Source organism: Janthinobacterium sp. LPB2021202312-11-4 (assembly GCF_037049705.1).
GTDB lineage: Bacteria > Pseudomonadota > Gammaproteobacteria > Pseudomonadales > Pseudomonadaceae > Aquipseudomonas.
The window spans coordinates 1-55994 of sequence record NZ_JBAGKV010000011.1; the positions used below are offsets into that span (position 1 = coordinate 1).

Below are 55994 nucleotides of genomic sequence, written 5' to 3' on the forward strand. Positions count from 1 at the left end.
GAAAATACGCTGCAACGGCCTCACAAATTTGCACAGTTATTTTCGATTCAGAACACTAGAATAGGCCCACCTTTTTCGGAGCCAGAGCCTTTTATGCCAGATTCGGTTGACGCCCCAGGGCTGTCAGATTTACCGCTGGACGACTTGGTGGCGTGTCATGAGTGCGACCTGCTGATGCGCAAGCCCGAACTCGCCCATGGCGAGAAAGCCCTCTGTCCGCGCTGCGGTTACGAGCTCTACGCCCATCGGCATAACGTCGTCCAGCGCAGCCTCGCCTTGGTGCTCGCCGCACTGTTGTTGTATGTCCCGGCGAACTTTTTACCCATCATGCAGCTCAATCTACTCGGGCAGTCGTCGCAAGACACTGTCTGGACCGGCGTTGTCGGCCTGTTCAACACCGGCATGCAAGGCGTCGCGGTGATTGTGTTCCTCTGCAGCATGGGGATTCCGCTGCTCAAGCTGCTCTGTCAGTTGGCCGTGCTACTGAGCATTCGTTTCAATGTCGGGCGCAGCTACGGTTTGTTGCTCTATCGCATTTACCACCACCTTCGGGACTGGGGGATGCTCGAGGTTTACCTCATGGGCGTGCTGGTAGCGATCGTCAAACTGGCAGATATGGCAGCCATCACCGTGGGTCTTGGCCTGGCGTGCTTCATCAGTTTGTTGTTGGTCCAGGTGTGGTTGGAGGTTGTGATGTCGCCTCACCAGATCTGGCAGGCTTTGTCAGGAGAAGATGCCCATGCGGGCGATTGATGCAGGCATTCTGATTTGTACTGAATGCCATGAGTTGAACAAGCAGGAAGCCGACACCGACGAGCAGGTCTGCACCCGTTGCGGTGCGCTGGTTCACGCCCGTCGTCCGAACAGTTTGATGCGCACCTGGGCATTGCTGATCACCGCCGCGATTCTCTACATCCCCGCCAACGTGCTGCCGATCATGACCGTCAGCTCCCTGGGCAAGGGCGATCCCAGCACCATCATGTCTGGCGTGATCCAACTGGTGCAGCACGGCATGATTCCCATCGCGGCCGTGGTGTTTATCGCCAGTATTCTGGTGCCGACGTTCAAACTCGTCGGCATCGCCCTGCTGTTGTTTTCGGTGCAGCGCCGCCAGCCACTGTCGGCGCGCCAACGCATTGTGATGTACCGCTTCATCGAGTTCATCGGCCGCTGGTCAATGCTGGACATCTTTGTGATTGCCATCCTGGTGGCGGTCGTGAATTTTGGACGGCTTGCCAGCGTCGAAGCCAATCTTGGCGCCATCGCCTTCGCCAGTGTGGTGATTTTGACGATGCTTGCCGCAGTTACTTTCGATCCCCGACTGATTTGGGATAACACGGAGTCGGACGACGACCATGACTGATTTGCCTACAGCGAAAACCCGACCGGCCTCGAACTGGTCAGCTATCTGGGTCCTGCCACTGATCGCCTTGATCATCGGTGGGTGGCTCGGCTGGCGTGCCTACAACGAAACCGGAATAGAGATTCAGGTTCGTTTCGAAAGCGGTGAGGGCATTCAGGCCAACAAGACCGAAGTGGTCTACAAAGGCATGTCGGTGGGTAAGGTGAAGACCCTCAAGCTTGATGACGAAGGCAGCGCCAAAGGCGTCATCGCCACCATCGAGATGAACAAGGACGTGGAGCAATACCTCAAGACCAGCACCCGTTTCTGGCTGGTTAAACCGAGCGTGAGCCTGGCGGGTATCACCGGTCTGGAAACCCTTGTGTCGGGCAATTACGTCGCCGTCAGCCCCGGTGAAGGTGAGCCGACCCGCAAGTTCAAGGCTCTGGCCGAAGAGCCGCCGCTGTCGGACTCCAAACCCGGTCTGCACCTGACCATCAAGGCTGATCGCCTCGGTTCGTTGAATCGCGGTAGCCCGGTGTTTTACAAACAGATCAAGGTTGGCCAGGTCAAAAGCTATCTGCTGTCCGAAGATCAAAGTACGGTCGAACTCAAAGTTTTTATCGAGCCGACCTACGCCAGCCTGGTGCGCAAACACACGCGCTTCTGGAACTCCAGCGGCATCAGCATCGACGCCAACCTCTCCGGCGTGAAAATCCGCAGTGAATCCCTGGCCAGCATCGTCGCCGGCGGTATCGCGTTTGCCACGCCGGAAAATCGCAAGGACAGCCCGCCCACCGATCCAAGTCTGCCGTTCCGTTTGTATGAAGACTTCGACGCGGCGGCTGCCGGTATTCGGGTCAAGGTCAAACTCAGCGATTTCGAAGGCCTGCAGGCTGGCCGCACGCCGGTCATGTACAAAGGCATTCAGGTCGGTAACTTGAAGGCGCTGAAGATCGATCCGGATTTGTCCGGTGCCACCGCAGAGCTGACCCTCGACCCGCTGGCCGAAGATTATCTGGTGACCGGCACCCAGTTCTGGGTGGTCAAACCGTCGATTTCCCTGGCCGGTATCACCGGTCTGGAGGCCTTGGTCAAAGGTAACTACATCGCGATTCGCCCCGGCGACAAGGGCAGTGCGCCGCAACGCGAATTCGTGGCCCGTGCCAAAGCGCCGCCGCTGGACCTGCGTTCGCCGGGACTGCACATGGTGCTGTTCACCGAGAATCTCGGCTCGCTGGAAGTGGGCAGCCCGATTCTCTACAAGCAGGTCAAGGTCGGTTCGGTTCAGAGCTACCAGTTCTCCAAGACCAAAAAACAACTGATCATCGGCGTTCACATCGAGAAAGAATACGAAGGCCTGGTCAACGCTTCATCGCGGTTCTGGAACGCCAGCGGTATCACCCTCAGCGGTGGTTTGACCGGCGGAATCCAGGTCAAGAGCGAGTCGTTGCAAAGCCTGATGGCCGGGGGCATTGCCTTCGAGACACCGGAAGCCAAGGCGCCGCTGCAAAAGAAAATCCCGCGTTTCCGTCTGTTCCCGAGCCATGACGACGCTAACCAGAAAGGCACGGTGGTGACGATCAAGGTCGATCGCGCCGACGGTTTGCGCACCGGCACGCCGGTTCGTTTCAAAGGGCTGGATGTCGGCAAGATCGAGGACGTTGACCTCACGGACGACTTGCAGTCAGTGATGCTCACCGCACGGATTACCGAAGTGCCGGAACGCATTGCACGGGCCGGCAGCCAGTTCTGGGTAGTCAAGCCTGAGCTGGGCTTGATCAAGACCTCGAACCTCGAAACCCTGGTCACCGGTCAGTACATCGAAGTGCAGCCCGCGCCGAAAAACCTCGGGCCGCAGAAGAACTTCGTCGCGTTGGCCAATCCGCCGGAGTCCGCCAAGCAAGAAGCCGGGTTGAGCCTGGTACTGAGCGCGGCGCGTCGGGGTTCGCTGAAAACCGGCGTGCCGGTGACGTACCGTGAAATCACCGTGGGCAAAGTGACGGGTTATGAGCTGGGGCAGACCGCAGACCGCGTATTGGTGCACATCCTGATCGAGCCGAAGTACGCGCCATTGGTGCGTAGCGGCACGCGGTTTTGGAACACCAGTGGTTTTGGTCTGGACTTCGGTTTGTTCAAAGGCGCCACGGTACGGACGGAATCGTTGGAAACGCTGATCCAGGGCGGTATCGCTTTCGCCACGCCGGACGGTGAGCGCATGGGCAACCCGGCCCGACCTGAGCAGACTTTCCCGCTGTTCGACAAGTTCGAAGATGAATGGCTGACCTGGGCGCCGAAGATTCCTCTCGGCAAATAATCTAACGGCGTCTGTGATGACGCCTTCGCGAGCGAGCCCGCTCCCACAGTGGATTTGTGCACGGCGCATAACCCCTGTGGGAGTGGGCTTGCTCACGAAGAGGCCCTCAAAAACACCTTCAATAAAAAAGGCCGCAATCCAATGGATCGCGGCCTTTTTCGTCTCTAGCGGTTCAACTCAAACCGCATCCAGCTCCGGCTCATCCGCTTCAGCCTTCTCCGTTGCCTTCACCTCATCGTGCCGACGAATGTACTTCCAGTCCGCCTCATCAATGTAGATGCCGTTCGGCCCGCTGCCACCTTCCAGGTCAATCGCCACACTGGCGCAGACCTGCGGCTTCACACTCGCCAGGATCGGCACGAAGCCCAGTTGCAGGCTGGTTTCCAACAAGGCTGCCTGGTTCTTCTCATCGATGTCCGCGGCCTCGTCGAGGTAGTACGGCAGGCGCACACGGCCGGCCTGGTCGCGGTCCATCAAGTGCAGCAACAAGTACATGTTGGTCAGCGCTTTGATGGTCATGGTGGTGCCGTTGGACGCCGCGCCGTCGATGTCGGTGTGGATCACCGGTTGGCCGTTGACCTTGGTAATTTCGAACGCCAACTCGAACAAGTCCTTGAGGCCGAGTTGGTTGTGGTTCGCTGCCACCAGACGCGCCAGGTATTCCTTGGCTTCTTCGTTCTTGTTGTCCTGATCGGCGCTTTGGCTCAGATCGAACACGGAGAGGGTTTCGCCTTCTTCGTACTGGCCGGCGCTGTGGATGATCTGGTCGATGTGCTTGAGCGCTTCCTTGTTCGGCGCGAGCACAATGCGGAAGCTCTGCAGGTTGGAGACCTGACGCTTGTTGATCTCGCGGTTGAACAGCGCCAGTTGATGCTCAAGGCTGTCGTAGTCGCTGCGGATGTTGCGCAGGGTCCGGGCGATGTCGGTGACCGCCGCACGGCGCGCCTTGCCCAGGGTCAGGGCTTCGTCGGTACGGTGCGCGTACGCGTTGATCAGCAATTGCAGACGACGCTCCATATCGTCTTCGCTGTCGAACTTGGCCACGCCTTTGAGGCGGACCTGCGCATACAGCGCCTCGATCTGACCGTCGCTGCGCTGCAAACCCTGCCAACTGTCCTGATAGTCGTTGAGCAGCGGCAACAGGTTGTCCATGGAGTCATCGATCGGGTCCATGAATGGCGTGCCGAACGGCATATCGGCCGGCAACAACTGACGGCGACGCAGGGCATCGTCGAGGGTGCGTTGCTTGGCTTCCATGTCACCGATCTGGCGGCCGACCAGTTGCAGCTTGGCCGACAATTGCTGGACGCGCTCGGTGAAGGCATCGCTGGAGCGCTTCAACTCTTCCTGCGCCGCTTCCATCTGTGCCAGTTGCTCAAGCTTGTCGTCTTCCTCGGCGCTCAGGGTTTGCGCGCGACGGAAATCTTCCAGGGCTTTCTGCGCGTCCAGCACTTGCTGGTACAGCGCTTCGGTCTGGGTCTTGCTCGCCGCGCGGTCAGCGACCACGGCAGCCTGGGTTTTCAGTTGCTTGAGTTCTTTTTCCAGACGCTCTTTCTGATCGCGCAACGCGGCACGGTCAGCCAGGGCTTGCAGGGCCGGCGGCTCGATGTGCGAGATGTCGATCGCCAGGCCAGGCACTTCAAAACGCTCGCCCTTGAAGCCATCGAGGATCAGTTCCAGGGATTTGACCCACTGGCCGTCCTCGTCCAGCGTAATGCCGTGCTCACCCAGCGGCAGGCTGAACAGCGCGCTGTTGAATAGGCGCATCAAACGCTCGACGTCCTGTTGCGAGAACTCTTCGCGTAGGCGCGCATAGCTGTTGTTGTCAGCGTGATCGAGTTGCTGCTTCACCGACTTCAGGCGTTTTTCCAGATCCCGCAGACGCTCGTCGAGGTCTTCGGCGCTGAACTGCCGGGACTGGGCCAGCGCACCGGCCAGTTCATCGTGGGCATCCTTGGCGGCCAGCAGTTGTTGCTCAAGGACTTTGACGTCAGTGACCAATGCGAAGCGATGCTTGAGCACCGACAACTCGCCGAGCCAGCGCTGGATGCCGGTGATTTCCCGTTCCAGGCGCATCAACTCCTGAGTGCCGCCGCGTTGATCGTTTTGCAGCGCATCCTGTTCGTGACGGTAGTGCTCGGCCTGAATGGTCAGCTCTTCCTTGCGTGCACTGGCGTAGTCCGACCAGGTGCCGAGCAACGAGTCGAGCAACGGCGAGATGCGATGCAACTTGCCGCGCAGGATGTTGCGCTGGGCAACTCCGGAGGCCAGTGCTTCAACCAACGGGCCGGCGGTGACCAGCGAGTTGTAGTCCTGCTCCATGCGTCGTACATCGCGGAACGCTTCTTCGCACGCCGCGATGTAATCGACACTGCCGGAACGCAGGCTGTGTTCGAAGGCATCGAGGAACAGTTGCTTGAGTTTGGCTGCGGTGATTTCGCGCATGTGCAGCAGGTTGATGAACAGTGCGCGGAAGGTCTTCAGGCTCTGTTCGCTGGTGGAACGCAGCGGGATCAGCGTCAGGTCCAGCGGAATCGAGGTGTGGCCACCGACCAGCAGACGACGCAGTTCATCCGGCTTGAGTTCGTAGGCTTTCAGGCCTTCGCGCTCAAGGTTGGTGAACAGCTCTTTCTGACGCAGGCAGGTGTCGTTTTTCTGGTAATGGGCCAGGTCCAGTTTGCCGGCGTAGGCAAAGAACTGGTGACCGAAACCACCGCCCGGGCCACGACCGACCACGCCGATCACGTGCGGGCCGTGGGGCAGCGAGACTTCCACCAGGATGTAACTGGTGTCCGAGGCAAAGTAGAAACGCCGGGATTGTTCCAAGGTGTACTTGCCGAAACTCATGTCCGACATGCGTGCCAGGATCGGGAACTGCAAGGCGTTGATCGACGCGGATTTACCGAGGTTGTTCGCGCCGTAGACCGACAGCGGCTCTTCCAGCGGAAACAAACCGAGGCTGTAACCGGCGGTGTTCAAAAGGGCGAAGCGGCGAATGCCGTAGCGTTCCTTGCTCATGCGTCGGTCTCCTGTTCTTCGGCGATGGCGCGGGCCATGGCGTCTTCTTCGCTTTCTTCTTCGAAATCACTGAGGTCCAGCGGGTCATCGGTTGCCAGCAGTTTTTCGTCGCTGTCGTCGTCGATCAACACCGGAACCGGCAATGGCAACACGCTGTGCAGACTGGCCGCCAGATCGCGGTCCTGTTGAACCGAGAGGCAAACATCGAGGAACCGGTGCATCGGCGGCAGGAAACGGTAGATGCCGTTTTCTTCGCCGGCGAAACCGAGCTGAGTCATGCGACGCATGATTTTTTCTTCGAGTTCTTCGACGGTCTGCACTTCGGCCTGGATAAACAGGTCGCGGTACTTCTCCAGCAGCGACGGCAATTCATCACGGCCGAGGCTGCCGCCATCCAGTACGGCGACCGGGTCGCGGCCCTGATCGGCCAGGTGCTCGACGAGGATGAAGGTGAACAGCGCCAGACGCTGTGCGGTCTTGTTCACCGCCGCCGCCGCCAGCTCCGGCACGAAGTAATAGAAACCACGGGTGTCGCAGACCAGTTCAAAACCCAGCGCCCGGAACAGCGTGCGGTACTGGTCCTGGAAGTTCGACAGTTGCGCGTACAGCTCCGGATCGCGGCGGCTGACGTGGTAGCCCTTGAACAGCTCGCGAAAGATCGGCGCCAGTTGGGACAGTTCGGATAGATCAAGATGCATGGGGTGTGCTCGCAGAATTCTCGGCAGCGCTGTCGCCGGCCGAGAGCAGGGCGAAGGAGCGCAGGCTGACCTGGTGCTCGTGAGTGTGATAATCGCGGCGTTCCAGACGCTCGCGTTTGAAGCGTTTCTCCCGCGACAGGCGCGAGAACCAATAAAGCAATTCGTCGGTGGCGCCGTCCGGCTCCTGTTCCAGCAGCCAGGTCATCAGGTCCGGCATCGGCAGGGCGTCTTCGCAGCGTTCGAGCATTTCCCGAACCGTGCGTGGCGCGCGCGGGGCTTCGCCTTTCTGGGTTTTGTGAGCCTTGGGGAAACGCGCCGGTTTCGGCTCGAAACGTGCCAGGGCATACACGTAGGCTTCGACTTGGCTGGCACTGCCGAGGAAGGTGCTTTGCGGACGGGTGAACATCGGCATCGCGGCTTGCGGCACCGCATCAATGCCTTTGCGCCGGATCGCCGACAAGGCCAGTGCCGCGCCACGGGTCACGGCGTTGTGGCGGCGGGCCTCTTCACGCAGCGGCAGCAGCAGTTCACGGGCGTGACGCAGGGTCAGTTGGGCGCTGGTCTGCATTTCGAGGATGCGTGCGTGGGTGCGCAGCAGCATGTCGTCATCGACCAAGTGGCCGAGGCGCTGCTGTTCGGTGAGCATGCGCAGCAGAACGTTCTCGACCTTGCGCACGCCTTGTTCGAAGGCGCCGTCGGCGTTGACCAGTTGAATCATTGGCTCGACGTATTCGTCCCAGGTCGCGAGCACTTCGGCGTAACGCTGACGCAGGGGGATTTGCCGGTCGCTGGTCTTCGCGCGTTCGGCGACGGCCACCAGGGCCTGTTCGTCGTTGGCGAGTTTTTTCAAGACATCGCGCACGCGCATGTCGAGCAGGCGCAACTGGCGCGCCAGATCATGGCCGTCGCGGATGTCGAAGGCGTCCTGGATATAACCGGCCAGGCGTTCGAGGTGGCGCAGATAGGCTTCGATTTCCAGGCACAGGCCCAAGCGGTGCTCACGGCGCAGGTAGGCGAGGAAGTCGTGGATCTGCGCGTTGAGCTCGAAGCGGTTCGGGCTTTTCGCCACGGGCACCAGAATGTCGAGGCGGATCCACACGTCCAGCAGGCTGGTGATGTCCTGCGGGGTACTGTCCAGTTGCTGGGCGGCCAACTGTGAACGCAGTTCGTTGAGGCTCAAAGTGCCTTGGTCGAAGTGCTCGCACAGTGGCTCCAGAAGTGCCCAGTGTTCAGCGAGGGCGCGCAAGACGCGCTTGGGTTCGATCATCGGGATGGCCGGCTGGTTGACGATTAAAAGCGGCGATTGTACTGCATCACGCCGGTTGCGATTCACTCTCGGGACGGACAGTCGGCTTTCTAACGATCAAGCGCGGGCGATCTTCGGCGAAGGGCGGTAGAATCAGCGCACTTTTAGTTATCCACAAGTGGCCGACCTTTGCTTATCGAGTCCCGTCGCCGCGCTTATTTGACCGCCATGCAGGTGGTCAACTGGCTGCCGCGCACCGAATTGCCCTTTGCCGCGCCCTCGCGACCCGAATTGCTGGAGATGCCCGAGCCGTTGGTCATCGCCCCGGCGGTGCCGGTTGTTGTGGCTGAGGCGCCCGTGGAACCGGTGATAAAGCCGACTGAGCGGGTGAAGATCGAGGTGCCACGGCCATCGCTGGCCAGCACGCGCACTAACGCGAAAGTCGAAGAAGAGGCGGCGCCGGCCGCCATCAAGGCCCCGGTCGTGCCGCCGCCGCGTTTTGCCCTGCAATTGCTGCGGGCCGGGCGTTGCCTGCTGCTGGTGGAGTTACCCACAGGCGAAACCTTCCAGACCCGCGACCCCGCTTATATGTTGCTCAAGGACATGCTGCGTGCCGCCGGTCTGCCGGACAGCCCGCAGATCATCGGTGAGCCGGTGCGCTGGCCGCTGCTGGTTCGCGGGACCATGGACCAAGGCCCGGAAGCGGCGCGGGATTTCGTGCAAGGTTTTCTCTCGGCTCGCCTGGAAGACGCCCCGTGCGTCTGCCTGTGGCTGATCGGCCTGCCGGCGGTGCGTTTTGCCGGTGAGGCCAACGCCGAATCCTTCAACCGTGAACTCCAGGTCGAAGGCCTGGGCTCGGTCTGGGCCCTGCCGGGTCTGGAATTATTAATGGAAGAGCCACAGCGTAAGGCTGATGTCTGGCAAGCCATGCGTCGGCTGATGGCGCGCTGGAAAGAATCGAATGAGTGACGCTGTATCGTTCCGCCCGATGACCGAGGCGGACCTGGACGCTGTACTGAAAATCGAATACGCAGCCTATAGCCACCCGTGGACTCGCGGGATTTTTCTCGATGGCCTGGGCAAGTACCAGATCTGGCTGATGTTCGAAGGTTCGCAGCAGGTCGGCCACGGCGTGGTGCAGATCATTCTGGATGAAGCGCATCTGCTGAACATCACCGTCAAACCGGAGAATCAGGGCCGTGGCCTGGGTTTGACGTTGCTGGAACATTTGATGTCCCGGGCGTATGACGCCAAGGCGCGGGAGTGTTTTCTGGAAGTGCGCGACAGCAACCGGGGCGCGTTTCGCCTGTATGAGCGTTATGGGTTTAACGAGATTGGCCGGCGCCGGGATTACTACCCGGCGGTGGGCGGGCGCGAAGATGCGGTGGTCATGGCCTGCACCCTGGTCGACTGACCACAACCCCGTAGGAGCTGCCGAAGGCTGCGATCTTTTGATCTTTTGTTGTCGCGATACGAAAAGATCAAAAGATCGCAGCCTTCGGCAGCTCCTACGGGGAAATCCGATCAGTCAGGCTGATCAACGATTACCGTCCATCGGATCGCGTTTCGCCAATTCCGCTTCATCCAGCCCATTACCGCCCCCGATGTCGTCCTCATCGACGATGCTCAAATCCCAATCGGCCTGATTACCTTCGCCCGCCTCGTGGGCATCCCGGGCACCGTCTTCAAGGATCAGGGTTTCCGGGCTCATGTCATCGTCGGTAGACTCGTGATCCTCGGTCGAGGCCCCGGTCATGCCGGCTTCACGTACACGCTCGCGGGGCATCAGCCGTTCGCGCTCGTTTTCCGGCAGCTCGTCACCGATTTTGGCGCTGGGTTCTTCTTCGTCAAAATCCAGCTCATGCAGCGAGCCCATGCGGTCTTCGTTGTCATCGATGGGCTCGGGTTGTACCGCATCGTAGGGACGTCGTGATTCAGTCATGGCAATTCCTCATACTGTGGGCCTTACTAGGGTGGACCCACTGGGCTCCCGAGAATTCCACCGGCATGGAGCGCCGATTGTGTGCACCCGCGGCAATCCGCAGCAAACGCGTGACCCCGACGGGCGGTTGTGTGTCAAAACTGCGCATCATTCTTGAGGCTTCATTGCATGAACGAATTACAAGATCTGATTGATAACAACGAACGCTGGGCTGACGCGATCACCAAAGAAGATCCTGATTTCTTCGCCAAACTGGCCCGCCAGCAAACCCCGGAATATCTGTGGATCGGTTGCTCCGACGCCCGGGTGCCGGCCAACGAGATCGTGGGCATGCTGCCCGGTGATCTGTTTGTACACCGTAACGTGGCCAACGTTGTGCTGCATACCGATCTTAATTGCCTGTCGGTGATTCAGTACGCGGTGGACGTGCTCAAGGTCAAACACATCCTGGTCACCGGTCACTACGGCTGCGGCGGCGTGCGTGCGTCGATGCAGGACCGTCAGTTGGGCCTGATCGATGGCTGGCTGCGCTCGATTCGTGATCTTTATTACGAAAAGCGCGACGAACTGGCCAAGTTGCCCACCGAAGAAGAACAGGTTGATCGCCTCTGTGAGCTCAACGTGATCCAGCAAGTGGCCAACGTCGGGCACACCAGCATTGTGCAAAACGCCTGGCACCGTGGGCAGAGCCTGTCGATCCATGGCTGCATCTACGGCATCAAGGACGGTCGCTGGAAAAGCCTGAACGCCACGATCAGCGGTTTTGAGCAATTGCCGCCGCAGTATCGTTTGCGTCCAGTCGGGGCGTTGTAACGCTCTACGAAAAATGCGCCTTTGCCCGTGAGCCGAAGCTCACGGGCAAAGGCGTTTTTCGTTTCAGAGATGCGGCGCCGCGATGGCCGCCGCCGGTGCCGGGGCTTGCAGTTGTTGCAGCTCGGATTTAACCGGCGGCGTTGCGCATTTGGCCGCCGCGTCGGCCGGCGTCAGGTTGCGGATCGAGGTGTAGAACAGCTCGCAGGTTTTTTCTTTCTGGGTCACTTGCCAGGTCTGGGTGCAGCTTTGCAGCAGGGCCGACGGGTCCGTTCCCGGTTTGCTGCCCATCCCCGCCTGCCAGCAGGCCGCACTCAAATCCTGGCCCATGACTTTCAAACCCGCCGCGTCGGCCAGGGCCTGCGCATCGGGGCCGGTGTAACTGGCCGGGTCGGCGGCGTACCAGATGTAGCTCGGGTGGTTGGAACCCAGCACCGGCACTTTCACCCCCGCACTCGGGCTGATCGTGGCTAGGCCCAACACGTTGACGGTCACCCCATATTGCGCCTTGATCCAGTTCCGCACGGGGGCGCCGAACGCCACCATCGGCAACGCTGCGCCTTTGGCGTTCTGGCTGACTTCCTTGACCATGGTGGTCTGGTAATCCTTGAAGTAGTCGTAGACCCCTTCCAGGTCCTTGCCGGCGCTGGACGGTGCGGCAATCGGTGCGATATCGATGATGGTCTGGTAGGCCGGGGTCTGGGCGGCCGGAATGCCGTTGTCCACCAGCAGCGTGGCCCAACGGTCGGTGGTGGCCGATTCCAGATAGTCCTGGGCCTGGGTCAGGGAGTAATCCGGCGGGAAGTGCAGCAACTCGACACTTTTGCGATTTTCCAGGGCCATGCCCAACGGCAGGAACAGGTACCAGCTATAAGCCCATTTGCCATCGATGTTGAGTTTCTTGGCGCCGTTGTACGCCAGATCCCCGGCATCCAACAAGGCTGCCAGCGGCTTGTCATAACCCTTGGGGACACCAGTGATTTCGGCGTAGAGCTGATGGTTATCGGTTTTGACCCGGACTTTCGCGGCGCTGTAACCGTCGCGCTGTACGCTTTGGGTCAGGTAATGCTCGACGGTTTGCTCCAGCGTCCAGTTGCGAAAGCAGATCACGTTGCAATTGTTGGGGTAAGCGAAGAGTCGGGTCACGCGTTCGGTGCTGCCCAGCTTCAAATCGACATCGGCGTGGGCGGCGGCACTCAGGGTGAGGGCGGCGAGGGTGAGTCCTGCGAGTTTGAACATGCTCAGATCCTTTTCAGCGTTGGCCCTCGTAGGCGGGGCGGCTCCATACTGAAACCAGATGTGTCGGGCGGTCCAGTGTCGAGGCGAAAAAAATCGCAGCCGATGACTGCGATTTTTTATCTGGAATCAATCAACCCGAAAAATGCAGCGCGTTGGTCAAATCCCCCATCGGCTTCTGGCCCCGGGCGATCATCGCGTCGTCGCGCATTTTGATCCCGTCGAGGGTTTCCAGCGCAAAGGTGCGGGTGATCAAGCGCAGGATCGACGCGGTGTCGTACACCGTGTGATCCACCGTGCCCTTGCGTGAGAACGGTGAAATCACCAGCGCCGGGATACGTGTCCCCGGGCCCCAGCGATCGCCCTTCGGCGGAGCAATGTGGTCCCACCAGCCGCCGTTTTCATCGACGGTGATCACCACCACCATGTTTTTCCACTGCGGACTCTGTTGCAGCACTTTCAGCGCCCGGACGATATGCCGGTCACCCGAGGCGACATCGGCGTAACCGGCGTGCATGTTCAGGTTGCCCTGGGGTTTGTAGAACGCCACCGCCGGCAGCTTGCCGGCCTCGGCATCGGCCAGGAACTTGTTGGTGCTCGATTCATCGCCCAAACCGCCATCACGCAGACGCTTGGCACGTTCGGCCGGGTTTTCCGGGCCTTGTTGCTTGAAGTAGTTGAACGGCTGATGGTGGTACTGGAAATTCGGGATTTTCGGAATGTTGCCCGAGTCCTTGTACTCATCGATCGTGGCTTGCCACGCACCGCCGTACCACGCCCAATCGACGTTCTTTTTCGAGAGCTTGTCGCCGATATGCTCGTGGGTTTGCGGCACCAGCACGCTGGGCAATGGCTTGGCGTAGTCCGGGCGCTCGGGGTCGCGAATCCAGGTCGGCCAATACGGCGGCGCCATGGTGTTCACTGCATAGCCATCGGGGGTCAGCAAGCTTGGGCCGAACTGCGGCGGGCCGGTCATGGCGCTGGCGGGGGAGGCGTCCAGCGGCTTGAGGCGGTTGTCGGTCGGGTCATCGCTTTGCAGCGTGGCGATGTTGGGCTTGGCGATCGAGTTGGCGGCGTCCGGGTAGAACGGCACCTGGGCGCTGATCAGGTATTGATGGTTGAGGTACGAACCACCGAAAGCCCCCTGGAAGAAGTTGTCGCACAGCACAAACTCTTTGGCGACGTCCCACAAACGCAGGGAATAACGGGTCTGGGCGTAATGGCCCATGGTCAGGCCACCGGAGTCGGCCCAGGCGACAAAACGATCATTCTTGCCGCCGTTGATTTGCATCTGGTTCTGATAGAACACATGCCACAAGTCGCGGGTCACCAGGCTCAGCGGCAAGTCTTCACCTTGCGGGCCTTTGAGGGCGAAGGGGGCGTTGGGCAGGTGTTCCTGGAACTGCGTGCCGGCGGGGTAAATCACGCCATCGAGGGTTTGCGGGCCGACCTGATTGAGGCCGCCCCACACCGGTGGCAGGCCTGGCAGAACGCTGCCGTCGCGATCCTGTTGTGCGCCGTCTTCCGGTTTCAGCGCGGACAGTGGTTTTTCCACGCCGGGGAAGTCGGCAAACAGATTGTTGAAACTGCGGTTTTCGCCGTAGATCACCACGACGTTTTTCACGTTTTCGCGCAGGGCCTTATCCAGCTCGGTGGGCGTCAGCGGGCGCTCGACCGGTTTGCCCGGCTCATCGCTTTGATTGCCGCAGGCACTCAGCGTTGCCCCGACACCCAGTACGGCAACACCGCCCAGGAAGCGACGGCGGCTGGTATCGGTGGGTTGATCGGACTCAGGGGAGGGAAGGTCGTTTCCGTCTATTTCGTCGGTCATTCCAATTCCTTTTCACGAATTTGTTGCAATGTGTTTCGGCGGGACGCTAGCAGCGAGATGTGACGGGGAGGTTACACCAGAGCTTCGGTTGGCTGACACCCATGAGGCATTGCGGTTGCCAGCACTCATCCCGTTAAAGGTGCGCGGTGTTTACCATCCTCAGGCACTGCTAGACTGGCGCGACACAGAACCGGTAAAGGTGAACGATGAAACCCTCCACCGCCCTCGATCTACAACGTGTTGCCGTCCGTGAAGTCGTCGGTCGATATCGCACGTCCAATCCCCGTGTGTTTGGTTCTGCGTTGCTCGGGACGGATAAAGAGGGGAGTGACCTTGATCTGCTGGTCGATGCGCTGCCGGGCGCCACGCTTTTCGATCTTGGCGGACTTCAGGTTGAGCTTGAGGATCTGCTCGGCGTGACCGTCGACTTGCTGACACCTGGCGATCTTCCAGTGAAGTTTCGCCAGCAGGTGCTTGAACAGGCGCGCCCCGTATGACCGAAAACCGTCTCGGCGACTACCTTGACCATATGCGCCAGGCAGCAACCGATGCGCTGATTTTTGTCGAAGGTCTGAGTAAAGAAGAGTTTGTCGACGACAAGCGTACGCAGCAAGCCGTCATCATGAGCCTCATTATTATTGGTGAGGCGGCGACCAAGATCATGGATCGCTTCCCTGAGTTCTCCACACAGAACACCCAAGTGCCGTGGCGCAATATGCGCGGTATGCGCAATCGCATTGCGCACGGCTACTTCGATATCAATCTTGATGTGGTGTGGGAGACGGTTCAGGCCGCGTTGCCTGAACTGTTGAAGGTGTTACCAACGGATCAAACCTGACTGCACCCCCTCACTCGAGCAGGTGCAGTCGATCCCTTTACGGCATCACTGGCGCCGTATACACCAGCGTCGTCCCCAGCGCCCACAGCAGAAACAGCACCAGCGGCGTGTGCACCAGCAACTGCACGAACGAAAACCCGATCAAATCCCGCGCCTTCAACCCCAGCACGCCCAGCAGCGGCAGCATGTAGAACGGGTTGATCAGGTTCGGCAGGGCCTCGGCGGCGTTGTAGATCTGCACGGCCCAGCCCAGGTGGTAGTTCAGGTCAGTGGCCACTTGCATTACGTAGGGCGCTTCGATGATCCATTTGCCGCCGCCGGACGGGATGAAGAAGCCGAGAATCGCCGAGTACACGCCCATCAACAACGCGTAGGTGTCGTGGGACGCGATCTGTACGAAAAAGGTCGAGATGTGGTGGGCCAACGTCTGGGCGTCGGTGCCTTTGACGGTGGTCATCAGCGCCGCAATCGAGCCGTACAGCGGGAACTGGATCAGCACGCCGGTGGTGGTCGGCACCGCCCGGGACACGGCATCGAGGAAGCTGCGCGGGCGCCAGTGCAGCAGGGCGCCGAGCATCAGGAACAGGAAGTTGTAGGTGTTCAGGCCGGAGATCGCGCTGATCGCCGGTTTGGTCGAGAACTCATGGAACAGCCAACCGCCCGCCAGCAGCACCAGCAGAATCGTCAGCAACGGACTGTGCTCCAGCCATTCGCCGGGACGGGTGCGCGGTTGCAGCGGCGGCAGGTTGAAACTCGGGTCGATGCCGCAGGCCTTGGCGTCACGGGCGGAATTCGGGCCGGGCGCGGTGGCGTAGGCAATGATCAGCGAAACTACGATCAGCGCCAGCAACAGCACGCCGGATTGCCAGAGAAAGATCGTTTGAGTGAATGGAATGACGCCGGTAATCGACAGAATCGATGGCGGCAGGCTGGCCGGGTTGGCCTGCAATTGCGCGGCGGACGACGACAACCCCAGCGCCCACACCGCGCCAAGCCCCAGATACGCGGCGGCACCGGCGGCGCGGTAATCCATTTTCAGATCAGTGCGGCGGGCGAGGGCGCGCACCAGCAAACCACCGAACACCAGGGACAGCCCCCAGTTGAGCAACGATGCGACCATGGAAATCAACGCGACCCAGGCCACGGCGGAGCGGCCGTTTTTCGGGATACGGGCCAAACGGTCGATCAGCTTCACCGCTGGCGGCGAACTGGCCACTACGTAGCCGCCGATCACCACAAACGCCATCTGCATGGTGAACGGAATCAAACTCCAGAATCCGTCACCAAACGCCATCGCGGCGTCGGTGGGTTTGGCGCCCATGGCCATCGTCGCCACGGCAACGATGATCACCGCCAGCGCGGCAAACACCCAGGAGTCGGGGAACCAGCGTTCGGCAAAACTTGAGCAGCGCAGGGCAAAGCGGGCATAGCGGCTATCGTCGATATCAGCGGCCACGGGAGTACCTCGGATTTTTATGATTATTGTGTTGTGCCGGGCCGCAAAGGCCCGTCCGGTCAGGTGCCAACAGTAAATCAATCCGCCCGTTTCTGTGGCGCTGTTTTGTGGGTATGGGACTTTGGTCTAACAGGTGGCCCGCCCCCGCATTTGCGTTTCAGCGTGTCTCGGTGACCTTCTTCAAGAATCGCGGCTGATCCGGATTACGTCCCCGCGCCACTGCCAGTTGCGCAGCAAGCAGGTAAAACCCCTGAATCATGGTGAAGGGTTCCAGCAGCGGGTCATCGGTCGGCACACTCGGCAACAAATCCTCGCAAGGCGTGCCCCGTGGCGCGACCACCAGCACATTGGCACCCCGGGTGCGCATGTCTTGGGCAAAGGCCAACGTGCCTGCCTGCTCCGGCCCTGACGGGGCGAAGACCAGCACTGGATAACCTTCTTCGATGATTTCCATCGGCCCGTGGCGCACTTCGGCGCTGGAAAAGGCTTCGGCCTGAATACCCGATGTTTCCTTGAGCTTGAGCGCCGCTTCCTGGGCGATCGGCAGGGCGGCGCCGCGACCGATGACGATCATCTTGTCAGCGTTGGCCAACACGCTTAGCGCCAGCGACCAATCTTCCTGAGCAGCCGCATCCATCTGTGCTGGCAAGCGCTGGATCGCTGAGGTCAAACCGTCGTTGATGCCCAGATCATCCGCCAGTCGCGCAACGATCTGCGCGCCAGCCATCAGCATCGCCACGTAACTCTTGGTCGCCGCAACGCTTTGCTCAAGCCCGGCGGGCAAGAGGATTTCGCTGTCGGTGACCTCGGCCAGCGGCGAGCGAGCGGTGTTGACCAGCGCTGCGCTGCGGGCGCCAAGCCCTTTGAGGTAGCGCACGCTGTCGATCAGGTCCGGGCTTTTACCCGATTGCGAGAGCGCCGCCACCCAGCAGTTTTTCAGGCGCAGCGGCGGTTGTTGCAGGCTGACCAGAGACAGGGGGATCGACAGGCTCGGCACGCCGATCCGGCTCATCATCGCGTAACTGAAATACGCTGCAGCGTGGTCGGAGCTGCCGCGGGCCACAGTGATCATCAGCTCGGGCAGGTCATCGGCCAGTTGCCGGGCCAGCGTGCGCACCGCGGCGTCATCATCGAGCATGTGTTGCACAATCCGGGGGATGGACAGGGTTTCACTCAACATCAAAGACATCACTAGAGTCCTGTAAGGCGTTAGCCGCGCGGGCTGTCGCACGCGCAAAGAATGTCGCCGGCGGCGATCAGTTGTTCGGCAATGGCATCCAGCCCGGCGGCCTCCATGGCCATGCTCAGCGCGCCCCAGAGTGGCGCGTCATGGGTGAAACGGGCGGAAACGATTTGCGGCGGGAACGGCACCACCCGGGCAATCAATTGTTCGATGAGCGGGGCGAGGGTCGAGGCCTGGCGAAACATCCCGCCGCCGATGGCGATGCGTCCTACGTCCAGCGCCACTGCCAGATTGGCCACCTGCACTGCACACGCCGCAATCCGCTGTTCCAGTGCCTGGCGCACAGCGGTGTCGGCGCTGGAAAACAGATCCAGCGCCTGATGCCCTTTCCCGAGCATCTCCTCGGCCAGTTGACGCAAGGCATTACCGGAAAACAGCTCCTCCAGCGGCGCCGCGCCGTCCGCAAACGTGCGCCAATCCTGCGATCGCGTCGGGTCGAGAAACGGCGACAGCAGGTAGCCGATTTCCATCGCCGCGCCGTTCTGGCCGCGTAACAACTTGCCGTTGGCTATCGCGGCGGCCGCCAGCCCGGTGCCCAGGTTCAGGTAGATCGCATTGTCGATCCCGACCAGCGAACCCCAACGTGCTTCGGCCAGGGCGCCGGCCTTGACGTCGTTGTCGAGCATCACCGCTTCAGTGCCCAGGCCTTCGGCGAGCAAACTGCGCAGATCCAGTTCTTCGAAGCCCGGTGTGTTCGGCGCCATCAACAACGTCGAGCCACGCACTACGCCGGGAAACACTGCCGCCACGGCCAGCAGCGACCGGTCGCCAAATTCGGCGATGGATGCCCGGGCGGCGATCAGAATCCGTTCCAGTGCCGGCCTGCCGAACAACCCCGGCGCGTGGGTGGCGAGAATCTGCGTCGTCAGCCGAGCGCTTGCCGTGTCGTAGCAAGCGACCTGCGTCTTGGTGCCACCCACATCAATCGCCAGCAACAGGCCTTGGCGTGGAATATTGGCTTCGAATGGTTCGTGCATCGCATTCATCACTTATTAAAAGGCCACAGCTTCTGGACCTTGGCCCAGATCAAAAATGCCACGCCACCGGCAGCCACCCAGACCAGCGACCACTGGATCGGGTAGGCACCCGGGGCGTTATGGTTGGAGGCCATGTAAATGTAGATCCAGCCGAGCAACGCAATTACCGCCGGCACCGGGTACAGCCACATTTTGTACGGACGGGCCAGGTGCGGTTTGGTCTTGCGCAGCACGAACAACGAGATCACCTGCGCCACCGACTGCACCAGGATCATCACCGTGGTCAGCAGTTGAATCAGCGTGGTCAGGTCGGTCAGGCGACCGATCATGAAACCCGCCGAGGTCAGCACGCCCATGCTCAAGATGCCGTAGGTCGGGAACTGGTGCTTGGGGTGGGTTTTGCTGAAGGCGCTGAAGAACACCTTGTCGTTGGCGGCTTCGAACGGTACTCGCGAGCCGCCCAGCAGGCCGGCAAATACCGAGGCGACGGCGGTAATCAGGATCAGCACGGTGACGATGCCGGCAGCGGTGTTGCCCCAGGTTTCGCTGAGTACCACCGACGCCACTGACTTGTACGCCGCCGATTCCGGGTCGAGCATGCGATGCCAGTCCACCACGCCCAGTACGCCGACTTGCATCAACAGATAAACCGCGAGGATGCCGAAGATCGACAGGATGATCGACTTGGGAATCACCTTGCCCGGCTGCTCGACTTCACCGGCCAGATAGGCCGACGTGTTGTAGCCCAGGTAGTCGTAGATGCCGATGGTCAAGCCGCCGGCCAGACCGAACCAGAAGCTGCTGTCGCCGAGATTGAATGCGCCATCGGGGAAGCTGAACGCCAGGTCGGCGTGGAAGTTGGAGAGGGCGGCGAGGATCAGCGCACCGATGCTCACCAGCATCACCACCCAGAGCACGATGCTCAATTTGGCAATGGACTCGATCTTGCGCCACAGCATGGCGATGATTCCCCAGATCAGCGCCAGGCCGATCAGGTTGCCGGCGGTCTGGCTCATGTCCGGCCAGAACCACGTCAGGTACTGCACGAAACCAATGATGCCGGTGGACATGATCAGCGGGATAAACAGCATCGCCGTCCACACGAACAAGAATGGCAACAGCTTGCCGGTGCGTTTGCCGAAGGCTTCACGAAGGTAAACATAAGTGCCGCCGGCGCCCGGCAGCGAGGCCCCGAGTTCGGCCCAGACCAGGCCGTCGCACAAGGCCAGCAGCGCGCCGAGAATCCAGCCCAGATAGGCCTGCGGTCCGCCCATGATCACGATCATCGTCGGGATGGTGATGAACGGACCGACGCCGCACATCTGACTCATGTTCAGCGCGGTGGCGGGAAACAGTCCGATTTTGCGGCGGATACCGGCAGTGCTCTGTCCGGCAGGTAGCGATTTGCTCATGGAGAACGACCTCTTGTTCGAATCACAGAAGAGAGAGGGCAGGTGGCAAAGGTGCCAGTGAGCGGCTTCTATCGATTCGACTTTTTGTTGTTATGGGGTTCTTGGCAGGACGGCTGGGGTGGCGTCCTGATGCGTAGAAAACCACAAGGTCTGTATTAATTCAACTTGATTTAATTAATCGTGAGCGCCGATCATCGGACCATGAAAAATCCTCAGAACCAACGCACCGTGACCACCGGCACCAACGCCGAACACGCCCGCCAGCACAATCGTCGGGTGATTCTGGAGGCTATTCGCCTGGCCGGGCGTCTGACGCGGGCGGACTTGACGCGGCTGACATCGCTCACGGCGCAGACGGTTTCGAACATTGTCAGTGAGCTGGCGGACGAAGGGGTGCTGCTGGTACACGCGGCGGAGAAGGGCGGTCGGGGGCAGCCGCCAGTGCCGTTGTCGATCAACCCCGAGGGCGGTTACTCAATCGGTTTTCACGTTGAACAACACCGGATCATCGGCGTATTGCTCGACTTGCTCGGCGTGGCGCTGGCGCAGGTCACGCTGACGGTCAGCTACCCGACGTTTGATCAGGCCTTGCCGCTGATTCTGCAGACCGTCGAGGGTTTTCGGCGGCAGCGTCCGGCAGGGCGTTTTCTCGGGGTCGGGATCGCGTTGCCGGGGCCGTTCAGCGTCGAGGGCATGACGGCGGTCGGCCCGACGGCCATGTCGGGCTGGGACGAGCCGAGCATTCCCGAACGCTTGCACCAGGCGTTGGGGTTGCCGGTACTGATCGAAAACGATGCCACCGCTGCGAGCATGGGCGAGCGCTTGTACGGTTTGGCCAGTGACCTGCATAACTTCGTGCATGTGTTTATCGGCAGCGGGCTCGGGGCGGGGTTGTATCTGGGGAATCGGCTGTATTCCGGGCACTGGCACAATGCCGGGGAGATCGGCCACATGACGGTCATTCCAGGTGGCAAACCGTGCTACTGCGGTAACGAAGGCTGTCTGGAACGCTACATTTCCATCGCCGCGCTGCTTGAGCATCTGGGCCAGCCCGCCGAGCAGGACCTGGCCGAATGGGACTTGAATGATCCGGTATTGCTCGGCGGCATCGATGGCTGGCTCGATGACGCCGTGCCGGCGTTGCGCCAAGCGATCAATATCCTGGAATCGGTGCTCGACCCGCAGACCATCCTCATCAGCGGCTTCCTGCCCGAGCCGATTCTCGCTCGGCTGATCGCCCGTCTCGAACCGCTGAGCCGCTCGATCAGCAGCCGCGCCGACCGCCAATATCCACGAATCCAGATGGGCGCCGCAGGCCAGGATTGCGTAGCCCTTGGCGCCGCAGCGCTGATGATCCTTGCCGAAATCAGCCCGGACTATGAAGCGCTGCTTAAACCCGAATAACCCCACAACTCCGTAGGAGCGAGGCTTGCCCGCGAAGGGGCCCGCAGCCCCAACGCAAATCTCGCCGATGCCATCACGTCAACCAATGCCACCACAACAACGTCCCCACCAACCCCACCACCGACACGATGGTTTGCAGAATCGACCAGACCCAGATCGTCTGCTTGAGCTGCAAGCCAAAGTACTCGCGCACCATCCAGAACCCGGCGTCGTTCACGTGGCAGAAGAACACCGAACCGGCGCCAATCGCCAGCGCCACCAGTGAGCTTTGCGTCGCCGCCAGGCCCGCCATCATCGGCGCCAAAATGCCCGCTGTGGTGGTCGTCGCTACCGTCGCTGACCCGGTCGCCTGGCGCAACGCCACGGCGATCAGCCAGGCCAGCAGCAGATACGGCATGTGCGCGCCTTCGGCGACTTTGCTGATGGTCTGGCTGACGTCGGCGTCGAGCAATGTCTGCTTCAAGCCACCACCGGCACCGATGGTCAGCAGCAACACGGCAATCGGTGCCAAGGCTTTGCGCAGGGTACCGCCGACTTGTTCGCGGGGCATGCCATTGGCCCAGCCGAGGCAAATCACTGCCGCCATCACCGCGATACCCAACGCCACCAGAGGTTCGCCAAGGAACTTCAGGGTCAGGGCGACGCTGCTTTCGGGGCTCATCGCAACTTTCGCCAACGTGCTGCCAAGCATCAGCAACACCGGCAACAGAATGATCAGCAGCGACGTCCCGAAACTCGGTTGGCGCGGGGCCTTGGGCGGGGCGCTGAACAGGGCGCCGAGTTCCGCCGGCTCATCGACGTGCATGCGTTTCGACAGCCAGTTGCCATAAATCGGCCCGGCCAGCATCACCGCCGGAATCGCGATGCTGAATCCCAGCAACATGGTCAGGCCAAGGTCGGCGTGCAATGCGCTGACCGCAATCAGTGGCCCGGGATGCGGCGGCATCAAGGCGTGCAGTGTGGTCATGCCGGCCAACGCAGGGATCGCAATCTTCAGCAACGGCTGACCCGAACGGCGCGCCATGACGAAGATGATCGGCACCATCATCACCAGCCCGACTTCAAAAAACAGCGGCAGGCCAATCACCATCGCCACCAACGCCATGACCCACGGCAGGGACTTGCCCTTGCCCAGCCCCAGTAAGGTCGAAGCGATGCGGTCGGCGGCCCCGGATTCGGCCATCAACGCCCCCAGCATCGAGCCCAGGGCAATGATGATCCCCGCTTCACCGAGAATCGCCCCGGCGCCTTTGCTGAACGCCTTGGCCACGTCTTCGGGCGGCAACCCGGCGCCGACACCGGCAATGAAGGTGCCGATCAGGATCGACAGAAAGGGCGGGAGTTTGGTGGCGCTGATCAACACGATAATCGTGGCAATCGCCAGCAGGCAGCAAAGGATCAGACGGGTGTCGTGAACCATCCAGGCAGCGGTCGATAAATCCAAAACGGAACTCCTTATCGGGCGGATACCGTTGCAACATATTGTTGCAATTTAGCCGGAGGATACCTGATATGGCCGGGCCAGAGCGCTGGGGTTTTGTAACCGCTCCGCGTTGCAGAGCGGCAGGAAAATCCCCCTCCGCCATTATTTTTGTAGGACAACCCTCAAACACGCTTCAGAAAACATGCCCCAGGCCGATGGTTAGGCTGCATGCCGCTTTCTACTCCAGCCCTCGGTGCTTTCCCATGTTCAACAAACGCTTGAAGCAGGAGCTGTCCGCTCTTCGCGAAGAACTCTCCAGTCTCCTGCAAGTGAAGGAAAGTCTGGAAAGCGAGATGCTGGTCCTGACCCTCGAAGCCGATGGGCGGGTTCAATCGGTCAACCAGAATTTCCTCGGGGAGATGCTCTACAAGAGCAGTGACCTGATCGGACGGCAGATTGAGGACTTCGTGCCGGCGCATGTGAAATCCGACGAATTCCATAACCGTTTCAAGACGGCGCTGACCCGTGGCGAGCATTTTGCCGGCACCGTGCGCTTGCTGCGTGGCAATGGTGCTGAAGCCTGGTTGCGTTCGATTGTGCAACCGGTGCGGTCGGCGGATGGGCGGATCAAGCACTTCTCGATTTACTCCAGCGACCTGACCCGCACCATCGAGGCGTCCCGTGAGCACGAGAACCTGATCGGCGCGCTGGTGCGTTCGACGGCGGTGATCGAGTTCGACCTCAATGGCAATGTGCTGGCGGCCAACGAGCGCTTCCTCAGCGGCATGGGTTACAGCCTGGCGCAGATTCAGGGCAAACATCACCGCACCTTCTGCGAGCCGGAGGAATACAACAGCGCCGAGTACCAGAATTTCTGGCGACGCCTGAACAACGGCGAGTTTGTGGCCGGACGTTTCAAGCGTGTCGACAGCCACGGTCGTACAGTCTGGCTGGAGGCGTCCTACAACCCCGTGGTCGATTCCAACAACAAACTCTACAAAGTGGTGAAGTTTGCGACGGTCATCACCGATCAGGTCAATCAGGAAAGGGCCGTTGCCGACGCCGCCAACATTGCCTACAGCACCTCGCAGCAAACCGACAACAGTGCCCAGCGCGGCACCGCCGTGGTCACTCAGGCCGTGACGGTGATGCGCGACCTGGCCAAACACATGCAAACCGCTGGTGAAGGCATCGAAGCGCTGAACGAGCAGTCGCTGGTGATCGGCACCATCGTCAAAACCATCAGCGGCATTGCCGAGCAGACCAACCTGTTGGCGCTCAACGCCGCCATCGAAGCGGCGCGTGCCGGCGAGCAGGGCCGGGGCTTTGCGGTGGTGGCGGATGAAGTGCGGCAACTGGCATCACGCACCAGCCAGGCCACTGATGAAATTGTCGGCGTAGTGCGCCAGAACCAGGAAATGGCGCGCAATGCCGTGGCTTTGATGACCGACGGTAAACTCCAGGCCGAGCAAGGCCTGGCGCTGGCGGCCGAGGCAGGGACGGTGATTGTCGAGATTCAGGATGGCGCACAGAAAGTGGTGAATGCGGTCGGGCAGTTTGCCAATCAACTGACGACTTGATTCGCCGGCTTAAATAGATGTAGACCGAAAAGATCGCAGCCTTCGGCAGCTCCTACAGGGGGATATCAATCCATGTAGGAGCGGCCGAAGGCTGCGATCTTTTTCGTAACGACACCCCTGTTTCTCGCCATGGCCGCAATCGCACTTCCCGCTACAATCGGCGCTTTCCCCAGGAGCAGACATCCATGACCGTTTCCCATCGCCGTCCGGTGCCGTTGTCCAAGGCGTATCGCCTGCTCAATCACGGGCCGACCGTGCTGGTCAGTGCGGCCCACGAAGGTCAGCGCAATATCATGGCGGCGGCCTGGGCCATGCCGCTGGATTTTGAACCGCCGAAAATCGCCGTGGTGCTGGACAAGTCCACCTGGACCCGGCAACTGCTGGAAGCCTCGGGCACGTTCGTGGTGAACGTGCCCTGCGCCGCCCAGGCCGATATCGTCCAGACCGTCGGTTCGACGTCGGGCCTGGAAATCACCCAGGCACAAGGCCAGGACAAGTTCCAGGCCTACGGCTTGCGCACCTTCAGCGGCGAATTGATCGATGCTCCAATGCTGGACGGTTGCGTGGCGTGGCTGGAGTGCCGGTTGCTGCCGGAGCCGCACAATCATCAGCAATACGATTTGTTCCTGGCCGAAGTGATTGCCGCCCAAGCCGATGAGCGCGTGTTCAGCGACGGCCGCTGGCATTTCGAAGGGCACGATGCGTTGCGCACCCTGCACCATGTGGCGGGCGGGCATTTCCTGAAAATCGGTGATCCGGTGGATGGCAAGAACCTGGTGGAGTAAGCCCCAAGACGCGGAACCTGTGGGAGCGGGCTTGCTCGCGAAAGCGGTGTGTCATTCAACAGTGATGTCGACTGATACGGCCTCTTCGCGAGCAAGCCCGCTCCACCCTGTTCGTATCGGTTTCAAATCCACAGATCATTCACCGCCGTTCGCTCACCGCCCTGGCTGCCGGTGTTGAGCACGCCTTTGGGTTCGATCAGTAGCAGTTTTACCTCCTGCTCCGCCGACGGTTTGTGCTCGACGCCCTTGGGCACGACGTACATTTCCCCCGCCGAAATCAGCACATGACCGTCGCGAAAATCGATGCGTAATTGCCCCTCAAGGACGATGAAGGTTTCGTCGGTGTCGTGGTGATCGTGCCAGATGAAATCCCCCAGCAGCTTCATCACTTTGAACTGGTAGTCGTTCATTTCGGCGATGACCCGGGGCGACCAGTGTTGGTCGATCTTGTCGATTTTCTGACCGAAATTCAGGCTTTGATACAGGTTCATGGCAGCACCTCGTGGTTGATGACGGGGCCACGATAGCCAGTGCCTGGGCGGGATTCTTGAACGATTGTGCGTGACTCAGCGCCGGTGCATTTTCAGCCAGCGCGCCGGCGAGAGGCCGTAGGTTTTGCTGAATTGCCGGGTCATGTGGCTCTGATCGGTGAAACCGGCGATCAGCGCTGCGCCGACCAGCGACTGGCCCTGCATCAGCAGTGAACGGACCAGATCCAGACGGCGCATCGTCAGGTAGCGGTAGGGGCTGGTGCCGAACAGCAGACGAAAATCTCGCGACAGACTCCAGCGATCCCGACCGCTGTGTTGTGCCAGTTCCTCCAGGGTCACCGGGCGATCCAGTGCGCTGTGCATGAACGCCCGAGCACGCTCCGCCGCTGCATAATCGAAGCGCTGGCGTTTGATCGGGACGCCGGATGCGGCGCTCAAGGCATGCGCCAGATCGAACAACGCGTCCTGTTCTTCCAGCGGATCGAGCGGGTCGTCGAGGCTGCGCATCAGTACATCGGTGGCGGCGAACAGGCGCGGATCGGTGGACAGGCCGGTCTTGATAAACGGCAGCGGCTGACCGCCGAGGATCTGCTGGATCAGCGCCGGCTCGATATACATCATTCGGTAGTGGAAACCGCTATCGGTGCCGGCCTCGCCGTTGTGGACTTCGTCCGGGTGCAGCACCAGCGTGCCGCCCGGCAGACTGTGGCGCCAGCCGCCGCGATACTGAAAACGCTGGACCCCGGCCAGGGTGCGGCCGATGGCGTAGGTGTCGTGGCGGTGCAGGTCGTAGCCGTGACCGGCAAAAAACGCCTCGATACGCTCCAGCCCGCCGATGTTCGGAGCGCGGTGGAGCCAGTCGCTGGGGGGCGTGTATTTGACCATGGTGGCGATGTCTTGAGTTCGGTTCGGCACACGGTAACCCAGTGTGTTGGCAGGCGGATAGCGTCGCGCTGACAAGTGGAAAATGCTCAGCAAATGTTGCAAGGTACGGAGCATTCCCTGAAGCCAAGAAGGCGATCCTCCTGATGGACATCACCCACCTGAGTTACGCCGCACCGTTGTTGTCGTTGGCGCTGTTGTGGACCGTCGCGGTGGTGACGCCTGGCCCGAATTTCTTCAACATCGCGCAACTGGCTGCCAGTTGCTCCCGCCAGCATGGTGTGATGGCCGCGCTGGGCGTCGCCACCGGCACCGTGGTGTGGGGCTTGGCCGGCGGGCTGGGCATCAAGTCGTTGTTCAGCGCGGCGCCGACGCTCTATCTGACGTTCAAGATTGCCGGGGGCTGTTACCTGATCTATCTGGGGTTGAAGCAGTTCAAGCGCAAACCGGCGACGCAGCAAGGCGCGAATGACTCGCTGAACGGGGCAGGGCGCTCGCTGTTGTCGGCCTATGGGCGCGGGGTTGTCGGCAACCTGACCAATCCAAAGTCAGCGCTGTTCGTCGCGACAATTTTTGCCACCGCCATGCCCGCGTCCCCGCCACCGATGTTGCTGGCGCTGGCGGTGCTGACCATGGCAGGCCTGTCATTCAGTTGGTATTGCAGCGTGGCGTTGCTGTTTGCCAGCCGCCGGTTCGCCGGCGTTTATGAGCGTTCGCGCCAGTGGCTGGACCGCTTTGCCGGCAGTTGCTACCTGCTGTTCGGCGCGCACTTGGTGGCCAATCGCTGAGGGCGGTTTTTAAAGTATCTGTTGTGCCGCGATATCAAACGACACGTTCTCCATGGGGCCAGGCAATGAGCAAGCAGCGGGTAGGCATTGAAGATCAGCCGTTAAACCATGCGGGAATTTTCACTCAAGGATTGATCGATGACCGATGCAACGATTTACCTGTTTTCCTACGGCACCTTGCAGGACAAAGCCGTGCAACTGGCCAACTTCGGCCGCGAACTCTCCGGCAGCGCCGACGCCATGCTGGGCTATGAGCAATCCTGGGTGGAAATCACCGACCCTGAAGTCCTGGCCACCAGCGGCAAGACCCATCACCCGATCCTGCGCCCGGGCAGCGCCAGCAGCGCGCCAATCCCCGGGATGGTGTTCCAGATCACTGCTGAAGAACTGGCAGCGGCGGACAGCTATGAAGTGTCGGACTACAAGCGAGTCAGCGTGGTGTTGAAGTCAGGGATTGAGGCTTGGGTTTATGTAAGCGCCTAGTTGCGTTGTACTGGCCTGCTTCATCGATTCAGATACAGCGCAGATTGAGGTGGAGCGGGCTTGCTCGCGAAGCAGGCACCGCGGTGTTTGAGTAGAACCGCGTTACCGTTCTTCGCGAGCAAGCCAGCTCTCACAGACTCAATCCCCCAACGCCTCCCCCTCACGCCGCGGATCTGCCCCGCCTGCCAACGAAGCTTTCCCCGACGCATCCTTGACCCGAACAATCGCCTGAGTCCCGCTGGTCATGTCGATTTCGTTCACCGCATGTCCTTTGTCTTTCAGTGCCTGAATCAGTGCCGGGCTGAATTGGCCTTGTTCCAGTTCGGTCGGGCCGTTGCGGCTGCCGAAGTTGGGCAGGCTGATGGCGGCTTGCGGGTCGAGGTTCCAGTCGAGCAGGCCGATGGTGGATTTGGCGACGTATTCGATGATTTGCGAGCCGCCCGGGGAGCCGACGGTGGCGAGGAATTCGCCGCTCTGGCGGTCGAAGATCAGGGTGGGCGCCATGGATGAACGCGGGCGTTTACCTGGTTCGACGCGGTTGGCGACTTTCTGGCCATTCTCCTCGGGGATGAACGAGAAGTCAGTCATCTGGTTGTTCAGCAGAAAGCCCTGGACCATCAGGTGCGAGCCAAACGCCGCTTCGACGGTGGTGGTCATGGACACCGCGCCGCCCTGGTCATCGACCGCCACCACTTGCGAAGTGGAGATACGCAGCGGTGAACGGTCCGGCGCGTAGGCGACTTGAATGCCCGGTGGCGTGCCGGGTTTGGCGCTGCCCATGCTGCGGTCGCCGATCAGCGCCGCGCGGCTGGCCAGGTAGGCGGGGTCCACCAGGCCTTTGACCGGCACGGGCACGAAGTCGGTGTCGGCGACGTATTGCGCGCGGTCGGCGTAGGCCAGGCGTTCGGCCTCGGAGATCAAGTGCACGGCTTCGGGTGCCGGTTCGATGCCCGCCGGTTTGTTGGTCTTGAGCGGTTTGAGCGGCGCCAGGGCCAAGCGCGGGTCCCGGGATTCAAGGGCTTGCAAGGTGCCGAGGATCTGCGCCACCGCAATCCCGCCCGACGATGGCGGCGGCATGCCGCAAACCTGCCAGCGTTTGTAGTCAGTACACAGCGGCGCCCGTTCTTTGGCTTGATAGCCTTGAAGATCGTTCAGCGACAAGCTGCCGGGGTTTTTGTGACCCTGGACTTTGGCGACGATCTCTTCGGCAATCGGTCCTTTGTACAGCGCATCCGGACCTTCCTTGGCGATGCGTTTGAGCACGGTGGCCAGTGCCGGGTTTTTCAACAGCGTGCCGACGGCTTTCGGGCTGCCGTCGGCATTCAGGAAGTACGCCATCATGTCCGGCGAACGCTGCATCGACGAATCCGATGCGATCAACTGATGCAAACGCGGCGAGATCGCAAAACCTTGTTCGGCGAGTTGGATGGCCGGCTCGAACAGCTTCGCCCAGGGCAGGCGACCGTGTTTTTGATGGGCCAGTTCCAAGGCGCGCAATACGCCTGGGGTGCCGACCGAACGACCGCCGATCTGTGCCTGGCTGAACGGCATCGGTTGCCCATCGGCTTGTAGGAAAAGTTTCTCGGTAGCGCCGGCCGGAGCCGTTTCACGCCCATCGTAGGTGCGCACGTTCTTGCCGTCCCACAACACAATCAACGCACCGCCACCGATGCCCGACGATTGCGGCTCTACCAGGGTCAACACCGCTTGCATGGCAATCGCGGCATCAATCGCCGAACCGCCCTGGCGTAGCATCTCCCGCCCGGCCGCAGCCGCCAGAGGGTTGGCCGCCGCTGCCATGTGTCTGGAGGCGTAACGGGTTTGCAGGTCGGTGCGAAAACCGCTGGCGGCTTCCGGGGCGACGGGCAGGGTCACGCCCGAAGGCGAGGAGGGCGGGGCGTTACACGCGGCGAGGGTTAATGCAGCGGTGATCAGCGTCAGGGCTGACAGGCGATAGCGGCTCAAGTGGAAGGCTGAGAACACGCGGGGCACTCCGTCCGTGGGATAAAGGTCCGGGGACTTTATCGGCCGATCGGGTACGACGCAAACCACGTCCGACAACCCAGAGACTTTTGTCCTTCATCAATGGAAGGATTTTCTGTAGGGTCGAGCAATCGCGCGGCCAGAAAACCAACAAGAGGCACACATGCACACCAAGTTTCCTACCCAGCCCAGTTATCGCCAGCAACGTGAACAATTTCTGGCGGCGGCGAGCGCTGCCGGGGCGACGTTGACTGAATATCCGCATCCGCTCCCAGGGCCGTTCGGTGAGCCGTTGAGCACCGATGTGGCCGTGCTCGGTGATCCGGGCGCCAAGCGTCTTTTGATTGCGCTCAGCGGCACCCATGGGGTTGAAGGTTTCTATGGCTCCGGGTGTCAGATCAAATGGTTGCAGGACTTGGGCAAGCGTTCGCTGCCGGCGGATGTCGCCGTGGTGATGATCCACCTGATCAACCCCTGGGGCACGGCGTGGTTGCGACGGGTCAATGAGGACAACATCGATTTGAACCGCAATCACCTGAACTTCGAACGCCCATTGCCAGACAACCAGGCCTACGCGGCGCTGCATGAGATTTACGCCAGCACCGAGCTGCACGGCCCCGAGCGCGAGCGCGCCGATGCCTTGCTCGATGCGCAAATCAATGAGCATGGCTGGCCGGCGGTGATGTCGATTGTCGAGGGCGGCCAGCACAGTCATCCCGAGGGTTTGTTCTATGGGGGCCTGGCGCCGAGCTGGTCGAACCGCACGCTGCACCAGATCATTCAGACACACGTCGCCCATGCCGAGGTCGCGATGTGTTTCGACTTGCACACCGGCGCCGGTGAATACGGTCATCCGATGTTGCTGACCATTACCGAAGCGGCCTACCCGGGGCTGGCAGAGGCCCAAGCCATTTATGGCCCGTGGCTCTACATCTTGCACACCGGCGCCAACACCACGAGCGAAACCGGCGTGGCCGCGACCGCCACCGGTTACACCTCGCAGGCGTTGCTCAATGCTTTGCCGAACGTGCGGTTGATGCCGTTCGTGATCGAGTGCGGGACGTATCCGGGGGCGGACGTTCATCGGCATTTGCGTGATGACCATTGGCTGCACCTGCATGGCGATCCGGGTGACGCGGTGGGGCGTGGGATCAAACTGAATCTGCTGGAGCAGTTCTATCCCGCCGACAGTGACTGGCAGGCCATGGTCTGGCTGCGCACCTGGCAGATTTGGGAGCGGGGGTTGGCTGCGTTGGCGACGATGCGCGCCTGACTTGGTCGGGCACTTTTCCTGAAGCAATAAAAATGGCCTACCTTTCGGTAAGCCGTTTTTAGTACTGGGTGGCTACAAGTTGGGCGCTGTAATTGTTTTCAACTGCGCCCTGTTCCGCCCCGCTGGCACGCTAGCTGAAAAGCCCTATGGAGTACGCCAAGTCATCTTTGACAGGGTCATTGAGTATCTTCATGACTGCCTGGGCTTGATCTTGGGTGAGATCGTTTTCGCCCATCGGTACTTCTGCAAGGGAGGTCCATCCCATCGTGGTGAGTACAGCGGATTCTAAGTCCGGAGGTACAGCCCTTTCGTACTGCAAAGAATTGTCCGGATTGGGTTCTGGGTAAAAGCCACTGATGACAATAAATCTCATGGGTGCTGCTCCAGCTTAATTTGTTGTGGTCTTTCCTTCGGGTCTGGCTTTCCCGGTTTGTTCGCCGGTATTTGCATCAAACTCACCCAGGTGATTGTTTTGCCAGTCGTACACCTCTACCGCTCCGTGTTGGTAGTCCCATTCATAGATTCGTTTTTTACTTTCCCGGCGCGCCCGATTTCCTTTACGGCGGACCCTGACCGCATCGGGAAAAGCAGGAAGCGTGAGTGGCAGCGTGCGGTACTTGAGATCACCGCCGCCAGCAGGTCGAGCAAACACCACATACAGCGACTTAAGCCCGGTCGTTTCCGGAAACACCAGAATACAATCCTCGGCGGTAATGTCCTCACCGGGCAGGCCGTCTATCTGGCTATCTGTGTTCTCGGGGATCGGGTGAACGAGGAGGGTGTTCAGGTGCTCGTGGTGCTCGGGATAGATCAGCGGCGGCATTGATCCCAGAGGCCCGCGTTGGGGCGTCCACAGGATGGTAATGCCGTTGAGCTTGGCCTCCATGGCGGTTTTGTCTTCGTTCCACTTAACGTTCACGGTACGCACCGAGTCATCGCCCGAGGCGCCGGTGTGGATGCCGTAGACCTGCATGACCCCTTCGGCGTCACGCCGGAACTGGAAGCGCACGCGAGTGGTAGCGCGGGTCATGGTGCGTAACTGTTCGTCGGTGTGAAGAGTGCCGTCGCCCATTTTGGTTGGCAGCATCCCGAGAATGAACACACTGGCCGGTCCGCCTGCGCCACGTATCGCCCAATTGAGGCGCTGTTGCAGGATTCCGCCGCCGGCCATGCGCCCCAATGCCAGGTCGGCACCAAACGCAGTCGCTACAGCGGCGCCGGCTGACGGAAAGAGCATGGCGCCCGCCACCATGACCTTACCGAAGTTGGCGGCGGGTTCAGGTGCTGTACCGGCGTTCGTTCGGCACCAATTCTCTGGAGTGCAGGACTTGGCAAACACCAGATCGTCACGGGGCTTTGGCGTTGGCCATTCATCTGTTGGAACGTATGCCACCGGCTCTGGCTCCCGTGGCGGATTCCATGCGGCCCATGAGGCGCCACCGTTCCAGCGTTTACGACGCCAGTAGTCGTCGAAAATATATTTTGATATGTCCTTGTTCATGACAACTCCCTGTATGACTTCGGGTCGAGCCGTGGGAGCTTGTCGATCAAATTTGAGCCCGGTCAAATTGACTCGGTAACTTAAAGTTTCCGCCTCTTTGAGCGTACGAAAGATCCACTACGCACTTCTGATTCCGTCGCCCACACCCAATTCCTACAGTGTTTTCTGAGCTTATGGCCATGCGGTTGGGTTAGCCGAGCGGGTGGCGCCTCAGGCTTGAGGCATTCAGTTCGGCTTGGGGGCAAATGGGAGATCAACTAAACCTGTGACGAGGGATTTAGCGAAATGCCGTGCGGTCCCGATAGGGCGCGAGGCGGTCTCTTTTTTATCTGCGAGAGAAGGGCTGCTGCACAGCCATCGGGGATAAAAAATCGAGGCATAAAAAAACGGCCTACCTTTCGGTAAGCCGTTTTTAGTACTTGGTGGCTACACAGGGACTTGAACCCCGGACCCCAGCATTATGAATGCTATGCTCTAACCAACTGAGCTATGTAGCCAAGTGGCGCGCATTATTGGCTTGGAACGATGATGTGTCAAGCGTAAATCTAAAATATTTCTCTACGCTTTCAACTGCTTATCGCCCTGACCCGAAAAACCGGGGCAGGGCGGGGCATCAATTGAGCTGAAATCTCCCGGTATTCGCACTCAAGGCCTTGCTGCCCTGGCTCAAGGTATCGGCCGCGAGGTTCACGGCCCGTGCGCCTTCCAGCAATCTGACGGCGGCCTGATCGACCTGCTGGATGTTGCCGCTGACCTCATCGGCCGTACTCGCTTGTTCCTCAACAGCTGTGGCGATTTGCGCCAGGGTGTCGGTGACGCTCTGCACGGCGCTGGCGATTTCCCCCAGGCGTTCGCCCAGGCCGGTGACGGCTTCGGCGTCGGATTGAGCCTGGCCGCAAGCCGCTTCCATCAAACTCACGGCTTCATTCACGGTGTTGCGCAGGCTGTCGACGGTGCCGGCGATCTGCGCAGTGGACGACTGCGTGCGCTGGGACAGACTGCGCACTTCATCGGCTACCACGGCAAAGCCGCGACCCTGTTCACCGGCACGCGCCGCTTCGATGGCGGCGTTGAGCGCCAGCAGGTTGGTTTGCTCGGCGACGCCGCGAATGGTATCCACCACCAATTGAATCTGCTGGCCTTGCTCGCTGACCCGGCCCAACGCCGCCGCCGTCTCGTTGAGGCGCTGATTGAGCTGTTGAATGCTCGCCGTCGTGCGTTGGCTGTCGCGGCTGCTGTCGGCGGCGATGCGTTGGGTGTGCTGCGCGCTGCCAGAGGCTTGTTCACAGCTCTGAGCGACCCCTTGAGAGGTGGCGGCCAATTGCGTGGCGGCTGCGGCGATCTGGCTGATCTGGATTTGCTGGGCCTCGACTTCCCCCAGCGCGCCGCTGGAATGATCGTTGAGGGTGCGCACGGCATTACTCAGTTGCAAGGTCTCGTGATCGACCCCGAGCAAACTGTTGCGCAGTTGCACCACGGCCACGTTGAGTGCGGTGCTGATCGCCGCCAGTTCATCGCGGCCCTGCACCGGCACTTGCAGGCTCAGATTGCCGTCACGCAGGGCTTCGGCCAACACGGTGATGCCGCTGGCGCTGCGCCGGATCGAGGCCTGCAAGCACACGAACAGGTACAACGCCGCCAACAACAGGCAACCAAAGATGGTCGCCACGAGGAAGAATTGGCGAATCGCCGAGCTGTGGTAGTAATCCAGACGTTGATCCAGCGACACCAGCGATTGCTGGCGCAGCGAGGCGAGGTCGATCAGCAACGCGTCGAGGTTACGTTCGAAGTCGTCGGGCTTGAGGGTGATGCTGCCGCCGAACACGCCATCGTCGAGGACTTTCAGGCTCGCATCCAGGTGTTTGAGGCTGTCATGGTATTGCCCGGCCCACGCCTGCAAGGCGCTGGGCAGTCGGGCTTCGAGCAGGCTCGCGGTTTTAACAAGCTGTTCCCGGGCGTCGCCGATGCGACCGCGCAAGTCCCGCAACTGCAAACGGCTTTGCAGGGTGAACTGCCCGGACACCACCGACGCCTGACCGACGGCGGCGAGGCGTCCGACCCGTTCGATCAGGTCCGGCGCGTGCTGTGTCGAAATCTGCGTCAGCAAGTAGGTTTCCAGCCACGGCGCCAGGGTCAGGCGATTGTCCATGACGATCTGTTCGCGCAAGGCTTGCAGGGCGCTCAAGGCGTTGGTGAAGCGGTCGTAACCGTCCGGCCACCAGCCGACGCTGCTCAGGCTTTTCGAGTCCAGGCCATTGAGCGCGGTTTGCAGGGCTTGATAGCGGGTCAGGGTTTCACCCTCGGCGCCTTCGGTTTTCAGGGCATTGCCCAGGTCCGTGGTGGCTTGGGCGACGGCGGGTTGTACCGCGTCGAAGGCGCCCATGGCGGCGATTGTGGCCGGGGTCGGTTGGCGATTGGTTTCGGTGGCGCGCCAGCGGGCGGCGCGGTCACGCTGGGCGGCGAGCAGGTTGTCGAGCGCATCCAGGGCCAGCAATTGACGAACCCCGGCGCGTTCGCCGGAAATCAACTGCAACTTGTCCCGATAGTCCTGGCCAATCATCCACAGGCTGCCGGCCAGCGGCAGGATAAACAGCAGAAACAACAGCTGAAACTTGCGTGCGAAGCCAAAACGCCCCAGCAGCCCGATCCCCGGTGATAAAAAAGCCTGCATGCCCCATGACTCCTCTGGACACCACGCACCATTGGCGTGCGTCGTGGTCGTTGCGACCGCGACTTGTGCCCTTTTAAAAGGCCTCGAAAGTTCACCCTCACCAGCTCTGTAGGCCGACTCTGTAGCGAAACTTCCCATTCTCGGTTCCCTTTGTAAGGGCCCCGCGTTGAAGGGGTTTAGCAAGGCAAGATTCAGACCATGGCGTTGCGCTATCACCTGCGTGTCGATGAACGTCAAGGTCGTTAGCTGGCTAAGGGGATGGCGCTGCCGCACCGAAAAATGGCACATTGACGCACCTGCCCGTGTGCACCCCTCTGTTGTACGGAAATTCTCATGGCTATCAGCAATGCCCAGACCGGCTCGACGCCGGCATCCGCGACTCCGCAAAGCAGCCCGCTGGTCATGCGCATCATCGGCGCGGTGGCGCTGGCGCATTTGATCAACGACCTGATTCAGTCGGTCCTGCCGTCGATTTATCCGATGCTCAAGGCCAATTATGGCCTGACCTTTACCCAGGTCGGCCTGATCACCCTGACGTTTCAGTTGACGGCCTCGTTGCTGCAACCCTGGGTCGGTTACTACACCGATCGCCATCCCAAGCCGTGGCTGCTGCCGGCCGGTACGGTCTGCACATTGATCGGCATTTTGATGATGTCGGTGGTCGGTAACTTCCCGATGATTCTGCTGGCGGCGGGGCTGATCGGTATTGGCTCCTCGACCTTCCACCCGGAAGCGTCTCGCGTGGCTCGGCTGGCGTCTGGCGGGCGTTTCGGCCTGGCGCAATCGACTTTTCAGGTTGGCGGTAACGCCGGCTCGGCGTTCGGCCCGTTGCTGGCGGCGGCGATCATCATTCCCTACGGCCAGGGCCACGTCGCTTGGTTCGGGCTGTTCGCGGTGTTTGCGCTGTTTGTGCTGTACCGGATCAGCCGTTGGTACGCCAATCACCTGAACCTGTTCAAGCTCAAGCAAGGTCAGGCGGCGACCCATGGTTTGTCGAAAAATCGGGTAATCAGTGCACTGGTGGTGCTCGGTTTGCTGGTGTTCTCCAAGTATTTCTACATGGCCAGTTTCACCAGTTACTTCACCTTCTACCTGATCGAGAAGTTCGACCTGTCAGTGGCCAGTTCACAGCTGCATCTGTTCCTGTTCCTCGGGGCGGTGGCGGCGGGGACGTTCTTCGGCGGGCCGATTGGCGACAAGATCGGGCGTAAGGCGGTGATCTGGTTCTCGATCCTCGGTGTTGCCCCGTTCACCTTGATCCTGCCCCATGTCGATCTGTTCTGGACCAGTATTCTCAGCGTGGTCATCGGCTTCATCCTGGCCTCGGCCTTCTCGGCCATCGTGGTGTACGCGCAAGAACTGGTGCCGGGCAATGTCGGGATGATTGCCGGGGTGTTCTTCGGTTTGATGTTCGGTTTCGGCGGGATTGGTGCGGCGCTGCTGGGGCATTTGGCGGATGTTCACGGGATTGAATACGTGTACTTCCTGTGTTCGTTTTTGCCGCTGTTTGGCGTGTTGGCGATCTTCTTGCCGCGCACCAAAAAAGCCTGACCCCCACCGGACCTGTAGGAGCGAGGCTTGCCCGCGAAGGCGTCATCACTGATGCTAAAAGCTTCGCGGGCAAGCCTCGCTCCTACAGGTTGGTGGTGTTACCCGGATTTGAGGCACAAAAAAGCCGCGAATCAATCGCGGCTTTTTGTTGTGTAGCTGTTTTTACACGTTAAAACGGAAGTGCATCACGTCGCCGTCTTTCACGATGTAATCCTTGCCTTCCAGACGCCATTTACCGGCTTCTTTGGTGCCGGCTTCGCCCTTGTACTGGATGAAGTCGTCATAGGCGATGACTTCGGCGCGGATGAAGCCTTTTTCGAAGTCGGTGTGGATCACGCCAGCGGCTTGTGGTGCGGTGGCACCGACGCGGACGGTCCAGGCGCGGACTTCTTCGACACCGGCGGTGAAGTAGGTCTGCAGGTGCAGCATCTCGTAGCCGGCGCGGATTACGCGGTTCAGGCCAGGTTCTTCCAGGCCCAGGGCTTCGAGGAACATGTCTTTTTCTTCGCCATCTTCAAGCTCGGCGATTTCGGCTTCGATCTTGTTGCAGACCGGAACCACCATGGCGCCTTCTTCTTCGGCGATGGCCTTGACGATGTCCAGCAGCGGGTTGTTCTCGAAACCGTCTTCAGCGACGTTGGCGATGTACATGACCGGCTTAGTGGTCAGCAGGTGGAAACCGCGAATCACCGCTTTGTCGTCGGCATGCATGGTTTTCATCAGCGTGCGCGCAGGCTTGCCGAGGGTGAAGTGAGCGATCAACTGCTCCAGCAGACCCTTCTGGACTACTGCGTCCTTGTCGCCGCCCTTGGCATTGCGCGCGACTTTCTGCAGTTGCTTCTCGCAACTGTCGAGGTCGGCGAAGATCAGTTCCAGGTCGATGATCTCGATGTCGCGTTTCGGGTCGACGCTGTTGGAGACGTGAATCACGTTCTCGTCTTCGAAGCAGCGGACCACGTGGGCGATGGCATCGGTTTCACGGATGTTGGCGAGGAACTTGTTGCCCAGGCCTTCACCTTTCGAGGCGCCGGCCACCAGGCCTGCGATGTCGACGAATTCCATGGTGGTCGGCAGGATGCGCTTCGGATTGACGATGGCTGCCAGGGCTTCCAGGCGCGGGTCCGGCATCGGCACGATACCGGTGTTCGGCTCGATGGTGCAGAAGGGGAAGTTCTCGGCCGCGATCCCGGATTTGGTCAGGGCGTTGAATAGGGTGGACTTGCCGACGTTAGGCAGGCCGACGATGCCGCAATTGAATCCCATGGTGTTTTCCCCGAGGAGTGAGTCAGGCCTTCTGGCTGTGCAGGTTTTTCATCGCGCGGTTCCATTCCCCGGCGAGGATATCCGGCAGCACGCCGAGGGCAAAGTCGATGCTGGCATCGAGTTTTTCCTGTTCGGCGCGTGGCGCACGACCCAGGACGAAATTTGAAACCATACTCGCAACGCCCGGGTGGCCAATGCCAAGCCGCAAGCGGTAAAAGGTATTCTGATTGCCCAGTTGCGCGATGATGTCGCGCAACCCGTTGTGACCGCCGTGGCCGCCGCCCTGTTTGAGTTTGGCAACGCCCGGAGGCAGGTCGAGTTCGTCATGCGCCACCAGGATTTCTTCAGGCTTGATGCGGAAGAAACCGGCGAGTGCCGCCACGGCCTGGCCGCTGCGGTTCATGTAGGTGGTGGGAATCAGCAGACGAACATCCTGACCCTGATGCGAATAGCGCCCGGTCAGGCCGAAATATTTGCGATCCGCCACAAGGTTTACGCCTTGTGCGTTCGCGATGCGCTCAACAAAAAGGGCCCCTGCGTTATGCCGGGTCTGTTCGTATTCAGCGCCTGGATTTCCCAGGCCAACGATCAGTTTGATGGCAGTCACGATAGGGGCCCTTCCTTGGAGTGGTGGATAACATCGCTGCAACCAGCGTGTGCGGCGAAAGTGGACGACAAGTGCTCATTTACCATTATGTAAACTCCGCGTTCTCGCCCGCTTTCTCGCTACGTTCCAGTCCGCGATGTTACTTGATCACTCCGGCTTCACAGAGTGAATTACTCTGCTGCGCCTTCTTCGGTAGCTTCTGGAGCAACACGTGGAGCGTGAACGTTGGCAACAGCCAGGTCATTACCGTGAGCCAGAGCAACAAACTCAACGCCTTTAGGGGCTTTGAGGTCGGACAGGTGAATGATCGAACCGACTTCGGCGTCAGCCAGGTCAACTTCGATGAATTCAGGCAGGTCTTTCGGCAGGCAAGTCACTTCGACTTCAGCGATAACGTGCGAAATCTCGCCGCCTTTCTTGATCGGAGCAGCTTCGCCAACGAAGTGTACAGGTACGGTAGCGGTCAGTTTCTGGCCAGCTACAACGCGTACGAAGTCAGCGTGCAGCACGTGGCCTTTAGCCGGGTGGCGCTGCAGAGCTTTGATGATTACGTTTTGCTTGGTGCCACCAACGTTCAGCTCGATGATGTGGCTGTAAGCCGCTTCGTTTTCGAGCAGTTTGGCAACTTCTTTAGCCAGCATGCTGATGGATTCAGGGGCTTTTTCGCCACCGTAAACTACAGCTGGAACCAGGCTTGCGAGACGACGCAGGCGGCGGCTCGCACCTTTCCCCAGGTCGGAACGCACTTCAGCATTCAGAGTAAAATCGTTCATGTTGTATCTCCAAAATAACCACATTCGCCCCAGCGGTTGCGACCAGCGCTAAAGGCGATATGGGCAAAAAAGCCCCGCCCCGGCAGGAATGCCGGGGCGGGGCGCTTTTCGTCAACGAGACATTCGAGAAGGGCAGGGCCCTTAGCGGAACATCGCGCTGATCGATTCTTCATTGCTGATGCGGCGGACCGCCTCGGCAACTACCGGCGCGATATCCAGTTGACGGATACGCGAGCAGGCTTGAGCAGCAGCGGACAACGGGATGGTGTTAGTCACCACCAGTTCGTCCAGCATGGAATTTTCAATGTTTTCGATCGCCCGACCGGACAGCACAGGGTGTGTGCAGTAGGCGAAAACCTTGGCAGCGCCATGCTCTTTCAGGGCCTTCGCCGCATGGCACAGAGTGCCGGCGGTATCGACCATGTCATCGACCAGAATACAGGTGCGCCCTTCGACATCACCGATGATATGCATCACTTCAGAGTGATTGGCTTTCTCACGGCGTTTGTCGATGATCCCGAGATCCACGCCCAGGGATTTGGCAACGGCACGTGCACGCACGACGCCACCAATGTCCGGGGACACAATCATCAGGTTCTCAAAGCGCTGATCTTCAATGTCATCCACCAATACCGGGGAGCCGTAGATGTTATCTACCGGAATATCGAAGAAACCCTGGATTTGGTCAGCATGCAAATCAACCGTGAGAACACGATCGATGCCGACTACGGTAAGCATGTCAGCGACGACTTTCGCGCTGATAGCCACACGTGCGGAACGCGGACGGCGATCCTGACGGGCATAACCAAAGTAAGGAATAACAGCAGTGATACGAGTAGCCGAGGAGCGGCGGAAGGCATCAGCCATCACTACCAGTTCCATCAGGTTATCGTTGGTCGGAGCGCAAGTCGGCTGAATAATGAAAACATCTTTACCGCGGACGTTTTCATTGATCTCGGCTGTAATCTCGCCGTCGGAAAACTTACCGACTGAGATGTCACCGAGAGGGATATGCAGCTGACGTACGACACGTCGAGCCAGATCGGGGTTAGCGTTCCCCGTAAAGACCATCATCTTGGACACGCGCAGTACCTGAAGGCTGAGGGTAACCTGGATGAGTATAGGAAAATGGCAGGGGCGGCTGGATTCGAACCAACGCATGGCAGGATCAAAACCTGCTGCCTTACCGCTTGGCGACGCCCCTGTATCTGTTGCAACGATTACCCAGTAATCGATTCCTTTAGAGCAGATTTTGCAGCTTGCGATGCAACATCGAAACGTTGCTTCCCTTTGCTACAAACCCTGTAAGGGTCTCTGTAAGAAGGGCCGAGACTTTATCAGCTTCAGCTTTGCTTGGGAAGCCCCCAAACACACAACTTCCAGTTCCGGTGAGTTTTGCTTCGGTAAATTTACCTAACAAATTCAAGGCGTTACGTACCTCTGGATAACGTCTTGCTACTACCGGTAAGCAGTCATTACGACTGTTTCCCTTGGGAACGGGGCGCACTTTAATGGGAGAAGAGTTACGTGTCAACAAAGGATCTGAAAAAATTTCTGCTGTACTTACAGATACTTGCGGTACCAGCACCAGATACCACGGTTCTTCGGGGTCTACAGGGGTGAGTTTCTCTCCGACACCCTCGGCGAAAGCCGCATGCCCGCGCACGAAAACCGGGACGTCGGCGCCCAGGGTCAGGCCCAGCGCGGCCAGTCGATCTTCATCCCAGCCCAGTTGCCAAAGGTGATTGAGGCCAAGCAGTGTCGTCGCGGCATTTGAACTGCCGCCGCCGATTCCACCGCCCATGGGCAGGATTTTTTCGATCCAGATGTCGACGCCGAGCGCACAGCCGGATTGCTCCTGAAGTTTTTTCGCCGCTCGAACAATCAGATTGCTGTCATGAGGCACGCCGTCGAATTCGGTGTGCAAACGAATCACGCCGTCATCGCGAACGGCGAAAGTGATCTCGTCGCCGTAATCGAGGAACTGAAAAATCGTTTGCAACTCGTGGTATCCGTCTTCACGGCGCCCAAGAATGTGCAGCATCAGGTTGAGTTTGGCCGGGGAGGGCAGCGTCAAGCGCGCAACGGTCATGGTCACTGCCCCAGTTTGCGTGGTTGCCATTCCTTGATCACCAGCGTGACATCAAGGTCTGTGCCGTGCAGTTTGATCCGCTCGGGCAGCCAATAGCCGTTTTGTTCGGCGTAACTCAGGTATTCCACCTGCCAGCCATCCTGTTCAAGGCTGGCCAAACGGCTGTCGGTGTCCAGGGTCAGGCGGCTTTTGCTGCTCGGGGACGGCAGTCCGCGAACCCACCAGGCGAGATTCGACACCGGCAATTTCCAGCCCAATTGCTCTTCAAGCAAGGTTTCTGGGGAGGTGGCGTCATAGCGGCCCTGGTTGGCGACTTCCAGCGAAACCTTGCCCGGACGCCCGGTCAGACGTGCCGCGCCGCGACCCAGCGGGCCGGAGAGGCGGATGTCGTAATAATCCTGGCGCTGCAGCCAGAACAGCGTGCCGCTGCCCGAATCCTTGGGAGCGCGAATGCCAATCTTGCCGTTGATCTGCCAGCCATCGAGGCCGGTCATTTGCTGTTTGTACGCGTTCCATTGGACCGGGTTGCCTTGACCCTGGACCGATTCGCGGGCACCGAAACCCGCGCAACCGGCGAGCAGGGCGATAAAGCTGAAAACAATTACGTGGCGCAAAAACATAATCTTAAAGAGTCTCTGATCCGGTCAGGCGCTTGATGGTGCCGCGCAGGGTAGGGCTATCGGGCTGATCCTTGAGGAACTTGCCCCAGATTTGCTTGGCTTCGCGCTGTTTGCCGTTGGCCCACAGGACTTCACCCAGGTGAGCGGCGACTTCCTGATCGGGGAAGCGCTCCAGGGCCTGACGCAGCAAGCGTTCGGCTTCATCAAGATTACCCAGGCGGAAATTCACCCAGCCGAGGCTGTCGAGTACCGCCGGGTCTTCCGGATTGAGCTGGTGCGCGTGTTCGATCAGGGCCTTGGCTTCTTCATAACGGGTCGTGCGGTCGGACAGGGTGTAGCCGAGGGCGTTCAACGCCATCGCATTGTCCGGGTCGCGCTTGATGATCAGGCGCAGGTCTTGCTCCATCTGCGCGAGGTCATTGCGTTTTTCCGCGAGCATGGCCCGGGTGTAGAGCAGATTCAGATCGTCCGGGTATTGCTGCAAGGCCTTGTGCAGGACGCCCCAGGCCTTGTCGCCCTGTTTATTGGCGGACAGGGTTTCGGCTTCGATCAGGTACAGCTGAATCGCGTAGTCCGGTTGGGCATCACGCTCGGCCGCGAGTTTGCTTTGGGCTTCGGCGGTCTTGCCGTTGTTCATCAGGATATCGGCCTGGCGCAATTGCGCAGGCAGGTAATCGTTGCCGGGGCCGACCTGGGCGTACTCGATCAGTGCGCCTTGCGGGTCGTTGCGCTCTTCAGCGATCCGGCCCAGGTTCAGGTGCGCCGAATCGACATGGCTTTCCCGGGCAATCAGGTCTTCCAGGTAACCCTTGGCCTCGTCCCAGGCCTTGGCTTCCAGGCACACCAGCGCCAGGGAATAACGCAACTCGTCGTCTTCCGGGTACTGCTGAACCAGGCTGGAGAACTCGACCTTGGCGTCATCCATGCGGTCCTGTTCGACCAGCATGCGCGCGTAAGTCAGGCGCAGGCGTTTGTCGTCCGGGTATTTCTTGATGCTTTTTTGCAGCAGCGGCAGGGCTTCGCCGCCACGGTTGAGTGTTTGCAGCAGGCGCGCGCGCAGCAGGATTGGGGCAATCTCGCCGGCTTCCGGCGGATTGTCTTCCAGCAGGGTCAATGCACCTTTGGCGTCGCCGTCCTGTTGCATCAGCAAGGCTTTGCCGAAAATCAGCTGACCGTTCTTGGGGTGACGCTGCAACAAACGGTCAAAACTTTTCATCAGGCCATTGCGCGTGTCCTGGTCGGTGTCCGCAGCGGACAGGGCCAGAAAGTCGAAATGCGTGTCGCCCTTGCCTTGCAGGACTTTCTCCATATACACCATGGAGTCGTCATAGCGCCCGGCGCGCGCCAGTTGCACGGCCGCCGCCCGTTGCGCTTCAAGGTCATCCGGGGCGTTTCTGGCCCAGATCAGCGCGGTATCCAGGGCGGCCTGATCGGCGCCCAGGTATTCGGCGATGCGGAATGCCCGTTCGGAAATGCCCGGGTCCTGAGTGTTGATGGCCTGGGTCACGTAGTTGTCCAGCGCAATGTCGAAACGATTGCGTTGGCCAGCCAGTTCGGCGCTCAACAGGCTGAAGATGGTTTCTTCACTGAATGAGCTGTAAACCTTGGGCTTTTCAGGGGCCGGAGTGCTGTCTTCAGTCGGCGGCGTACCGTCCGACGACACGGGTGCCAAGGCCTGGCAGCCGCTGAGGAAGACAAAAGCGAGGAGCAACGCGGAAGATCTATTCATATAGGAGAAGGACGACTAACCTGCGGTCGGATCATCATGACACAAGCCTTCGGCCAAACATAACCGAGTCTCAGTTGCTGCCTTTATAGGGGCAGGTGATTGGGACAATAGTCAGCGGTAGTTGTTCTGTCTCTGTCGAAGTAGGACAATTGCCGGCTTCACGTCACTATCAGCGACCTTGAATGGCCTTTCTTGCACTCGGTATTAACCACAAGACTGCTTCAGTAGACGTCCGCGAGCGCGTGGCCTTTACCCCTGAGCAGTTGGTGGAGGCCTTGCAACAGCTCTGCCGACTCACCGACAGCCGCGAAGCTGCGATCCTTTCCACCTGCAATCGCAGTGAGCTGTACATCGAACAGGATCACCTTTCGGCGGACATCATCCTGCGCTGGCTGGCCGATTATCATCATTTGAGCATCGACGAGCTGCGCGCCAGCGCTTATGTGCACGAAGATGATGCGGCAGTTCGTCACATGATGCGGGTCGCCTCCGGGCTCGATTCCCTGGTGTTGGGCGAACCGCAGATTCTCGGCCAGATGAAATCGGCCTACGCCGTGGCGCGGGAGGCCGGCACCATCGGTCCGTTGCTGGGGCGTTTGTTCCAGGCCACGTTCAATGCGGCCAAACAGGTGCGCACCGACACGGCCATCGGCGAAAACCCGGTGTCCGTGGCGTTTGCTGCGGTGAGCCTGGCGAAACAGATTTTCAGCGACTTGCAACGCAGCCAGGCCTTGCTGATCGGCGCCGGTGAGACCATCACCCTGGTCGCCCGTCATCTGCATGAGCTGGGGGTCAAGCGCATCGTCGTCGCCAACCGTACCCTGGAACGCGCGAGCATCCTGGCCGAACAGTTCGGCGCCCACGCGGTCTTGCTCTCGGATATCCCGGCCGAACTGGTGCGCAGCGACATCGTGATCAGCTCCACCGCCAGCCAGTTGCCGATCCTCGGCAAGGGTGCGGTGGAAAGTGCCTTGAAGCTGCGCAAGCACAAACCGATCTTCATGGTCGATATCGCCGTTCCCCGGGACATCGAGCCTGAAGTCGGCGAACTCGACGACGTTTACCTCTACAGCGTCGACGATCTGCACGAAGTGGTCGCCGAAAACCTCAAGAGTCGCCAGGGCGCAGCCCAGGCGGCGGAAGAAATGGTGTCGATCGGCGCCGATGACTTCATGGTGCGCCTGCGCGAACTGGCGGCGGTGGATGTGCTCAAGGCCTACCGTCAGCAGAGCGAACGCCTGCGTGACGAAGAATTGCAAAAAGCCCAGCGCAGCTTGGCCAACGGCACCAGCGCCGAAGATGTGCTGGTGCAACTGGCCCGTGGCTTGACCAACAAGCTGTTGCACGCGCCCAGCGTACAGTTGAAAAAGTTGACTGCCGAAGGCCGCCTCGATGCGCTGGCCATGGCCCAGGAACTCTTTGCCCTCGGTGAGGGCTCGTCGGATAGCTCGGATAAAAAACTGCAATGAAAGCGTCACTGCTTAACAAGCTGGACATCCTCCAGGACCGTTTCGAGGAACTGACCGCGCTGCTTGGCGATGGCGAAGTCATTTCCGATCAGGCCAAATTCCGCGCCTATTCCAAGGAATACGCGGAAGTCGAACCGATTGTCGAAACGTATAAACAACTGCTGAAAGTGCAGGGCGACCTCGAAGGCGCCCAGGCCTTGCTCAAGGACAGCGACCCGGACATGCGCGAAATGGCCGTGGAAGAAGTCCGCGAAGCCAAAGAGCAACTGATCGAAATCGAATCCCGGTTGCAACGCATGCTGCTGCCCAAGGACCCGAACGACGGACGCAACGTGTTCCTCGAAATTCGCGCCGGCACTGGCGGTGACGAGGCGGCGATTTTCTCCGGTGACCTGTTTCGCATGTATTCGCGTTACGCCGAACGACGTGGCTGGCGGGTGGAAATTCTCTCGGAGAACATCGGTGAGCACGGCGGCTTTAAAGAAGTCATCGCCCGGGTCGAAGGCGAGAATGTCTACGGCAAGCTGAAATTCGAATCCGGTGCGCACCGTGTGCAGCGGGTTCCGGCGACTGAATCACAGGGCCGCATCCACACCTCGGCCTGCACCGTGGCGGTGTTGCCCGAACCGGACGAGCAGGAAGCGATCGAGATCAACCCGTCCGACTTGCGCATCGACACTTACAAGTCTTCCGGGGCCGGTGGTCAGCACGTCAACAAAACCGACTCGGCGATCCGCATCACGCACTTGCCGTCCGGGATTGTCGTGGAGTGCCAGGAAGAACGTTCCCAGCACAAGAACCGCGCCCGGGCGATGTCCTGGCTGTCGGCCAAACTCAACGACCAGCAGACCAGCGCCGCCGCGAATGCCATCGCCAGCGAACGCAAGTTGCTGGTGGGTTCGGGGGATCGCTCCGAACGAATTCGCACCTACAACTTTGCCCAGGGCCGGGTCACCGACCACCGGGTCAACCTGACGCTGTATTCCCTCGACGAAATCCTCGCCGGTGGCGTCGATGCAGTGATCGAGCCGTTGTTGGCCGAGTACCAGGCCGACCAATTGGCGGCGATAGGTGAATAAATGACCATCATTGCCAGTTTGTTGCGTGCTGCTGAACTCCCCGACTCGCCGACGGCGCGTCTCGATGCCGAACTGTTGCTGGCCGCTGCCCTGGGCAAGTCCCGCAGCTTCCTGCACACCTGGCCCGAGCGCATCGTGCCGAGCGAAGCGGCGCTGATGTTTGCCAGCTACTTGCAGCGGCGTCGCGGCGGTGAGCCAGTGGCTTACATCCTCGGTCAGCAAGGTTTCTGGAAGCTTGATCTGGAAGTCGCGCCGCACACGCTGATCCCGCGCCCGGACACCGAACTGCTGGTGGAAGCCGCGCTGGAACTGTTGCCGGCCACCCCCGCCAAGGTTCTCGACCTCGGTACGGGCAGCGGCGCAATCGCGTTGGCCCTGGCCAGCGAGCGTCCAGCCTGGAGCGTTACCGCCGTGGACCGTGTGCTCGAAGCCGTGGCCCTGGCCGAGCGCAATCGCCAGCGTCTGCACCTGAACAACGCCACCGTGCTGAGCAGCCATTGGTTCAGCGCCCTGGAAGGCCAGCGTTTCCAACTGATCATCAGTAACCCGCCTTACATCGCTTCCGCCGATCCGCATCTGGTGGAAGGTGACGTGCGTTTCGAACCGGCCAGTGCCTTGGTCGCCGGTGTCGACGGGCTCGACGATTTGCGTTTGATCGTCGCCCAGGCACCGGACTATCTCGACGCGGGCGGCTGGTTGATGCTGGAACACGGTTACGATCAAGCCGAGGCGGTGCGCGATTTGCTGCTGACTCGCGGTTTTGAAGACGTCCACAGCCGCACCGATCTGGGCGGTCACCAACGGATCAGCCTGGGGCGCCTGCCGTGCTGAATGATCAGGAGTTGTTGCGCTACAGCCGACAGATTCTGTTGCAACACGTCGACATCGACGGTCAATTGCGGCTTAAAGAAAGCCGTGTACTGATCGTCGGGCTCGGCGGTCTTGGCTCGCCAGTGGCGCTGTACCTGGCGGCGGCCGGTGTCGGTGAGCTGCACCTGGCGGACTTCGACACGGTCGACCTGACCAACCTGCAACGCCAGATCATCCACGACACCGACAGCGTCGGCGTGAGCAAGGTCGATTCGGCGATCCGCCGTTTGAGCGCGATCAACCCCGAGATTCAACTGGTCGCCCATCGCGCGGCGCTGGATGAAGATTCCCTGGCCGCTGCGGTGGCGGCGGTGGATCTGGTGCTCGACTGCTCCGACAATTTCTCCACCCGTGAAGCGGTCAACGCGGCGTGTGTGGCGGCGGGCAAACCGCTGGTCAGTGGTGCGGCAATTCGTCTGGAAGGGCAATTGTCAGTGTTTGACCCGCGCCGTCCGGAAAGTCCGTGCTACCACTGCTTATACGGGCACGGCAGCGAAGCCGAACTGACGTGTAGCGAAGCCGGGGTGATCGGTCCGTTGGTGGGCCTGGTCGGCAGCCTGCAAGCCCTCGAAGCGCTCAAGTTGCTGGCCGGTTTCGGCGAGCCATTGGTAGGGCGCTTGTTGTTGATCGATGCCTTGGGCACACGCTTCCGTGAGTTGCGGGTCAAGCGTGATCCGGGTTGCAGCGTGTGTGGTCCGGCCCATGCGTGAAGCGCCGATTGGCGTGTTCGACTCCGGCGTCGGTGGGCTGTCGGTGCTGGCCGAGATCCAGCGTTTGCTGCCCAATGAGTCGCTGTTGTATGTCGCCGATTGCGGGAATATCCCTTACGGCGAGAAAACCCCGGCCTTCATTCAGCAGCGCTGCAGCGTCATCGCCGAGTTCTTCCAGCAGCAGGGCGCCAAAGCGTTGGTGCTGGCCTGTAACACCGCCACCGTGGCCGGCGTGGCCAATTTGCGTCGCGATTATCCCGAATGGCCCATCGTCGGCATGGAACCTGCGGTCAAACCGGCCGCAGCGGCGACCCGCACGGGCGTGGTCGGTGTGCTGGCCACCACCGGCACCTTGCAGAGCGCCAAGTTCGCGGCGCTGCTGGACCGCTTCGCCACGGATGTTCGTGTGATCACCCAGCCTTGCCCCGGTCTGGTGGAGCTGATTGAAAGTGGCGACCTGCACAGCCCGACCTTGCGCCAGTTGCTGCAGGGGTATGTCGAACCGCTGCTCGCCGCCGGCGCCGACACAATCATTCTCGGCTGCACGCACTACCCCTTTCTAAAGCCCCTGCTTAAGCAGATGATCCCGGAGCACATCAGCCTGATCGACACCGGTGCGGCTGTGGCGCGGCAACTGCAACGCTTGTTGGCCGAGAGGGAATTGCTCGCTGTGGGCCCGGTTCGTCCCGCGCAGTTCTGGACGAGTGCCGACCCGGAACATTTTAGAAATATCTTGCCGATACTGTGGAATACGGCTGGCGTTGTGCAAAGCTTCAAGTACTAGAAAAAAGCCGGGGGCAACCGTGAAATTGGGGTGAACTTCTGATAAAGCGCCGACTTCTATAGCTGTGTCTGTTGAGCTACAAAAAAAACCACACGAAATCGTTCCGGAAAAGGATGTTTCTAATGAAGCGACTATTCTGCTTGGCCGCGATTGCGGCCGCACTCATGGGGCAAAGTTTGACCGCACAAGCGGCTGGCGTGGAGTTCGGGGTCGGACAGACCAGCGATTCGACCATGACCTACCGGTTGGGCCTGCAATTCAATTGGGATCAGAGTTGGCTGCAAAGTGATGTCGGTCGCGTGACCGGTTACTGGAGCGGCGCCTACACCTATTGGGATGGTGACAAGACTTCAGGCACCAGCAGCCTGTCGTTCGCCCCGGTGTTTGTTTACGAGTTTGCCGGGCAAAACGTTAAACCGTATGTGGAGGCCGGGATTGGCGTGGCGTTGTTCTCCAACACCCAACTGGAAGACAACAACATTGGCCAGGCCTTTCAGTTCGAAGACCGCTTCGGGTTCGGGCTGCGCTTTGCGGGTGGGCATGAAGTCGGGATTCGTGCGACGCACTATTCCAATGCCGGGCTGAACAGCAATAACGACGGTGTGGAAAGTTACTCGCTGCACTACACGATGCCGTTGTAACGTCAAAAGCTTCGCGGGCAAGCCTCGCTCCTACAGGTTCGGTGATCCGTAGGAGCGAGGCTTGCCCGCGAAGGTGTCTTAACATTCGGCAGTGATGTTGAATTAGACCGCTTTCGCGAGCAAGCCCCACACATTGGGTTGTCGGTGGCTTCGATTTACCGATAAACCGACACAATCCCCTGACGCTCTTCCATGCACTCCGGCGACCCCGTCTCAAACTCCCGACAGATCAGCGGGCGTTTTTCGTAGATCGTGCACATCATCGTGTTGCGATCCAGCGCCGCGCACCAGCCGTCATCCAGCCGTAACATCACTTCCCCGCCCCAGTCATCGGTATCGATGTAGCGTTCGGGCACGCCGGTTTCGGTGATCAGCATGACTTCGAGCTGGCAGCAGCAGGCCGAGCACGTCGAGCAAGTGACCGCCGGTTCGGCGATTTGCGTGTGGGGGATGGTTTTCATGGGGCGCAGTGTAAGGCAGTCGACCGTTACTGTGTGAAAGGCCTGACGGACGCTCAGTCGCGGTGATCCGCCGCCAGCCGTTGGGCCATGAAATGCAGCGTCGGAAACAGCATTGCCCAGAGTAGTCCGATGCCGATCAGCGTTGGCATCTGGCCGTAGGGAAAGTGCACGCCCGCCAATCGGCTGCCGGCGTAATACGACAGCGGCCCACCGATGGCGCCCAACAGGCTGGCCAGCCATAAGGGGCGGGCGCTCCACAGCAAGCAGTGGCGCAACGTGGTCGCCAGCAACGCCCACAGCAGCATCAGCCACAGCGGAATCAACGGCGCGACGTCGGTGAAGTCGAACACCCCCAGCCAGCGCAACGAACTGTCGACGGTGGTGCCCAGCAGGACCACGCTCAGGATCAGTCGGCCCTCATCGACCCAACGACTTATCCACAGCAGATGAATCACCAGCGCCGCCAGAGCCACCAGCAACCACAGGCTGTTGCCGCCGACCACGCAGGCGAACCAGCCGACTTGGAAAAGCACGGCATTCGCCAGACGTTCAAGCATCGAAACGGCCGAGCAGTGGCGCCGGCATCGCCGCCGGTTTGGCCAGCAACAATTGCGCGGTGCCAATGGTGCGCTCCAGAAAGCCCCCTTCGCAGTAGCACAGGTAAAACTCCCACAGCCGCAGGAAGTAATCGTCGTAGCCCAATTCGCTCAAGCGACCGTGGGCGCGGCGAAAATTCTCATGCCACAGGCGTAAGGTTCGGGCGTAGTGCAGGCCGAAATCCTCCATGTGCAGCAGGTTCATGTCGGTGTCGCGGCTGACGATTTCCAGCATCTTCTGCACACAGGGCAAGGCGCCGCCGGGGAAGATGTAGCGCTGGATGAAATCGACACTGGTCTTGGCTTGTTCGTAGCGCTGGTCGCGGATGGTGATCGCCTGCAACAGCATCAAGCCGTTGCTCTTGAGCAGGTGCGCGCATTGCTTGAAGTAAGTCGGCAGGAAGCGATGGCCCACCGCTTCGATCATCTCGATGGACACCAGTTTGTCGTACTGCCCGGTGAGGTCGCGGTAATCGGAGAGCAGCAACGTCACTTGATCCTGCAAACCCAGGGCTTCGATCCGCTGGGCGGTGAACGCGTACTGTTCCTTGGAGAGCGTGGTGGTGGTGACTTTGCAGCCGTAATTCTGCGCGGCGTACAGCGCCATGCTGCCCCAACCGGTGCCGATTTCCAGCAGGTGATCGCCGGGTTTCAAGGCGAGTTTCTGGCAGATGCGCTCCAGTTTGTTCAGTTGTGCTTGTTCCAGGCTGTCGTCGGGGCTGAGGAATTGCGCCGCCGAATACATCATGGTCGGGTCGAGAAACTGTTCGAACAGGTCATTGCCCAGGTCGTAATGCGCCGCGATGTTTTTCTGCGAGCCTTTGCGGGTATTGCGGTTGAGCCAATGCAGGCCCTGCACAAACGGCCGACTGAGTTTGGCCAGGCCACCCTCCAGCGCATCCAGCACTTCCAGGTTGCTGACGAACACCCGCACCACGGCGGTCAGGTCCGGCGAACTCCAGTAGCCGTGGATAAACGCCTCACCGGCGCCGATCGAACCGTTGCTCGCCACCAGGCCCCAGACCGACGCATCGAGGATATGAATTTCCCCCAGCAGATGATCGCCCGCCGTGCCGAAAACGTGGCGTTCGCCGTCCTCGACCACCACCAGTTGCCCGTGTTTGAGGTGTGCCAATTGACGCAACACGCCCCGGCGCAGCAGCGAACCGGACAAGCCGTTGGTGCTGAGCAGGGGGGCTTTGACCGAAACGCTAGAGGATTTCATGACGGCGATCCTTTGGAGGGACGATGGCGGTTTGAAAGCTGCCATCGGCAGCCTGATGAGCAAAAATCGGTGTGCGTTTGAGCAACAGGCGAATCGCCTGCCAATAAATCGCCAGGCAGGTTTTCGCGGTCATCCACGGAAAGCGCCGCAAGTAACGGTGCAGGCTGGCGCGATCCAGGGGCTCGCGTTGCAGGTTGAGCGTGGCGTCGAACAGTTTCAGTTCGCCCTGCCAGTCGGCCATGTGCACGCCAAGCTTTTGCGCGGCAGGACTGAAGCTCATGCGGTATTCCAGATCCCGGGGCAGAAACGGCGACACATGAAAGGCCTTGGCCACGGCGAAGTGCTGGTGGAAATCGCTCAGGGTTTCCGGCGCCTTGGCCGGCAACACGTAGTGATACCGTTCGCGCCACGGGGTGTTGGTGACTTCGCAAAGAATCGCTGCCAGTTGGCCGTCGGCTTCGTGGCAATAGAAGAAACTCACCGGGTTGAACGACAGGCCCCAACTGCGTGCCTGGGTCAGCAAGCAGATCGAGCCCATGGGCGCATGGCCGATGGCTTGGCCGACCTGCTGGCGCACCGCGTCGATCAAGCGCATGCCGGTGCCGGTGAAGGCCTTCAAGTAGTCGCTCTCACGAAAGGAAAACGGCGCAAAGCGGCTGTGGCCCGACAGCGGAGACAAGCCGAGTACCGCGTCCTGTTCGTCGAGGTCCAAGTACAGCAGCCCGATCCGGTAACGGAATTCATGGCGCCGTGGCGCAAACCGCCGATGGGCGATCCAGCCGCTGTAGAGGGCGCTGTTCACAGCAGCTCTCCAAGCGAGCGGGCCACGCGCAAGCCGCTGACCACGCCGTCTTCGTGAAAGCCGTTGGCCCAATACGCGCCGCAATAATAGGTGTGCTGCACGCCGTCCAATTCTTCCCAGCGTTGCTGCGCCGCCACGGCTTTGAGGCTGTATTGCGGATGGGCGTAGGTGTATTTGGCGAGCACTTTGAACGGGTTGATGCCGGCGCTTTGATTGAGGCTGACGCAGAACGTGGTGTCGCTCTGGAGGCCTTGCAGGATGTTCATGTCGTAGGTCACGGCGGCCAGGGTGTGCCCGGCGCCGCCGAGTCGATAATTCCAACTGGCCCAGGCCAGTTTGCGTTCCGGCAACAGGCGCGTGTCGGTGTGCAGCACCACTTCGTTGTCGGCGTAGGGCAGCGCGCCGAGGATCGACTGTTCGGCGCTGCTCGGTTTGGCCAGCAGTTTGAGGGCTTGATCGCTGTGGCAGGCGAACACCACTTTGTCGAAGCGCTCGCTGCCGGCGGCGCTGTGGATAACCACGCCTTCTTCATCACGCTCGACGCGAGTCACCGGGCAATTGAGGCGGATCTTGTCTTTAAAGGACGCGGTCAGCGGCGCGATATAAGCGCTCGACCCGCCCTCGATCACACACCATTGCGGACGATTACTGACAGACAACAAACCGTGGTTCTTGAAAAACCGCACGAAGAACTGCAACGGAAAACCGAGCATGTCGGCCATGGACATCGACCAGATCGCCGCGCCCATCGGCACGATGTAATGCAGGATAAAACGCTCACCGTAACCGCCGGCCTTCAGGTATTGATCGAGGGTGGTGTCGGCGGCGATCCGCAGTTCTTCGAGGTCGCGCTGGGCTTCTTTATTGAAGCGCAGGATGTCGCGCAACATGCCCCAGAACCCCGGCGACAGCAGATTGCGCCGCTGGGCGAACAGGCTGTTGAGGTTGTTGCCGTTGTACTCCAGCCCTGAATCCGGGTCGGTGACCGAGAAACTCATCTCGGTGGGTTTGAAACCCACGCCGATCTGGCCCAGCAAGCGAATGAAATTCGGGTAGGTCCAGTTGTTGAACACAATGAACCCGGTGTCCACGGCGTAGTGCCGGCCATCGACGGTCACGTCCACCGTATGGGTGTGCCCGCCGACCCAGTCGCCGGCCTCGAACAGGGTGATCTCGTGGCTGCGATTGAGCAGGTAAGCGCTCGTCAGCCCTGAGATGCCGCTGCCGATAATGGCGATGTTCACGGTTGATCCTTGATCGGCGGGTTGCTGCGGACCATGCGTTTGCCGATCGCCAGTTTGACCCGGTTAGGCAGCTTCGACAGGGGCCACAGGGCGGCCATGAACAGTGCCGGGAAGGCGATTTCCAGCGGGCGGTTCTTGAGCTTGGCGAAGATGTGCCGCGCGGCTTTATCCACCGGCCAACTGAGCGGCATCGGGAAATCGTTTTTCGCGGTCAGCGGCGTATCGACAAAACCGGGGCTGACCACGGTGACTTCGATGCCTTCGTCCGCCAGGTCAATGCGCAGGGATTCGAACAGGTAGCGCAGCCCGGCCTTGGAGGCGCCGTAGGCTTCGGCCCGGGGCAGTGGCAGGTAGGTCACCGAACTGGCAACGCCGACCAGATGCGGCGCGGTGCCCTTACGCAGTAACGGCAGGGCCGCTTCGATGCAATAGCTGCTGGCGAGCAGGTTGGTGCGCACCACGTGCTCGATGATCGACGCATCAAACTGCTTGGCATCCACGTATTCGCACGTGCCGGCGTTGAGGATCACCGTGTCCAGCGAGCCCCAGTCGGCGGTAATCTGCTCGCCGATTTCACGCACGGTCTGGCTGTTGGTCAGATCGCCGGCGACCACCATCACTTGCCCCGGATAGCGCTGGGACAGGACTTTGAGTGACGCCACAGAGCGCGCACTGACCGCCAGGTGCGCACCGGTTTTCAATATTTCTTCGGCCAGCGCGGCGCCAATGCCGCTGCTCGCCCCCGTCAACCAGTATCGACGTGGAGGTGTAAGGCTCATCCCATTCTCCTTTTCAGCCAGGCAATCGCCCGGCCCAACACGGGTAGATGTTCATAAAGCAGGGCCCCGGCATCGAAGTAATCCCGGTGGCGATAAACCTTGTCGCGCCAGAGCAGGTGCGAGCAGCCGTCGACCCGAATCAACCGGCCACCGGCCAGGCGTGGGTGGCAGTAGCTCATGACCCAGCGCAGATAACCTTCTCCTTCGCCGACCTGGTCGAAGCCGTGAACGTCGAAACGCAATTCGCTGACGTTGGCGTAGAGCTCCTCAAAGTAACTGCGCATCTGCACCAGGCCATGGACTTCGTGCAACGGATCGGTGAACTGCACGTCGTGGGTGTAGAGCTGATTGAGGCGTTGCAGGTTGTCCTTGTTCAGGTCCGCAAACTGCCGGGCAAAGCGCTGCAGAAACTCACTCATAACCCCCTCCGGCAGTCTGGCGCGACGGCAGGTTCTTGAACGCGGCCAAGGCGCGTTGGCGCGAAGTGCTCAGGTTGACGATGGGCGACGGGTAATCGGCGACGCCGAACAAACCGCCGACATTCGCCGGGTTGTGCACTTCTTTTTTATTCAACCCGGCCAGTTCCGGCAGCCAGTGCTTGATGAACACGCCTTCGGCGTCGAATTTTTCCGACTGACTGAGCGGGTTGAAGATGCGGAAGTAGGGCGCCGAATCGGTGCCGGTGGACGAACTCCACTGCCAGCCGCCGTTGTTCGCCGCGAGGTCGCCGTCGATCAGGTGGCGCATGAAAAAGCGCTCGCCTTCACGCCAGTCGATCAGCAGGTTCTTGGTCAGGAACATCGCCACCACCATGCGCAGGCGATTGTGCATCCAACCGGTTTCGAGCAATTGGCGCATGGCCGCGTCGATGATCGGCAGGCCGGTGCGGGCCTCTTTCCACGCGGCGAGCTCGTCCGGTGCATCACGCCAGGCCAGGGCTTCGGTTTCCGGGCGGAAGGCGCGGTGCCGCGAAACCCGTGGGTAGCCCACCAGAATGTGTTTGTAGAACTCACGCCACAGCAGCTCGTTGATCCAGGTGACCGCGCCGACCTTGCCGCTTTCGAATTCA

Annotated in this window: 52 protein-coding genes, 2 tRNA genes and 1 pseudogene (1 of these 55 running past the window's edge); 21 read left to right on the forward strand and 34 right to left on the reverse strand. The window is 60.4% G+C overall.

From position 1 onward, the window contains the following. Positions 1–93 precede the first annotated feature (93 nt). Genes V5E99_RS13635 through V5E99_RS13645 form a run of 3 tightly spaced genes read left to right on the forward strand, consistent with a single transcriptional unit; the run spans position 94 to position 3659 of the window. The gene (locus tag V5E99_RS13635) at positions 94–753 is read left to right on the forward strand and encodes a paraquat-inducible protein A (protein WP_499802896.1); all 660 of its coding nucleotides are present in this window, start codon (positions 94–96) and stop codon (positions 751–753) included. Beyond that, positions 740–1363 carry a paraquat-inducible protein A gene (locus V5E99_RS13640; RefSeq protein WP_201206727.1) on the forward strand — a complete coding sequence of 208 codons (624 nt, stop codon included), beginning with the start codon at positions 740–742 and terminating at the stop codon, positions 1361–1363. The genes V5E99_RS13635 and V5E99_RS13640 overlap by 14 nt, the downstream gene beginning before the upstream one ends. Further along, positions 1356–3659 carry a PqiB family protein gene (locus tag V5E99_RS13645; RefSeq protein WP_499802897.1) on the forward strand — a complete coding sequence of 768 codons (2304 nt, stop codon included), beginning with the start codon at positions 1356–1358 and terminating at the stop codon, positions 3657–3659. The genes V5E99_RS13640 and V5E99_RS13645 overlap by 8 nt, the downstream gene beginning before the upstream one ends. A gap of 177 nt (positions 3660–3836) precedes the next feature. Here V5E99_RS13645 and mksF read toward each other — a convergent pair whose 3' ends face one another. The 3 genes from mksF to mksB are packed head-to-tail and all read right to left on the reverse strand — an operon-like array spanning position 3837 to position 8642. Next, entirely contained in the window at positions 3837–6677 is a 2841-nt protein-coding gene (gene mksF / locus V5E99_RS13650; RefSeq protein WP_499802898.1) for an Mks condensin complex protein MksF, read from the reverse strand. Continuing rightward, positions 6674–7375, reverse strand: a complete 702-nt coding sequence (mksE, locus tag V5E99_RS13655; protein ID WP_499802899.1) for an Mks condensin complex protein MksE — start codon at positions 7373–7375, stop codon at positions 6674–6676. The genes mksF and mksE overlap by 4 nt, the downstream gene beginning before the upstream one ends. After that, a complete protein-coding gene (mksB, locus tag V5E99_RS13660) occupies positions 7365–8642 on the reverse strand; it encodes an Mks condensin complex protein MksB (RefSeq protein WP_499802900.1) in 1278 nt (425 codons plus the stop codon). Before mksB ends, mksE begins: the two co-directional genes overlap by 11 nt. Before the next feature lie 168 nt (positions 8643–8810). Here mksB and V5E99_RS13665 point away from each other — a divergent pair, with 168 nt between their 5' ends. Both V5E99_RS13665 and rimI read left to right on the forward strand, forming a co-directional pair. Then, a complete protein-coding gene (locus tag V5E99_RS13665) occupies positions 8811–9590 on the forward strand; it encodes a hypothetical protein (RefSeq protein ID WP_499802901.1) in 780 nt (259 codons plus the stop codon). Continuing rightward, positions 9583–10035 (forward strand): ribosomal protein S18-alanine N-acetyltransferase, encoded by a 453-nt coding sequence (rimI, locus tag V5E99_RS13670; RefSeq protein ID WP_054045745.1) that lies wholly within the window; start codon positions 9583–9585, stop codon positions 10033–10035. Before V5E99_RS13665 ends, rimI begins: the two co-directional genes overlap by 8 nt. Positions 10036–10158: 123 nt before the next feature. On the opposite strand, the gene V5E99_RS13675 is transcribed toward rimI, so the two are convergent. Then, positions 10159–10563 carry a hypothetical protein gene (locus V5E99_RS13675; protein ID WP_499802902.1) on the reverse strand — a complete coding sequence of 135 codons (405 nt, stop codon included), beginning with the start codon at positions 10561–10563 and terminating at the stop codon, positions 10159–10161. 168 nt (positions 10564–10731) lie between these two features. Between V5E99_RS13675 and can the strand changes: the two genes are divergently transcribed. Next, the gene (gene can / locus V5E99_RS13680; protein ID WP_499802903.1) at positions 10732–11376 is read left to right on the forward strand and encodes a carbonate dehydratase; all 645 of its coding nucleotides are present in this window, start codon (positions 10732–10734) and stop codon (positions 11374–11376) included. 63 nt (positions 11377–11439) lie between these two features. Here can and V5E99_RS13685 read toward each other — a convergent pair whose 3' ends face one another. Together V5E99_RS13685 and V5E99_RS13690 are read right to left on the reverse strand one after the other, a co-directional pair. Next, positions 11440–12612, reverse strand: a complete 1173-nt coding sequence (locus V5E99_RS13685) for a hypothetical protein (protein WP_499802904.1) — start codon at positions 12610–12612, stop codon at positions 11440–11442. Between the two features lie 130 nt (positions 12613–12742). Beyond that, positions 12743–14440 carry an acid phosphatase gene (locus tag V5E99_RS13690; protein WP_499802905.1) on the reverse strand — a complete coding sequence of 566 codons (1698 nt, stop codon included), beginning with the start codon at positions 14438–14440 and terminating at the stop codon, positions 12743–12745. Between the two features lie 206 nt (positions 14441–14646). Between V5E99_RS13690 and V5E99_RS13695 the strand changes: the two genes are divergently transcribed. Together V5E99_RS13695 and V5E99_RS13700 are read left to right on the forward strand one after the other, a co-directional pair. Then, positions 14647–14937: a nucleotidyltransferase family protein gene (locus V5E99_RS13695; RefSeq protein ID WP_499802906.1), complete on the forward strand. Its 291-nt coding sequence runs from the start codon at positions 14647–14649 to the stop codon at positions 14935–14937. After that, on the forward strand, positions 14934–15278 hold the full coding sequence (locus tag V5E99_RS13700) for a HepT-like ribonuclease domain-containing protein (protein ID WP_499802907.1): 345 nt from the start codon (positions 14934–14936) through the stop codon (positions 15276–15278). Before V5E99_RS13695 ends, V5E99_RS13700 begins: the two co-directional genes overlap by 4 nt. Positions 15279–15315: 37 nt before the next feature. Here V5E99_RS13700 and V5E99_RS13705 read toward each other — a convergent pair whose 3' ends face one another. The 4 genes from V5E99_RS13705 to V5E99_RS13720 all read right to left on the reverse strand — a co-directional run bounded on the left by V5E99_RS13705 (position 15316) and on the right by V5E99_RS13720 (position 20366). Beyond that, positions 15316–16734: a short-chain fatty acid transporter gene (locus tag V5E99_RS13705; protein ID WP_499802908.1), complete on the reverse strand. Its 1419-nt coding sequence runs from the start codon at positions 16732–16734 to the stop codon at positions 15316–15318. Positions 16735–16891: 157 nt separating this feature from the next. After that, entirely contained in the window at positions 16892–17914 is a 1023-nt protein-coding gene (locus V5E99_RS13710; RefSeq protein ID WP_499803040.1) for an SIS domain-containing protein, read from the reverse strand. 29 nt (positions 17915–17943) lie between these two features. After that, complete coding sequence (locus V5E99_RS13715) at positions 17944–18954, reverse strand: ROK family protein (RefSeq protein WP_499802909.1); 1011 nt, start codon at positions 18952–18954, stop codon at positions 17944–17946. Between the two features lie 8 nt (positions 18955–18962). Further along, on the reverse strand, positions 18963–20366 hold the full coding sequence (locus V5E99_RS13720; protein ID WP_499802910.1) for an APC family permease: 1404 nt from the start codon (positions 20364–20366) through the stop codon (positions 18963–18965). A 201-nt stretch (positions 20367–20567) separates the two neighbouring features. Between V5E99_RS13720 and V5E99_RS13725 the strand changes: the two genes are divergently transcribed. Next, positions 20568–21770 (forward strand): ROK family transcriptional regulator, encoded by a 1203-nt coding sequence (locus tag V5E99_RS13725; protein ID WP_499802911.1) that lies wholly within the window; start codon positions 20568–20570, stop codon positions 21768–21770. 73 nt (positions 21771–21843) lie between these two features. On the opposite strand, the gene V5E99_RS13730 is transcribed toward V5E99_RS13725, so the two are convergent. Next, positions 21844–23190 carry a GntT/GntP/DsdX family permease gene (locus V5E99_RS13730; RefSeq protein ID WP_499803041.1) on the reverse strand — a complete coding sequence of 449 codons (1347 nt, stop codon included), beginning with the start codon at positions 23188–23190 and terminating at the stop codon, positions 21844–21846. Positions 23191–23558: 368 nt separating this feature from the next. Here V5E99_RS13730 and V5E99_RS13735 point away from each other — a divergent pair. Together V5E99_RS13735 and V5E99_RS13740 are read left to right on the forward strand one after the other, a co-directional pair. Beyond that, positions 23559–24695 (forward strand): annotated as a pseudogene (locus V5E99_RS13735) (methyl-accepting chemotaxis protein); the annotation flags it as partial. Positions 24696–24958: 263 nt separating this feature from the next. Next, the gene (locus V5E99_RS13740; RefSeq protein ID WP_499802912.1) at positions 24959–25558 is read left to right on the forward strand and encodes a flavin reductase family protein; all 600 of its coding nucleotides are present in this window, start codon (positions 24959–24961) and stop codon (positions 25556–25558) included. Positions 25559–25680: 122 nt separating this feature from the next. On the opposite strand, the gene V5E99_RS13745 is transcribed toward V5E99_RS13740, so the two are convergent. Then, entirely contained in the window at positions 25681–26049 is a 369-nt protein-coding gene (locus tag V5E99_RS13745) for a cupin domain-containing protein (RefSeq protein ID WP_499802913.1), read from the reverse strand. A gap of 75 nt (positions 26050–26124) precedes the next feature. Then, the gene (locus tag V5E99_RS13750) at positions 26125–26934 is read right to left on the reverse strand and encodes an AraC family transcriptional regulator (protein ID WP_499803042.1); all 810 of its coding nucleotides are present in this window, start codon (positions 26932–26934) and stop codon (positions 26125–26127) included. Positions 26935–27077: 143 nt separating this feature from the next. Here V5E99_RS13750 and V5E99_RS13755 point away from each other — a divergent pair, with 143 nt between their 5' ends. Both V5E99_RS13755 and V5E99_RS13760 read left to right on the forward strand, forming a co-directional pair. Continuing rightward, positions 27078–27719, forward strand: a complete 642-nt coding sequence (locus tag V5E99_RS13755) for a LysE family translocator (protein ID WP_499802914.1) — start codon at positions 27078–27080, stop codon at positions 27717–27719. Positions 27720–27857: 138 nt separating this feature from the next. Beyond that, positions 27858–28202 carry a gamma-glutamylcyclotransferase family protein gene (locus V5E99_RS13760; protein WP_499802915.1) on the forward strand — a complete coding sequence of 115 codons (345 nt, stop codon included), beginning with the start codon at positions 27858–27860 and terminating at the stop codon, positions 28200–28202. A gap of 138 nt (positions 28203–28340) precedes the next feature. Here V5E99_RS13760 and ggt read toward each other — a convergent pair whose 3' ends face one another. Next, positions 28341–30185, reverse strand: a complete 1845-nt coding sequence (gene ggt, locus V5E99_RS13765; protein WP_499802916.1) for a gamma-glutamyltransferase — start codon at positions 30183–30185, stop codon at positions 28341–28343. A 163-nt stretch (positions 30186–30348) separates the two neighbouring features. On the opposite strand from ggt, the gene V5E99_RS13770 reads away from it, so the two are divergent. Then, positions 30349–31458 carry a DUF2817 domain-containing protein gene (locus V5E99_RS13770; protein WP_499802917.1) on the forward strand — a complete coding sequence of 370 codons (1110 nt, stop codon included), beginning with the start codon at positions 30349–30351 and terminating at the stop codon, positions 31456–31458. Positions 31459–31588: 130 nt separating this feature from the next. Here V5E99_RS13770 and V5E99_RS13775 read toward each other — a convergent pair whose 3' ends face one another. The 4 genes from V5E99_RS13775 to V5E99_RS13790 form a co-directional block, all read right to left on the reverse strand. Further along, entirely contained in the window at positions 31589–31831 is a 243-nt protein-coding gene (locus V5E99_RS13775; RefSeq protein WP_499802918.1) for a pyocin S6 family toxin immunity protein, read from the reverse strand. Positions 31832–31846: 15 nt separating this feature from the next. Beyond that, positions 31847–32959: an S-type pyocin domain-containing protein gene (locus V5E99_RS13780; protein ID WP_499802919.1), complete on the reverse strand. Its 1113-nt coding sequence runs from the start codon at positions 32957–32959 to the stop codon at positions 31847–31849. Positions 32960–33379: 420 nt separating this feature from the next. Next, positions 33380–33456 (reverse strand) — tRNA-Met (locus V5E99_RS13785). Between the two features lie 116 nt (positions 33457–33572). Further along, on the reverse strand, positions 33573–35630 hold the full coding sequence (locus V5E99_RS13790) for a methyl-accepting chemotaxis protein (RefSeq protein WP_499802920.1): 2058 nt from the start codon (positions 35628–35630) through the stop codon (positions 33573–33575). Between the two features lie 333 nt (positions 35631–35963). Here V5E99_RS13790 and V5E99_RS13795 point away from each other — a divergent pair, with 333 nt between their 5' ends. After that, the gene (locus V5E99_RS13795; protein WP_499802921.1) at positions 35964–37181 is read left to right on the forward strand and encodes an MFS transporter; all 1218 of its coding nucleotides are present in this window, start codon (positions 35964–35966) and stop codon (positions 37179–37181) included. 162 nt (positions 37182–37343) lie between these two features. On the opposite strand, the gene ychF is transcribed toward V5E99_RS13795, so the two are convergent. The 8 genes from ychF to V5E99_RS13835 all read right to left on the reverse strand — a co-directional run bounded on the left by ychF (position 37344) and on the right by V5E99_RS13835 (position 44265). Next, positions 37344–38444 (reverse strand): redox-regulated ATPase YchF, encoded by a 1101-nt coding sequence (gene ychF, locus V5E99_RS13800; RefSeq protein ID WP_201193489.1) that lies wholly within the window; start codon positions 38442–38444, stop codon positions 37344–37346. 22 nt (positions 38445–38466) lie between these two features. Further along, on the reverse strand, positions 38467–39051 hold the full coding sequence (gene pth / locus V5E99_RS13805; RefSeq protein WP_008037207.1) for an aminoacyl-tRNA hydrolase: 585 nt from the start codon (positions 39049–39051) through the stop codon (positions 38467–38469). Between the two features lie 170 nt (positions 39052–39221). Continuing rightward, complete coding sequence (locus V5E99_RS13810) at positions 39222–39824, reverse strand: 50S ribosomal protein L25/general stress protein Ctc (protein WP_499802922.1); 603 nt, start codon at positions 39822–39824, stop codon at positions 39222–39224. Between the two features lie 141 nt (positions 39825–39965). Continuing rightward, on the reverse strand, positions 39966–40895 hold the full coding sequence (locus V5E99_RS13815; protein ID WP_024164586.1) for a ribose-phosphate pyrophosphokinase: 930 nt from the start codon (positions 40893–40895) through the stop codon (positions 39966–39968). 58 nt (positions 40896–40953) lie between these two features. Continuing rightward, positions 40954–41028: transfer RNA gene (locus tag V5E99_RS13820), tRNA-Gln, on the reverse strand. Positions 41029–41064: 36 nt separating this feature from the next. Next, positions 41065–41946, reverse strand: a complete 882-nt coding sequence (gene ispE / locus V5E99_RS13825) for a 4-(cytidine 5'-diphospho)-2-C-methyl-D-erythritol kinase (RefSeq protein WP_499802923.1) — start codon at positions 41944–41946, stop codon at positions 41065–41067. Then, on the reverse strand, positions 41919–42530 hold the full coding sequence (gene lolB, locus V5E99_RS13830; protein ID WP_499802924.1) for a lipoprotein insertase outer membrane protein LolB: 612 nt from the start codon (positions 42528–42530) through the stop codon (positions 41919–41921). Before lolB ends, ispE begins: the two co-directional genes overlap by 28 nt. 10 nt (positions 42531–42540) lie before the next feature. Next, positions 42541–44265, reverse strand: a complete 1725-nt coding sequence (locus V5E99_RS13835) for a tetratricopeptide repeat protein (protein WP_499802925.1) — start codon at positions 44263–44265, stop codon at positions 42541–42543. 182 nt (positions 44266–44447) lie between these two features. On the opposite strand from V5E99_RS13835, the gene hemA reads away from it, so the two are divergent. The 6 genes from hemA (at position 44448) to V5E99_RS13865 (ending at position 49818) form a co-directional block, all read left to right on the forward strand. Further along, positions 44448–45734 carry a glutamyl-tRNA reductase gene (gene hemA / locus V5E99_RS13840; RefSeq protein ID WP_499802926.1) on the forward strand — a complete coding sequence of 429 codons (1287 nt, stop codon included), beginning with the start codon at positions 44448–44450 and terminating at the stop codon, positions 45732–45734. Further along, positions 45731–46813, forward strand: coding sequence for a peptide chain release factor 1 (prfA, locus tag V5E99_RS13845; RefSeq protein WP_499802927.1), 1083 nt, complete (start codon positions 45731–45733; stop codon positions 46811–46813). The genes hemA and prfA overlap by 4 nt, the downstream gene beginning before the upstream one ends. Continuing rightward, positions 46814–47644 (forward strand): peptide chain release factor N(5)-glutamine methyltransferase, encoded by an 831-nt coding sequence (prmC, locus tag V5E99_RS13850; RefSeq protein WP_499802928.1) that lies wholly within the window; start codon positions 46814–46816, stop codon positions 47642–47644. Continuing rightward, on the forward strand, positions 47638–48393 hold the full coding sequence (locus tag V5E99_RS13855; RefSeq protein ID WP_499802930.1) for a molybdopterin-synthase adenylyltransferase MoeB: 756 nt from the start codon (positions 47638–47640) through the stop codon (positions 48391–48393). Before prmC ends, V5E99_RS13855 begins: the two co-directional genes overlap by 7 nt. Next, a complete protein-coding gene (murI, locus tag V5E99_RS13860) occupies positions 48386–49177 on the forward strand; it encodes a glutamate racemase (protein WP_499802931.1) in 792 nt (263 codons plus the stop codon). The genes V5E99_RS13855 and murI overlap by 8 nt, the downstream gene beginning before the upstream one ends. A 122-nt stretch (positions 49178–49299) precedes the next feature. Then, complete coding sequence (locus V5E99_RS13865) at positions 49300–49818, forward strand: acyloxyacyl hydrolase (RefSeq protein ID WP_499802932.1); 519 nt, start codon at positions 49300–49302, stop codon at positions 49816–49818. Between the two features lie 155 nt (positions 49819–49973). Here the strand turns inward: V5E99_RS13865 and V5E99_RS13870 are convergent, their stop codons facing one another. The 8 genes in view from V5E99_RS13870 to phrB are tightly spaced (at most 53 nt apart) and all read right to left on the reverse strand, a layout consistent with a single transcriptional unit that may run on beyond the window. Continuing rightward, positions 49974–50279, reverse strand: a complete 306-nt coding sequence (locus V5E99_RS13870; RefSeq protein ID WP_499802933.1) for a YkgJ family cysteine cluster protein — start codon at positions 50277–50279, stop codon at positions 49974–49976. Positions 50280–50332: 53 nt separating this feature from the next. Then, positions 50333–50812 (reverse strand): DUF2878 domain-containing protein, encoded by a 480-nt coding sequence (locus tag V5E99_RS13875; protein WP_499802934.1) that lies wholly within the window; start codon positions 50810–50812, stop codon positions 50333–50335. A gap of 16 nt (positions 50813–50828) precedes the next feature. After that, positions 50829–52100, reverse strand: coding sequence for a class I SAM-dependent methyltransferase (locus V5E99_RS13880; protein WP_499802935.1), 1272 nt, complete (start codon positions 52098–52100; stop codon positions 50829–50831). Then, complete coding sequence (locus V5E99_RS13885) at positions 52087–52902, reverse strand: DUF1365 domain-containing protein (RefSeq protein WP_499802936.1); 816 nt, start codon at positions 52900–52902, stop codon at positions 52087–52089. Before V5E99_RS13885 ends, V5E99_RS13880 begins: the two co-directional genes overlap by 14 nt. Then, on the reverse strand, positions 52899–54146 hold the full coding sequence (locus tag V5E99_RS13890) for an NAD(P)/FAD-dependent oxidoreductase (RefSeq protein WP_499802937.1): 1248 nt from the start codon (positions 54144–54146) through the stop codon (positions 52899–52901). The genes V5E99_RS13885 and V5E99_RS13890 overlap by 4 nt, the downstream gene beginning before the upstream one ends. Then, positions 54143–54925 carry an SDR family NAD(P)-dependent oxidoreductase gene (locus V5E99_RS13895; protein WP_499802938.1) on the reverse strand — a complete coding sequence of 261 codons (783 nt, stop codon included), beginning with the start codon at positions 54923–54925 and terminating at the stop codon, positions 54143–54145. Before V5E99_RS13895 ends, V5E99_RS13890 begins: the two co-directional genes overlap by 4 nt. Further along, positions 54922–55344: a nuclear transport factor 2 family protein gene (locus tag V5E99_RS13900; protein ID WP_499802939.1), complete on the reverse strand. Its 423-nt coding sequence runs from the start codon at positions 55342–55344 to the stop codon at positions 54922–54924. Before V5E99_RS13900 ends, V5E99_RS13895 begins: the two co-directional genes overlap by 4 nt. Next, positions 55337–55994, reverse strand: the 3' end of a protein-coding gene (phrB, locus tag V5E99_RS13905) for a deoxyribodipyrimidine photo-lyase (protein ID WP_499802940.1). 809 nt of this gene lie beyond the right edge of the window; only the last 658 of its 1467 coding nucleotides appear in the window; its start codon lies off the right edge, out of view — the gene reads right to left on this strand; the stop codon is at positions 55337–55339. The genes V5E99_RS13900 and phrB overlap by 8 nt, the downstream gene beginning before the upstream one ends.

What these genes read in the sequence shown, in the direction of transcription:
- V5E99_RS13725 (WP_499802911.1), top strand. Translation starts at nt 20,568, where the DNA reads ATGAAAAATCCTCAGAACCAACGCACCGTGACCACCGGCACCAACGCC.
- V5E99_RS13760 (WP_499802915.1), top strand. Translation starts at nt 27,858, where the DNA reads ATGACCGATGCAACGATTTACCTGTTTTCCTACGGCACCTTGCAGGAC.
- V5E99_RS13640 (WP_201206727.1), top strand. Translation starts at nt 740, where the DNA reads ATGCGGGCGATTGATGCAGGCATTCTGATTTGTACTGAATGCCATGAG.
- V5E99_RS13720 (WP_499802910.1), bottom strand. Translation starts at nt 20,366, where the DNA reads ATGAGCAAATCGCTACCTGCCGGACAGAGCACTGCCGGTATCCGCCGC.
- V5E99_RS13700 (WP_499802907.1), top strand. Translation starts at nt 14,934, where the DNA reads ATGACCGAAAACCGTCTCGGCGACTACCTTGACCATATGCGCCAGGCA.
- V5E99_RS13780 (WP_499802919.1), bottom strand. Translation starts at nt 32,959, where the DNA reads ATGAACAAGGACATATCAAAATATATTTTCGACGACTACTGGCGTCGT.
- V5E99_RS13635 (WP_499802896.1), top strand. Translation starts at nt 94, where the DNA reads ATGCCAGATTCGGTTGACGCCCCAGGGCTGTCAGATTTACCGCTGGAC.
- V5E99_RS13865 (WP_499802932.1), top strand. Translation starts at nt 49,300, where the DNA reads ATGAAGCGACTATTCTGCTTGGCCGCGATTGCGGCCGCACTCATGGGG.
- V5E99_RS13645 (WP_499802897.1), top strand. Translation starts at nt 1,356, where the DNA reads ATGACTGATTTGCCTACAGCGAAAACCCGACCGGCCTCGAACTGGTCA.
- rimI (WP_054045745.1), top strand. Translation starts at nt 9,583, where the DNA reads ATGAGTGACGCTGTATCGTTCCGCCCGATGACCGAGGCGGACCTGGAC.
- V5E99_RS13730 (WP_499803041.1), bottom strand. Translation starts at nt 23,190, where the DNA reads ATGGTTCACGACACCCGTCTGATCCTTTGCTGCCTGCTGGCGATTGCC.
- mksF (WP_499802898.1), bottom strand. Translation starts at nt 6,677, where the DNA reads ATGAGCAAGGAACGCTACGGCATTCGCCGCTTCGCCCTTTTGAACACC.
- V5E99_RS13900 (WP_499802939.1), bottom strand. Translation starts at nt 55,344, where the DNA reads ATGAGTGAGTTTCTGCAGCGCTTTGCCCGGCAGTTTGCGGACCTGAAC.
- ispE (WP_499802923.1), bottom strand. Translation starts at nt 41,946, where the DNA reads ATGGCAACCACGCAAACTGGGGCAGTGACCATGACCGTTGCGCGCTTG.
- murI (WP_499802931.1), top strand. Translation starts at nt 48,386, where the DNA reads ATGCGTGAAGCGCCGATTGGCGTGTTCGACTCCGGCGTCGGTGGGCTG.
- prfA (WP_499802927.1), top strand. Translation starts at nt 45,731, where the DNA reads ATGAAAGCGTCACTGCTTAACAAGCTGGACATCCTCCAGGACCGTTTC.
- V5E99_RS13685 (WP_499802904.1), bottom strand. Translation starts at nt 12,612, where the DNA reads ATGTTCAAACTCGCAGGACTCACCCTCGCCGCCCTCACCCTGAGTGCC.
- V5E99_RS13895 (WP_499802938.1), bottom strand. Translation starts at nt 54,925, where the DNA reads ATGAGCCTTACACCTCCACGTCGATACTGGTTGACGGGGGCGAGCAGC.
- V5E99_RS13715 (WP_499802909.1), bottom strand. Translation starts at nt 18,954, where the DNA reads ATGCACGAACCATTCGAAGCCAATATTCCACGCCAAGGCCTGTTGCTG.
- mksB (WP_499802900.1), bottom strand. Translation starts at nt 8,642, where the DNA reads ATGATCGAACCCAAGCGCGTCTTGCGCGCCCTCGCTGAACACTGGGCA.
- V5E99_RS13710 (WP_499803040.1), bottom strand. Translation starts at nt 17,914, where the DNA reads ATGTTGAGTGAAACCCTGTCCATCCCCCGGATTGTGCAACACATGCTC.
- V5E99_RS13740 (WP_499802912.1), top strand. Translation starts at nt 24,959, where the DNA reads ATGACCGTTTCCCATCGCCGTCCGGTGCCGTTGTCCAAGGCGTATCGC.
- V5E99_RS13880 (WP_499802935.1), bottom strand. Translation starts at nt 52,100, where the DNA reads ATGAAATCCTCTAGCGTTTCGGTCAAAGCCCCCCTGCTCAGCACCAAC.
- V5E99_RS13815 (WP_024164586.1), bottom strand. Translation starts at nt 40,895, where the DNA reads ATGGTCTTTACGGGGAACGCTAACCCCGATCTGGCTCGACGTGTCGTA.
- V5E99_RS13770 (WP_499802917.1), top strand. Translation starts at nt 30,349, where the DNA reads ATGCACACCAAGTTTCCTACCCAGCCCAGTTATCGCCAGCAACGTGAA.
- V5E99_RS13695 (WP_499802906.1), top strand. Translation starts at nt 14,647, where the DNA reads ATGAAACCCTCCACCGCCCTCGATCTACAACGTGTTGCCGTCCGTGAA.
- V5E99_RS13755 (WP_499802914.1), top strand. Translation starts at nt 27,078, where the DNA reads ATGGACATCACCCACCTGAGTTACGCCGCACCGTTGTTGTCGTTGGCG.
- can (WP_499802903.1), top strand. Translation starts at nt 10,732, where the DNA reads ATGAACGAATTACAAGATCTGATTGATAACAACGAACGCTGGGCTGAC.
- V5E99_RS13745 (WP_499802913.1), bottom strand. Translation starts at nt 26,049, where the DNA reads ATGAACCTGTATCAAAGCCTGAATTTCGGTCAGAAAATCGACAAGATC.
- V5E99_RS13690 (WP_499802905.1), bottom strand. Translation starts at nt 14,440, where the DNA reads ATGACCGACGAAATAGACGGAAACGACCTTCCCTCCCCTGAGTCCGAT.
- V5E99_RS13675 (WP_499802902.1), bottom strand. Translation starts at nt 10,563, where the DNA reads ATGACTGAATCACGACGTCCCTACGATGCGGTACAACCCGAGCCCATC.
- ychF (WP_201193489.1), bottom strand. Translation starts at nt 38,444, where the DNA reads ATGGGATTCAATTGCGGCATCGTCGGCCTGCCTAACGTCGGCAAGTCC.
- V5E99_RS13775 (WP_499802918.1), bottom strand. Translation starts at nt 31,831, where the DNA reads ATGAGATTTATTGTCATCAGTGGCTTTTACCCAGAACCCAATCCGGAC.
- V5E99_RS13750 (WP_499803042.1), bottom strand. Translation starts at nt 26,934, where the DNA reads ATGGTCAAATACACGCCCCCCAGCGACTGGCTCCACCGCGCTCCGAAC.
- prmC (WP_499802928.1), top strand. Translation starts at nt 46,814, where the DNA reads ATGACCATCATTGCCAGTTTGTTGCGTGCTGCTGAACTCCCCGACTCG.
- hemA (WP_499802926.1), top strand. Translation starts at nt 44,448, where the DNA reads ATGGCCTTTCTTGCACTCGGTATTAACCACAAGACTGCTTCAGTAGAC.
- V5E99_RS13810 (WP_499802922.1), bottom strand. Translation starts at nt 39,824, where the DNA reads ATGAACGATTTTACTCTGAATGCTGAAGTGCGTTCCGACCTGGGGAAA.
- V5E99_RS13835 (WP_499802925.1), bottom strand. Translation starts at nt 44,265, where the DNA reads ATGAATAGATCTTCCGCGTTGCTCCTCGCTTTTGTCTTCCTCAGCGGC.
- V5E99_RS13870 (WP_499802933.1), bottom strand. Translation starts at nt 50,279, where the DNA reads ATGAAAACCATCCCCCACACGCAAATCGCCGAACCGGCGGTCACTTGC.
- V5E99_RS13790 (WP_499802920.1), bottom strand. Translation starts at nt 35,630, where the DNA reads ATGCAGGCTTTTTTATCACCGGGGATCGGGCTGCTGGGGCGTTTTGGC.
- V5E99_RS13795 (WP_499802921.1), top strand. Translation starts at nt 35,964, where the DNA reads ATGGCTATCAGCAATGCCCAGACCGGCTCGACGCCGGCATCCGCGACT.
- mksE (WP_499802899.1), bottom strand. Translation starts at nt 7,375, where the DNA reads ATGCATCTTGATCTATCCGAACTGTCCCAACTGGCGCCGATCTTTCGC.